At 66.6% G+C, this 55,323-nt stretch carries 58 protein-coding genes (2 of these 58 running past the window's edge); 7 read left to right on the plus strand and 51 right to left on the minus strand.

Translation table 11 applies throughout. The features are described 5' to 3' along the window. Positions 1–70 carry the 5' portion of a phosphatase PAP2 family protein gene (locus tag IB278_RS06785; protein WP_192323030.1) on the minus strand. It extends 623 nt beyond the left edge of the window, so the window shows 70 of its 693 coding nt (coding positions 1–70); it begins with the start codon at positions 68–70; its stop codon lies beyond the left edge, outside the window. A 111-nt stretch (positions 71–181) separates the two neighbouring features. Between IB278_RS06785 and mscL the strand changes: the two genes are divergently transcribed. Next, entirely contained in the window at positions 182–613 is a 432-nt protein-coding gene (gene mscL, locus IB278_RS06790; RefSeq protein ID WP_192323031.1) for a large conductance mechanosensitive channel protein MscL, read from the plus strand. A 23-nt stretch (positions 614–636) separates the two neighbouring features. Here the strand turns inward: mscL and pdxA are convergent, their stop codons facing one another. From pdxA to IB278_RS06805, 3 genes are read right to left on the minus strand one after another with little or no spacing between them, the layout of a single operon-like run. After that, complete coding sequence (gene pdxA, locus IB278_RS06795) at positions 637–1,695, minus strand: 4-hydroxythreonine-4-phosphate dehydrogenase PdxA (RefSeq protein WP_192323032.1); 1,059 nt, start codon at positions 1,693–1,695, stop codon at positions 637–639. Next, the gene (locus IB278_RS06800; protein WP_192323033.1) at positions 1,692–2,465 is read right to left on the minus strand and encodes a Nif3-like dinuclear metal center hexameric protein; all 774 of its coding nucleotides are present in this window, start codon (positions 2,463–2,465) and stop codon (positions 1,692–1,694) included. The genes pdxA and IB278_RS06800 overlap by 4 nt, the downstream gene beginning before the upstream one ends. Then, complete coding sequence (locus IB278_RS06805; RefSeq protein WP_192323034.1) at positions 2,462–3,805, minus strand: MFS transporter; 1,344 nt, start codon at positions 3,803–3,805, stop codon at positions 2,462–2,464. Before IB278_RS06805 ends, IB278_RS06800 begins: the two co-directional genes overlap by 4 nt. A gap of 288 nt (positions 3,806–4,093) precedes the next feature. Here IB278_RS06805 and IB278_RS06810 point away from each other — a divergent pair, with 288 nt between their 5' ends. After that, positions 4,094–5,254 (plus strand): S1C family serine protease, encoded by a 1,161-nt coding sequence (locus IB278_RS06810; protein ID WP_145741081.1) that lies wholly within the window; start codon positions 4,094–4,096, stop codon positions 5,252–5,254. A 4-nt stretch (positions 5,255–5,258) separates the two neighbouring features. Here IB278_RS06810 and tatC read toward each other — a convergent pair whose 3' ends face one another. The 9 genes from tatC to IB278_RS06855 form a co-directional block, all read right to left on the minus strand. Continuing rightward, positions 5,259–6,074, minus strand: coding sequence for a twin-arginine translocase subunit TatC (tatC, locus tag IB278_RS06815; protein WP_145741079.1), 816 nt, complete (start codon positions 6,072–6,074; stop codon positions 5,259–5,261). Positions 6,075–6,152: 78 nt separating this feature from the next. After that, positions 6,153–6,611, minus strand: coding sequence for a Sec-independent protein translocase protein TatB (gene tatB / locus IB278_RS06820; RefSeq protein WP_124957405.1), 459 nt, complete (start codon positions 6,609–6,611; stop codon positions 6,153–6,155). 13 nt (positions 6,612–6,624) lie between these two features. Next, positions 6,625–6,873: a Sec-independent protein translocase subunit TatA gene (gene tatA, locus IB278_RS06825; RefSeq protein ID WP_012746329.1), complete on the minus strand. Its 249-nt coding sequence runs from the start codon at positions 6,871–6,873 to the stop codon at positions 6,625–6,627. 65 nt (positions 6,874–6,938) lie between these two features. Then, positions 6,939–7,298, minus strand: a complete 360-nt coding sequence (locus IB278_RS06830) for a histidine triad nucleotide-binding protein (protein WP_145741077.1) — start codon at positions 7,296–7,298, stop codon at positions 6,939–6,941. After that, positions 7,288–7,677 carry a DUF4870 family protein gene (locus tag IB278_RS06835; protein ID WP_192323035.1) on the minus strand — a complete coding sequence of 130 codons (390 nt, stop codon included), beginning with the start codon at positions 7,675–7,677 and terminating at the stop codon, positions 7,288–7,290. The genes IB278_RS06830 and IB278_RS06835 overlap by 11 nt, the downstream gene beginning before the upstream one ends. 13 nt (positions 7,678–7,690) lie before the next feature. Beyond that, a complete protein-coding gene (locus tag IB278_RS06840; protein ID WP_012746326.1) occupies positions 7,691–8,071 on the minus strand; it encodes a phosphoribosyl-ATP diphosphatase in 381 nt (126 codons plus the stop codon). Further along, a complete protein-coding gene (hisI, locus tag IB278_RS06845; protein WP_192323189.1) occupies positions 8,068–8,466 on the minus strand; it encodes a phosphoribosyl-AMP cyclohydrolase in 399 nt (132 codons plus the stop codon). Before hisI ends, IB278_RS06840 begins: the two co-directional genes overlap by 4 nt. A 31-nt stretch (positions 8,467–8,497) precedes the next feature. After that, on the minus strand, positions 8,498–9,277 hold the full coding sequence (gene hisF, locus IB278_RS06850; protein ID WP_145741072.1) for an imidazole glycerol phosphate synthase subunit HisF: 780 nt from the start codon (positions 9,275–9,277) through the stop codon (positions 8,498–8,500). A gap of 21 nt (positions 9,278–9,298) precedes the next feature. Beyond that, positions 9,299–10,135, minus strand: a complete 837-nt coding sequence (locus IB278_RS06855) for a D-hexose-6-phosphate mutarotase (RefSeq protein WP_192323036.1) — start codon at positions 10,133–10,135, stop codon at positions 9,299–9,301. A gap of 187 nt (positions 10,136–10,322) precedes the next feature. Here IB278_RS06855 and IB278_RS06860 point away from each other — a divergent pair, with 187 nt between their 5' ends. After that, positions 10,323–11,630 (plus strand): dicarboxylate/amino acid:cation symporter, encoded by a 1,308-nt coding sequence (locus IB278_RS06860; protein ID WP_145741068.1) that lies wholly within the window; start codon positions 10,323–10,325, stop codon positions 11,628–11,630. A gap of 8 nt (positions 11,631–11,638) precedes the next feature. Next, positions 11,639–12,559, plus strand: coding sequence for an amino acid ABC transporter substrate-binding protein (locus tag IB278_RS06865; protein ID WP_145741066.1), 921 nt, complete (start codon positions 11,639–11,641; stop codon positions 12,557–12,559). A gap of 12 nt (positions 12,560–12,571) precedes the next feature. On the opposite strand, the gene IB278_RS06870 is transcribed toward IB278_RS06865, so the two are convergent. From IB278_RS06870 to IB278_RS07025, 32 genes are all read right to left on the minus strand, one after another. After that, positions 12,572–13,744 (minus strand): AAA family ATPase, encoded by a 1,173-nt coding sequence (locus IB278_RS06870; RefSeq protein ID WP_192323037.1) that lies wholly within the window; start codon positions 13,742–13,744, stop codon positions 12,572–12,574. 23 nt (positions 13,745–13,767) lie between these two features. Next, a complete protein-coding gene (hisA, locus tag IB278_RS06875; RefSeq protein WP_012746319.1) occupies positions 13,768–14,511 on the minus strand; it encodes a 1-(5-phosphoribosyl)-5-[(5-phosphoribosylamino)methylideneamino]imidazole-4-carboxamide isomerase in 744 nt (247 codons plus the stop codon). Positions 14,512–14,574: 63 nt separating this feature from the next. Continuing rightward, complete coding sequence (gene hisH, locus IB278_RS06880; RefSeq protein WP_192323038.1) at positions 14,575–15,231, minus strand: imidazole glycerol phosphate synthase subunit HisH; 657 nt, start codon at positions 15,229–15,231, stop codon at positions 14,575–14,577. 19 nt (positions 15,232–15,250) lie between these two features. Then, positions 15,251–15,859: an imidazoleglycerol-phosphate dehydratase HisB gene (gene hisB / locus IB278_RS06885; protein ID WP_145741043.1), complete on the minus strand. Its 609-nt coding sequence runs from the start codon at positions 15,857–15,859 to the stop codon at positions 15,251–15,253. Beyond that, positions 15,856–16,947 carry a histidinol-phosphate transaminase gene (gene hisC, locus IB278_RS06890; RefSeq protein ID WP_192323039.1) on the minus strand — a complete coding sequence of 364 codons (1,092 nt, stop codon included), beginning with the start codon at positions 16,945–16,947 and terminating at the stop codon, positions 15,856–15,858. The genes hisB and hisC overlap by 4 nt, the downstream gene beginning before the upstream one ends. Beyond that, positions 16,944–17,315 carry a hypothetical protein gene (locus IB278_RS06895; protein ID WP_145741040.1) on the minus strand — a complete coding sequence of 124 codons (372 nt, stop codon included), beginning with the start codon at positions 17,313–17,315 and terminating at the stop codon, positions 16,944–16,946. Before IB278_RS06895 ends, hisC begins: the two co-directional genes overlap by 4 nt. A 32-nt stretch (positions 17,316–17,347) precedes the next feature. Beyond that, a complete protein-coding gene (hisD, locus tag IB278_RS06900; RefSeq protein WP_192323040.1) occupies positions 17,348–18,670 on the minus strand; it encodes a histidinol dehydrogenase in 1,323 nt (440 codons plus the stop codon). A gap of 14 nt (positions 18,671–18,684) precedes the next feature. Then, entirely contained in the window at positions 18,685–19,326 is a 642-nt protein-coding gene (hisG, locus tag IB278_RS06905; RefSeq protein WP_021005882.1) for an ATP phosphoribosyltransferase, read from the minus strand. Beyond that, a complete protein-coding gene (murA, locus tag IB278_RS06910; protein WP_145741036.1) occupies positions 19,323–20,612 on the minus strand; it encodes a UDP-N-acetylglucosamine 1-carboxyvinyltransferase in 1,290 nt (429 codons plus the stop codon). The genes hisG and murA overlap by 4 nt, the downstream gene beginning before the upstream one ends. A gap of 37 nt (positions 20,613–20,649) precedes the next feature. Then, the gene (locus IB278_RS06915; protein ID WP_012746311.1) at positions 20,650–20,892 is read right to left on the minus strand and encodes a BolA family protein; all 243 of its coding nucleotides are present in this window, start codon (positions 20,890–20,892) and stop codon (positions 20,650–20,652) included. Between the two features lie 19 nt (positions 20,893–20,911). Further along, positions 20,912–21,667: an ABC transporter permease gene (locus IB278_RS06920; RefSeq protein WP_145741997.1), complete on the minus strand. Its 756-nt coding sequence runs from the start codon at positions 21,665–21,667 to the stop codon at positions 20,912–20,914. Positions 21,668–21,672: 5 nt separating this feature from the next. Further along, entirely contained in the window at positions 21,673–22,620 is a 948-nt protein-coding gene (locus tag IB278_RS06925; protein WP_124957422.1) for an ABC transporter ATP-binding protein, read from the minus strand. Between the two features lie 87 nt (positions 22,621–22,707). After that, positions 22,708–22,980, minus strand: a complete 273-nt coding sequence (locus IB278_RS06930) for a lipid asymmetry maintenance protein MlaB (protein WP_124957423.1) — start codon at positions 22,978–22,980, stop codon at positions 22,708–22,710. A gap of 4 nt (positions 22,981–22,984) precedes the next feature. Continuing rightward, positions 22,985–23,644 carry a phospholipid-binding protein MlaC gene (locus tag IB278_RS06935; protein WP_145741035.1) on the minus strand — a complete coding sequence of 220 codons (660 nt, stop codon included), beginning with the start codon at positions 23,642–23,644 and terminating at the stop codon, positions 22,985–22,987. Between the two features lie 183 nt (positions 23,645–23,827). Next, positions 23,828–24,574: a VacJ family lipoprotein gene (locus IB278_RS06940; RefSeq protein WP_192323041.1), complete on the minus strand. Its 747-nt coding sequence runs from the start codon at positions 24,572–24,574 to the stop codon at positions 23,828–23,830. Further along, the gene (gene mlaD / locus IB278_RS06945) at positions 24,571–25,062 is read right to left on the minus strand and encodes an outer membrane lipid asymmetry maintenance protein MlaD (protein WP_012746305.1); all 492 of its coding nucleotides are present in this window, start codon (positions 25,060–25,062) and stop codon (positions 24,571–24,573) included. The genes IB278_RS06940 and mlaD overlap by 4 nt, the downstream gene beginning before the upstream one ends. Before the next feature lie 38 nt (positions 25,063–25,100). Further along, a complete protein-coding gene (gene mlaE / locus IB278_RS06950; protein ID WP_145741031.1) occupies positions 25,101–25,883 on the minus strand; it encodes a lipid asymmetry maintenance ABC transporter permease subunit MlaE in 783 nt (260 codons plus the stop codon). Between the two features lie 82 nt (positions 25,884–25,965). Next, positions 25,966–26,826 carry an ABC transporter ATP-binding protein gene (locus IB278_RS06955; protein ID WP_192323042.1) on the minus strand — a complete coding sequence of 287 codons (861 nt, stop codon included), beginning with the start codon at positions 26,824–26,826 and terminating at the stop codon, positions 25,966–25,968. Between the two features lie 65 nt (positions 26,827–26,891). Continuing rightward, a complete protein-coding gene (locus IB278_RS06960) occupies positions 26,892–28,370 on the minus strand; it encodes a glutamate synthase subunit beta (protein WP_192323043.1) in 1,479 nt (492 codons plus the stop codon). 34 nt (positions 28,371–28,404) lie between these two features. Next, a complete protein-coding gene (locus tag IB278_RS06965; RefSeq protein ID WP_145741025.1) occupies positions 28,405–33,153 on the minus strand; it encodes a glutamate synthase-related protein in 4,749 nt (1,582 codons plus the stop codon). Positions 33,154–33,336: 183 nt separating this feature from the next. Further along, positions 33,337–34,032: a transposase gene (locus tag IB278_RS06970; protein ID WP_192323044.1), complete on the minus strand. Its 696-nt coding sequence runs from the start codon at positions 34,030–34,032 to the stop codon at positions 33,337–33,339. Between the two features lie 34 nt (positions 34,033–34,066). Next, complete coding sequence (locus IB278_RS06975; RefSeq protein ID WP_192323045.1) at positions 34,067–34,951, minus strand: class I SAM-dependent methyltransferase; 885 nt, start codon at positions 34,949–34,951, stop codon at positions 34,067–34,069. Further along, positions 34,948–35,523, minus strand: a complete 576-nt coding sequence (locus tag IB278_RS06980; RefSeq protein WP_192323046.1) for a DUF1415 domain-containing protein — start codon at positions 35,521–35,523, stop codon at positions 34,948–34,950. Before IB278_RS06980 ends, IB278_RS06975 begins: the two co-directional genes overlap by 4 nt. Beyond that, on the minus strand, positions 35,520–36,776 hold the full coding sequence (locus IB278_RS06985; protein WP_192323047.1) for a CynX/NimT family MFS transporter: 1,257 nt from the start codon (positions 36,774–36,776) through the stop codon (positions 35,520–35,522). Before IB278_RS06985 ends, IB278_RS06980 begins: the two co-directional genes overlap by 4 nt. Continuing rightward, complete coding sequence (locus IB278_RS06990) at positions 36,773–37,903, minus strand: deoxyguanosinetriphosphate triphosphohydrolase (protein ID WP_145741015.1); 1,131 nt, start codon at positions 37,901–37,903, stop codon at positions 36,773–36,775. Before IB278_RS06990 ends, IB278_RS06985 begins: the two co-directional genes overlap by 4 nt. 22 nt (positions 37,904–37,925) lie before the next feature. Then, complete coding sequence (gene aroB / locus IB278_RS06995) at positions 37,926–39,038, minus strand: 3-dehydroquinate synthase (protein WP_145741013.1); 1,113 nt, start codon at positions 39,036–39,038, stop codon at positions 37,926–37,928. A 31-nt stretch (positions 39,039–39,069) separates the two neighbouring features. After that, complete coding sequence (locus IB278_RS07000) at positions 39,070–39,618, minus strand: shikimate kinase (protein ID WP_145741012.1); 549 nt, start codon at positions 39,616–39,618, stop codon at positions 39,070–39,072. 23 nt (positions 39,619–39,641) lie between these two features. Next, positions 39,642–41,792 (minus strand): type IV pilus secretin PilQ, encoded by a 2,151-nt coding sequence (gene pilQ, locus IB278_RS07005; protein WP_145741010.1) that lies wholly within the window; start codon positions 41,790–41,792, stop codon positions 39,642–39,644. After that, positions 41,789–42,331, minus strand: a complete 543-nt coding sequence (locus IB278_RS07010) for a pilus assembly protein PilP (protein WP_145741008.1) — start codon at positions 42,329–42,331, stop codon at positions 41,789–41,791. Before IB278_RS07010 ends, pilQ begins: the two co-directional genes overlap by 4 nt. Further along, positions 42,328–43,011: a type 4a pilus biogenesis protein PilO gene (locus IB278_RS07015; RefSeq protein WP_145741006.1), complete on the minus strand. Its 684-nt coding sequence runs from the start codon at positions 43,009–43,011 to the stop codon at positions 42,328–42,330. The genes IB278_RS07010 and IB278_RS07015 overlap by 4 nt, the downstream gene beginning before the upstream one ends. A gap of 7 nt (positions 43,012–43,018) precedes the next feature. Next, a complete protein-coding gene (locus IB278_RS07020) occupies positions 43,019–43,639 on the minus strand; it encodes a PilN domain-containing protein (protein WP_145741004.1) in 621 nt (206 codons plus the stop codon). Then, positions 43,636–44,715, minus strand: a complete 1,080-nt coding sequence (locus IB278_RS07025) for a pilus assembly protein PilM (RefSeq protein ID WP_012746289.1) — start codon at positions 44,713–44,715, stop codon at positions 43,636–43,638. The genes IB278_RS07020 and IB278_RS07025 overlap by 4 nt, the downstream gene beginning before the upstream one ends. A 238-nt stretch (positions 44,716–44,953) precedes the next feature. Between IB278_RS07025 and IB278_RS07030 the strand changes: the two genes are divergently transcribed. Further along, positions 44,954–47,362, plus strand: coding sequence for a penicillin-binding protein 1A (locus IB278_RS07030; RefSeq protein ID WP_186454127.1), 2,409 nt, complete (start codon positions 44,954–44,956; stop codon positions 47,360–47,362). Positions 47,363–47,372: 10 nt separating this feature from the next. On the opposite strand, the gene cyaY is transcribed toward IB278_RS07030, so the two are convergent. Then, positions 47,373–47,705, minus strand: a complete 333-nt coding sequence (gene cyaY / locus IB278_RS07035; protein WP_145740999.1) for an iron donor protein CyaY — start codon at positions 47,703–47,705, stop codon at positions 47,373–47,375. Between the two features lie 63 nt (positions 47,706–47,768). Between cyaY and lptM the strand changes: the two genes are divergently transcribed. Together lptM and lysA are read left to right on the plus strand one after the other, a co-directional pair. Next, positions 47,769–47,990 carry an LPS translocon maturation chaperone LptM gene (lptM, locus tag IB278_RS07040; RefSeq protein WP_225612782.1) on the plus strand — a complete coding sequence of 74 codons (222 nt, stop codon included), beginning with the start codon at positions 47,769–47,771 and terminating at the stop codon, positions 47,988–47,990. Then, entirely contained in the window at positions 47,987–49,270 is a 1,284-nt protein-coding gene (gene lysA / locus IB278_RS07045) for a diaminopimelate decarboxylase (protein WP_192323049.1), read from the plus strand. The genes lptM and lysA overlap by 4 nt, the downstream gene beginning before the upstream one ends. 30 nt (positions 49,271–49,300) lie before the next feature. Here lysA and IB278_RS07050 read toward each other — a convergent pair whose 3' ends face one another. The 5 genes from IB278_RS07050 to IB278_RS07070 form a co-directional block, all read right to left on the minus strand. Continuing rightward, positions 49,301–49,969, minus strand: coding sequence for a sulfite oxidase heme-binding subunit YedZ (locus IB278_RS07050; RefSeq protein WP_192323050.1), 669 nt, complete (start codon positions 49,967–49,969; stop codon positions 49,301–49,303). Between the two features lie 27 nt (positions 49,970–49,996). Then, positions 49,997–51,007 (minus strand): protein-methionine-sulfoxide reductase catalytic subunit MsrP, encoded by a 1,011-nt coding sequence (msrP, locus tag IB278_RS07055; protein ID WP_145740993.1) that lies wholly within the window; start codon positions 51,005–51,007, stop codon positions 49,997–49,999. A 117-nt stretch (positions 51,008–51,124) separates the two neighbouring features. Further along, positions 51,125–52,441: a c-type cytochrome biogenesis protein CcsB gene (ccsB, locus tag IB278_RS07060; protein WP_145740991.1), complete on the minus strand. Its 1,317-nt coding sequence runs from the start codon at positions 52,439–52,441 to the stop codon at positions 51,125–51,127. Further along, positions 52,438–54,606, minus strand: coding sequence for a cytochrome c biogenesis protein ResB (locus IB278_RS07065; RefSeq protein WP_145740989.1), 2,169 nt, complete (start codon positions 54,604–54,606; stop codon positions 52,438–52,440). Before IB278_RS07065 ends, ccsB begins: the two co-directional genes overlap by 4 nt. A gap of 116 nt (positions 54,607–54,722) precedes the next feature. Next, a protein-coding gene (locus IB278_RS07070) for a c-type cytochrome (protein ID WP_145740987.1) crosses the window boundary here: on the minus strand, positions 54,723–55,323 show its 3' portion. The gene runs 68 nt beyond the window's last position; only the last 601 of its 669 coding nucleotides appear in the window; the start codon falls outside the window, past its right edge; it ends in the stop codon at positions 54,723–54,725.

The raw sequence follows: 55,323 nt of genomic DNA on the forward strand, positions 1-55,323 counted from the left end.
TTCCCAATGCAGTGGGCAACAGGAAGCCGCTGTCACCGAAGCCGGTGGCAATTAACCAGAAATTATTCATTAACGTGAAATATGTGCGCTTTTCTATTGGTGCGCCATCGCCGGCCGGAGCCGTTCCGAAGGCATACTTGCGGCACCTTCAACACCAGCGCTCCTGGAGCATATTGAAATCATGAGCATCCTCAGTGAGTTCAAGGAATTTGCCGTCAAGGGCAACGTGATCGATCTCGCAGTCGGCGTGATCATTGGCGCGGCATTCGGGAAGATCGTCGATTCGATCGTTGCCGACATCATCATGCCGGTCGTCGGGCTGGTGTTCGGCAAGCTGGATTTCTCGAACCTGTACGTGGTACTGGGCACCGTGCCGCCGGGTGTCGCCAACAACCTGGCCGACCTCAAGAAGGCCGGCGTGCCGGTGCTGGCCTATGGCAATTTCATCACCATCGCGGTCAACTTCGTCATCCTTGCCTTCATCATCTTCATGATGGTCAAGCAGATCAACAAGCTGCGCAAGACGCATGCGGAGGCGCCCGCGGCGCCTGTGGCACCGCCGGAGGACATTGCCCTCCTGCGCGAAATCCGCGACAGCCTGAAGCGCCCCTGAGCCGCCGCCGCGCGCCTTCCTAATCAGGCGCCCACCAGGGTTCTGGCCATGCGCAGCGCCTCGATGAGGCTCGACGCATCGGCCCGGCCGGTGCCCGCAATATCGAATGCGGTGCCGTGGTCGGGGCTGGTGCGCACCAGCGGCAGGCCTAGCGTCACGTTCACGCCCTTCTCCACGCCAAGGTACTTGACCGGGATCAGGCCCTGGTCGTGGTACATCGCAATCACCACGTCGAACTCGCCGCTTCCCGGCACTCCGGGCCTGGCGCGCGCGCGCATGAAGACGGTGTCGGGCGCATAAGGCCCGTGGGCGTCGATGCCCTCGGCCTGGGCGGCTCCAATGGCCGGTGCAATGATGTCGCACTCTTCGGAGCCGAACAGTCCGCCCTCGCCCGCATGCGGATTGAGGCCGGCCACGCCGATGCGCGGCGCCCGCCCGAGCATGCGCTGCAAGGCGCGGTGGGTGATGCGCAGCGTCTCCAGCACGCTGCCGAAGCTCACGGCCGTGATGGCGTCGCGCAGCGACATGTGGATGCTCACCAGCACGGTGCGCAACTCGTCGTTGGCCAGCATCATGCGCACCGGCATGCCGTCCACCGCGACGCCCGCGTGCGCGGCGGCTTCGGCCTGCAGCAGTTCGGTGTGGCCGGGATAGGGAAACCCGGCCGCGGCCAGTGCTTCCTTGTGCAGCGGCGCCGTGACGATGGCGGCAATCTCGCCCCGCAATGCGGCGCGTGCAGCCCAGACCACGCAGTTGCCAGCCACGCGGCCGGCTTCGGCGCCGATCCGTCCCGGCACGATGTCTTGCGCCGGCGCCGCCACCACCTGCAGCACCGGAATGCAGCCCGGCGGCATCTCGGCCGCTTCGGCAATGCGCTCGATCTGCGCCACCGGCCAGGCGGGTTGCCCCGGCGACGCCAGCGCCTGCGATGCCCGGCGCATCGCGGCCACGTCGCCGGCCACGAAAGCACCGCGCGTGGCGTCGGGCGCCTGGCGGAAGGCCTTGGCGATGATTTCCGGGCCGATGCCCGCGGGATCGCCCAGCGTGATGGCGACGGGAGCGAGGGGAGCCTGGCCGCTCATGCCGGATTGTCGATGTCGATGAACTCGTGCTTCAGCCCGAGCTGGGCCGCCACGTGGCCGGCCACCGCCTGCGCGCCATAGCGCTCGGTGGCATGGTGGCCGCAGGCCAGGAAGGCGACGCCCATCTCCCGGGCGTAGTGGGCCTGGGGTTCGGAGATCTCGCCGGTGATGAAGGCATCGGCCCCGGCCGCAATGGCCGCCTCGAAGTAGCCCTGGGCGCCGCCCGTGCACCAGGCGATGTTCTTGATCGGACGGTGCGCCGTGTCCACCAGGGTGACGGGCCGCTGCAGCACCTTCTCCGCATGCGCGGCCAGTTCCTTGGCGCTGGCAAAGGCTTCCCCGTTGTTGCGCGCGCCGAGGAAGCCCAGCTCCTGCTCGCCGAAGCGTCCCGTCGCGCCCGCATGGGCGAGCAAGCCGAGCTGCAGGCCGAGCTGCGCGTTGTTGCCAAGCTCCGGATGCGCATCGAGCGGCAGGTGGTAGGCGAAGAGGTTGACGTCGTCGCCCAGCAGCAGGCCCAGGCGCTGCTTCATCCAGCCGGTGACGCAACCGTCCTGGCCGCGCCAGAACAGGCCGTGGTGCACGAAGATGGCGTCGGCCTCGGCATGGATGGCGGCCTCGATGAGCGCGCGGCTCGCCGTCACGCCGGAGACGATCTTCCGCACCACGGTGCGGCCCTCGACCTGCAGGCCATTGGGTCCGTAGTCCTTGAAGCGCGACGGCGCAAGGAGCAGGTCGAAGGCATGCAGCAATTCATGGCGAGTGGTGCTCATCGCGCCATTGTCGCGCTCCCGATGCCGTCGCGCATCGCATGGCCGCGCGCCGCCAATGGCCACAGGGCCAGCACGAAACCCAGCCCGGCCAGCACGGCGACGTAATGCGCCGGCGCCATGGTGTCGTGCTGCAGCCAGAGCGTGAGGATCACGGGCGTCAGTCCGCCGAACACGGCATACGACATGTTGTAGGCGAACGAAAGCCCCGTGAAGCGCACCGGCGCCGGAAACGCGCGCACGCCGGCAATCGGCACGGTGGCGATGGTGCCCACGAACAATCCCACCAGGCCGTAGTGCCAGAACAGCGTGGCCGGCGTGCCGGGCAGCCCCGTGTAGAAAAGGTAAGCCGTCACGAACAGGCCGCCCCATCCGACGAGCATCACGGCGCGCGTGCCGATGCGGTCGCTGGCCCAGCCGACCAGCATGCAGCCGATGGTCAGCGTCAGCGTGGCGAGTGCATTGGCTTCCAGCGCCAGCGCAGCCGGGATGTGGTGCACCTTCTGCAGGTAGGTGGGCGTGTACAGCACCACCACCACGATGGCGGCCGACAGCACCCAGGTCAGCAGCGCCACGTAGACACTGGCCGCGCGGTGCTCGCGCAGCACGGTGCGCAGCGGCAGCTCGCGCGCCACGGTCTTGCGGTCTGCCAGCTCCTTGAAGACCGGCGTCTCGTGCAGGAAACGGCGCAGATACACCGAGACGAGGCCGAACACGCCGCCCAGCACGAAGGGAATGCGCCAGGCAAAACCGCTCACCTCCGCCGGCGAATAGTGGCGGTTGATGGCCACGGCCACGAGAGAGCCCAGCAGGATGCCGCCCGTGATGCCCGAGGTCAGCATGCCGATGCCAAAACCGTAGCGCCGCGCCGGCACGTGCTCGCCGATGAACACCCAGGCACCGGGCATTTCGCCGCCGATCGCCGCGCCCTGCAGCACGCGCATGGCCAGCAGCAGCAAGGGTGCGGCGATGCCGATGCTCGCGTAGGTAGGCAGAAGGCCGATGACCAGCGTGGGCGCCGCCATCAGGAAGATCGACAGCGTGAACATGCGCTTGCGGCCGAGCAGGTCGCCGAAATGCGCGATGACGATGCCGCCCACCGGGCGGGCCAGGTAGCCGGCGGCGAAGATGCCGAAAGTCTGGAGCTGCCGCAGCCAGTCGGGCATGTCGGCGGGAAAGAAAAGCGCACCCAGCACGGTGGCGAAGAACACGTAGATGACGAAGTCGTAGAACTCCAGCGTTCCGCCGAGCGCGGACAGGGCCAGGGTCTTGTAGTCGCGCGCGCCGAGCGCGCGCGCCGGCGCCGGCTGCGTGCCGTCCGGGGAGATTGCGTGAGAAGTCATTGCGGGCAGGGAGGTCGTTGCCGCGCGCCGGGCCGCCGAGGGATGGGAAGCGGAAAATCGGCGCGCCGGCGAAACGCCAGGCCGCGCCCACCGGGTGGGCGGCGCGGAAGGCCGGAACTCGGAGCCGTGTGGGCTCGCTGTGCGATGCTAAGGGTTATCCCTTATTGGCGCACCGAACCTTTGTCATTCTCGACCGCAGCGCGCGGTTTCTGGCGGATGGGGGTTGAGGGACAATGGACCCGTTGGCGCCGCGTGGACGGCGTGTTCCCCCGTTTTATCTCAAGCTTCATGAAACGCACCTGGCTGCTCTTTGCCCAAGCCGTGACCGTCCTTTTGGCGGCCTATTTCGTTGTTGCCACGCTCAAGCCCGAGTGGATCAACCGCCGCGCCACCTCGCTGGGAGGCGTGGTGTCGATCGTCGAAGCACCTGCGGGCGTCCCCGCGGCGCCAGCGGCCGGCAGCCTGAGCGCGGCCGCAAAGAAAGCCTCGCCGGCTGTCGTGAGCATCAACACCAGCAAGGCCGCGCAGCGCCATCCCCGCAGCAACGATCCGTGGTTCCGCTTTTTCTTCGGCGACCAGGGCGACCAGCCCCAGGTCGGGCTGGGCAGCGGCGTGATCGTGAGTGCCGAGGGCTACATTCTCACCAACAACCACGTGGTCGAAGGCGCGGACGAAATCGAGGTCACGCTCAACGACAGCCGCCACACGCGTGCCAAGGTGATCGGCACCGACCCGGACACCGACCTTGCCGTGCTCAAGATCGAGATGGACAAGCTGCCCGCGATCGTGCTGGGCAATTCCGACGAGCTCCAGGTGGGCGACCAGGTGCTGGCCATCGGCAATCCCTTCGGCGTGGGGCAGACGGTCACCAGCGGCATCGTCTCGGCGCTGGGGCGCAACCAGCTCGGCATCAACAACTTCGAGAACTTCATCCAGACCGACGCGGCCATCAACCCCGGCAATTCGGGCGGCGCGCTGATCGACGTGAACGGCAACCTGCAAGGCGTCAACACCGCCATCTATTCGCGCTCGGGCGGCAGCATGGGCATCGGCTTCGCGATTCCCGTTTCCATGGCGAAGATCGTGCTCGAAGGCATCGTGAAGGACGGCCAGGTGCGCCGCGGATGGATCGGCGTCGAGCCGAACGAACTCTCGCCCGAACTGGCCGAAACCTTCGGCGTGAAGGCCGATGCCGGCGTCATCATCACCGGCGTGCTGCAGAACGGCCCCGCGGCCAAGGCCGGCATCCGTCCGGGCGACGTGATCACCTCGGTCGGCGAAAAGAAGACCGACAACGTGCAGGCCCTGCTGACCGCCGTGGCCGGCCTCAAGCCCGGCAGCACCACGCGCTTCGCGCTGCAGCGCGGCACCGACAAGATGGAACTGGACGTGACGCCGGGCCTGCGGCCCAAGAGCCCGATGCGGCAGGTGCCGAACCAGCCCGAATGACCGGTCAGGAAGACGCCGAGGAATCGGCGCTTTTCTCTTCCTCTTCGGATTTCTTGCCGGTACTCGCGAAATAGCGCGCACCGATGATGCCGACCTCGTAGAGCAGGCACATCGGCACCGCCAGCGCGAGCTGCGACACCACGTCCGGCGGCGTGAGCACCGCGGCCACCACGAAGGCCACAACGATGAAGTAGCCGCGGAAGGACTTGAGCTTCTCGATGGTGACCATCTCGAAGCGCACCAGCAGCATCACGACGATCGGCACCTGGAAGGCCACGCCGAACGCGATGTAGAGCGAGAGGATGGCTTCGACATACGAGGAGATGTCGGGCGTGGCCGCCACCGCGGCCGGCGTGAACTTCTGGATGAAGCTGAACATCTTGTCCAGCACGAAGAACTGCACGAAGGCGATGCCCGCATAGGCCAGCAGGCTGCCGAAGAAGATCAGCGGCAGCGCAAAGCGCTTTTCATGGCTGTAGAGGCCCGGCGCAATGAACATCCAGGCCTGGTACATGAGCCAGGGCAGCGCCAGCAGCACCGCCGTCATCATGAGCACCTTGAGCGGCACGAAGAACGGCGAGAACACGCCGATGGCGATGAGCTTGGCGTCCGGCGGCATGTGCGCGCGGATCGGCATCGCGATCAGGTCGATCAGCCCGCCCGGGCCCGGCCAGATGGCCAGCAGGATGCCCGCGACCGCCAGGCCGTAGACGCAGTAGAGCAGCCGGTCGCGCAGCTCGACCAGATGTTGCACGAACGGTTGCTCGGTGCCTGCCAGCTCGTCTTCTGCGTCTTTGTTCTTGTTGTCGGAATCGGCCATTGGAAAGAGAAAAAGCAGAAGAAAAGCGTGGCTTCGGCCGGCGTGCGGCGCACGAGGAACGCGCTGGTGGGAAAGCCGCTAGTTGATCTTGTGGGGACGGAAGCGGGCGACGCGCGCGGCCCCCGAGAGCGCCTTGGTGCGCACGCCGTTGCGCGCCTTGTACCACTGCGGCGTGGCACCCTGCTTCAGGCGCCAGTTCTTGCGGGGATGCCTGTATTCGGGCACCGCGGGCTCGGGTTCGGCCAGGGCCGAAAGCGTTTCGCCCGAGCCGGAGAACTGCTTCTCGAGTTCGCTTGCGCCGCTGTGGATGCTCTGCTCGACGTCCCGGGCGGCATCTTCCACCGTGCCCTTCATCTTGCGCAGTTCGTCCAGCTCCATCGAGCGGTTGACTTCAGCCTTGACGTCGTTCACATAGCGCTGCGCCTTGCCCAGCAGGGTGCCGACGGTGCGCGCCACCCGGGGCAGTTTTTCCGGCCCGATGACGATCAGAGCCACGACGCCGATCAGCGCCAGCTTCTCAATGCCGAGGTCGAGCACTTATGACCTGCGCTCAGGACTTCTGACGCGCTTCGACGTCGATGGTGGACTTGTCGCTGTTGGCCGGCTGGCCGGTCACCTGCGCTGCAGGAGCCGACGAAGCGGCGGGTGCATCGGTGGTGCTGCCGTCCTTCATGCCGTCCTTGAAGCCCTTGACGGCGCCACCAAGGTCGGAACCCATGTTCCGCAGCTTCTTGGTGCCGAAGATCATGACCACGACGAGCAGCACGATCAGCCAGTGCCAGATAGAAAAAGAACCCATGGAAGACTCCTAAGAATGTGTCCGATTTTAGTCGGGCTGAATGTGACAGTTCGGATTAATGGGATTCAGCCGCGCAGCCACGGGCGGGGGCCGCCCATGACGTGGACATGGAGATGGTGGACCTCCTGCCCGCCCTCGGCGCCGGTGTTGACGACGACCCGGTAGCCGCCCTCCGGATAGGGCCTGCAGCCCTGCTCCAGCGCGAGCCGGGGTGCCAGCGTCATGATCCGGCCCATCAGCGCGGCGTCGTCGGGGGTGAGCTGCGCCATCGAGGCGATGTGCCGCTTGGGCACGAGCATGAAGTGCACCGGCGCCCAGGGGGAGATGTCGTGAAAGCCGAACAGCTCGTCGTCCTCGTAGACCTTGCGCGAAGGAATCTTGCCTTCGATGATTTTGCAGAAGACGCAGTTCGGATCAGATGACATCTTGGGGTTCCATGGGACGGCTGCCGTTCATGCGGATCATGCCCTTCACGATCCGGTAGAGAAACCACAGCGAAATGAGGCTCCAGGCGATCCAGCCCGGCACGAGAAAGAGCAGCCAGAGCCACGAGGTCAGGATGTACAGCAGGCCCGCCCACAGCACCGAGCGGATGCGCCAGCTGAAATGCGTGGCCTGCCAGGTGCCGGCCGCGTCGTCGCGCTTGATGAAATCGATCAGCAGCGCCAGCAGCAGCAGCGCCACCGAGGCCTGCGCGCCCGGCAGGACGGCGCCAATGGCCACGATCAGGTGCAGGATGTAGCTGACCCAGCCCCAGGTCTTGAGCGAGTCGTCGGGCTCCACGTTCACGATGTCGTTGGCCATGGGACGCGTCCTTTCAATCGTTGGATGCCTCGCGGGCCTGCGCCTTGCGCAGGGCTTTTTCCTCGATGCCGCTGGTGCCCTCGCGGCGCTCGAGCTCCGCGATCACCTCGCCGGGCGAGAAACCGTAGTGCGCCAGCGCCACCATGGTGTGGAACCACAGGTCGGCCACTTCGTTCACTATTTTTGTGCGGTCGCCGCCATGGTCGGCATCCTTGGCGGCCATGACCACCTCGGTGGCTTCCTCGCCGATCTTCTTGAGAAAGGCATCGGGGCCCTTGTGCAGCAGGCGCGCCACGTAGCTCTTGTCGGGGTCGCCGCCGCGCGCGGGCAGGCGGCTTTCGATGACCGCGGCCAGGCGTGCGAGGGCGTCCGAGGTGTTCACTGTGGCTGTCATTTGTAGATCGACTCCGGGTCTTTCAAGACCGGCTCGACCACGTGCCACTGGCCCTTCTCGTATTTGCTGAAGAAGCAGCTGTGGCGACCGGTGTGGCAGGCAATGCCGGGCGCGTGGCCGAGCTGGGTGACCTTGAGCAGCACCACGTCGTTGTCGCAGTCGAGGCGGATCTCGTGCACGGTCTGCACGTGGCCCGATTCCTCGCCCTTGAACCAGAGCTTGTTGCGCGAGCGGCTGAAATACACGGCGCGCCCGAGCTCGGCGGTCTTTTCGAGCGCCTCGCGGTTCATCCAGGCGAACATCAGCACGTCGTTGCTGCCCTGTTCCTGCGCGATCACGGGCACCAGCCCGTTCGCGTCCCATTTCACTTCGTCAAGCCAATTCATGGCGGGTATTGTCCCACCGCCCGGGCGGCCCTGAAGCGGGTCAGGTCCGAACGGGAATGCCCCGCGCGGCCATGCGGGCTTTCGCCTCGCCGACGGTGTGCTCGCCGTAGTGGAAGATGCTGGCGGCCAGCACCGCGTCGGCCCCGCCGGCCTGGATGCCGTCGGCCAGGTCGTCGAGGCTGCCCACCCCGCCCGAGGCAATGACCGGCACATTGACGGCGTCGCTCACCGCACGGGTGAGTTCGAGATCGAAGCCGCTCCTGGTGCCGTCCCGGTCCATGCTCGTGAGCAGGATCTCGCCGGCGCCGCGGCGCACCATCTCGGTCGCCCATTCGACGGCGTCCAGGCCGGTGTTCTTGCGCCCGCCGTGGCTGTACACGTCCCAGCCCGCGCCGCGCGTGGCGGCTTCTTCGGGGCTGCGGCGCTTGGCATCGATGGCCACGACGATGCATTGCGAGCCGTACTTCTGGGAGGCGTCGTTGATCACCTGCGGATCGGCAATGGCCGCCGAATTGAAGCTGGTCTTGTCGGCGCCCGCATTGAGCAGCCGGCGCACGTCGGCCACGGTGCGCACGCCGCCGCCCACCGTCAATGGAATGAAGACCTGCGAGGCCACCGCCTCGATGATCGGCAGGATCAGGTCGCGCCCGTCGCTGGTGGCCGTGATGTCGAGAAAGGTGAGTTCGTCGGCACCCTGCGCGTTGTAGCGCGCCGCAATCTCGACCGGATCGCCGGCGTCGCGCAGTTCGAGAAAGTTGACGCCCTTGACCACGCGGCCGCCGGTGACGTCGAGACAGGGAATGATGCGTTTTGCGAGCATGGTCGGTCGTAAGGGAAGAAATCAGAGAACGCGAAGCTGCTGCCAGCCCTGCCATTGGGCGCCGGGCACGAGCATGACCTGCTCGTCAATGCGCGCGGCCTCCACGCAGAGCATGTGCCTGTAGCCATCTTCGGGCATGTCGGCGAGTTTCGCACCCAGCACGGCACCGGGGTTCCAGACCACGGTTTCGCTGCAGCTGGCGCTTTGCGCAATTTCGAGCGTGCCGCCGGGCTGCACCAGGCGCAGCGGCTTCGCGGGCGCGGCGTAGACGCTGTCGAATTCGGCATCGAAATGCAACGACGGGGCCGTTTCCACATGGCGGTCGTCGCGCAGCGAATCCCAGCGGTTGGCACCCTGCAGGCCTTCGAGGCGCACCTGCGCGATGTCGCCGACGCGCAGGTAGGTGTGCAGCGCCGCGGCGAAGCTGAACGGCCCATGGCCGGTGTTGAGCAGCGTCAGCATGGTGCGCAGCCGGCCCGCGGCCATGCCGATCTGCAGCCGCGCCTCGAAAGCGTGCGGCCAGAGCTTGCGCGTGGCCTCGCTGTCGCGCAGCCGCAGGGTTAGTTCGCCCGATGTGGCGTCGAGGCCTCTGTTTTCCCAAGGCAGATTGCGCATGAATCCATGCTTGGGCAACATGCCGCGCTGGTTGAATTGGGGGCAGCAAATGGGCACGCCGCCGCGGATTGCCGCCTGACCGTCGAACACCGCGCGGGGGCTCAGGTAGAGCCTTTCCGTCCCATCGGCCGTGGTCCAGGAAAGCAGCTGCGCCCCGTGCAAAGACACGGTGAAGGTGCTGCCATCGGCGCCGGCGGCACGCAGCGCGGGCTGGCCGCGAAACTCGATCGAGCTGATATCCATTGGAGAATTGTAGGCAGCGGAGATTCCGTGGCACGGAATTGGCATTGGACACTTAAGACTTCATTGCCGCCGCACCGGCCGGTTGCGTGCAGGGGACCTTCTTGGATACCCTTCGCTGCCGCGCAAGAACAGGGCGCCGGCCGATGCGCGCCCGCTCCAGAACCACACACACCTCGAAGGGACACACATGAAGAGAAAACTGCCGGCCGCCGCCTGGATCCTGATCGCCATGGTGCTCGGGATTCTTGTCGGCTACATGATCTTCACGAGCTTTCCCGACAAGAAGGCCGCAGCGCAGATCGCAGGCTACGTGTCGATTGTGTCGGACGTGTTTCTGCGCCTCATCAAGATGCTGATCGGCCCGCTGGTGTTCTCCACGCTGGTGGTGGGCATCGCGCACATGGGCGACGCCAAGTCGGTGGGCCGCGTGTTCGGCAAGTCGCTCGGATGGTTCTTCACCGCTTCGCTGATCTCGCTGGTCATCGGCCTGGTCATGGCCAATGTGCTGAAGCCCGGCGAAAACCTGGGCCTTCCGCTGCCGGACATCGGCGCTTCGGCCAACCTCGCGACGGCGAAGTTCACGCTCAAGGACTTCGTGAGCCACATGGTGCCGAAGTCCTTTGCCGAGGCCATGGCCAACAACGAGATCCTGCAGATCGTGGTGTTCTCGATGTTCTTCGGCGTGGCGCTCGCTTCGCTCGGCGACAAGGCCCGCACGCTGGTGGCCGCCATCGACGAACTCTCTCACGCCATGCTCAAGATCACAGGCTACGTGATGAAGCTGGCGCCCCTTGCCGTCATGGCCGCCATGGCCGCCACTGTTGCGACGAACGGCCTGGGCATCCTGCTGAAGTTCGCTGTCTTCATGGGCGACTTCTACCTGGGCCTGTTCGTGCTGTGGGGCGTGCTGGTTCTGGCGGGCTTTTCGTTCCTGGGCCCGCGCGTGTTCAAGCTGCTGGCACTCATCAAGGAAGCCTTCCTGCTTTCGTTCGCCACCGCGAGTTCGGAAGCGGCCTACCCGAAGATCCTGCAGGCGCTCGACCGTTTCGGCGTGAGACGCAAGATCTCGAGCTTCGTGATGCCGATGGGCTATTCGTTCAACCTCGACGGCTCGATGATGTACTGCACCTTCGCGGTGCTCTTCATCGCGCAGGCCTACAACATCCACATGCCGATCAGCACGCAGATCACGATGCTGCTGATCCTGATGCTCACCTCCAAGGGCATGGCCGGCGTGCCGCGCGCCTCGCTGGTGGTGATTGCGGCCACGCTCAACCATTTCGACATTCCGGAAGCCGGCCTGCTGCTGATCCTGGGCGTCGACACTTTCCTGGACATGGGGCGCTCGGCCACCAACGCGGTGGGCAACTCCATCGCCACGGCCGTGGTCGCCAAGTGGGAGGGCGAGTTGCTCTCCGAGAGCGATGCGGCGGTGAATGCCAAGGCACTCGACGCCGAAGCCGCAGCCACCCTCGCTCATCCGGCCCACGCATGAGGCTCGCCATGAAGGCCAAGGCCGCGCTGTCGCTTCTTCTTGCCGGACTGCTGGCGGCCGCTTCGCTTGGCGCGGCAACCCCGGCCAGGGCGCAGCAGCAGGCCCCGGAGACCTTGACGGGCACCCTCGCCAAGGTGCGCGAGAGCGGCACCATCGCCATCGGCTACCGCGAGTCATCGGTGCCGTTTTCCTTTCTCAATGCACGCCAGGAGCCTGTCGGCTATTCGATCGAGCTCTGCCGCGAATTGGTCACGGCCATTGAAGAGGCGGTGAACAAGAGCCTCGCGATCAAGTGGGTGCCGGTGACCTCCGATTCGCGCATGGATGCGGTCGAGCGCGGCACGGTCGATCTCGAATGCGGCTCGACCACCAGCAACCTCGAGCGGCAAAAGCGCGTGAGCTTCTCGCCCACCATCTTCGTCTCTGGCACCAAGGTGCTGGTGAAGAAGGGCTCGCCGATCAGGTCGTTCCGCGACCTGGCGGGCAAGCGGGTGGCCGTCACCGCGGGCACCACCAACGAGAAGACGCTGCGCGAGCTGTCGCAGAAGTTCAGGCTCGATATCGACCTGCGGGTGGCGCGGGACCATGCCGACTCCTTCGGGCTGGTGAAAAGCGGCCAGGCCGACGCCTTTGCCACCGACGACGTGCTGCTCTATGGCCTGATCGCGCGGGAAGCCGCCAAGGCCCAGTACGAAGTGGTCGGCGACTACCTCTCCTACGATCCCTACGGCATCATGTACCGCAAGGGCGATACGCAATTGGGCAAGGTGATCAACGACACCTTCCAGGTGCTGGCGCAGGACGGCGAAATCGAGCGCCAGTACAAGCGCTGGTTCCTGCGCAAGCTGCCCACCGGGGAAAGCATCGACCTGCCGATGAGCGCGCAGCTGCAGGCGATCATCCAGACGATGGCGGTGAAGGCGGAATAACCACCCGGGCGGTCAGCGCGCCGGCCACGCCCAATGCGGGATCTCGCTCATGTCGAGATTGGCGATGCGGGTTTCGCCGAAGCGCTTCTCGAGCGCCACGGATTGCAGCTCGCCGCTGTCCTCGAGGGCGGCGATCAGCCGCGCGGCATGCGACACCACGATCACTTGCGACCCGCGCGCGGCCTGCGCGATCAGCCGGCCGAGCGCGGGCAGCAGGTCGGGATGCAGGCTGGTCTCGGGCTCGTTGAGCACCAGCAGCGCCGGCGGCCGCGGTGTCAGCAGCGCGGCAATCCAGAGCAGGTAGCGCAAGGTGCCGTCCGAAAGCTCCGCCGCCGTCAGCGGCCGCAACAGGCCGTGCTGGTGCATCAGCGTCTCGAAGCGGTCTTCGATCGCGCGCACCTCGACGCGCGCGCCCGGAAAGGCATCGTCCACGGCGCGGTCAAGCGCCTCGCCGTCGCCGATCTCGCGGATGGTCTGCAGCGCCGCGGCCAGGTCGGCGCCGTCGTTGGCGAGCACCGGCGTGCGGGTGCCGAGCTGCGGCTGGCGCGCGGGCGCATCGGCGTCGGAGCGGAAGTGGTCGTAGAAGCGCCAGGAGCGCATCTGCTCGCGCAGCGCGAGCATCTCGGGCGCGGCTTGCGGATCGGCGTACTCGGTCATCATGCTGGCGAAGGCGGGAATGGGCCGGCCGATGGCCTGCCAGCCCTTGCCCTCGCGCAGGCGCAGTGCCGCGCCCTTGCGGTCGACCAGCTGCGCCGCGGGCCGCAGCAACGCGCCGTGCCAGATGGCTTCGTGCTTGATCTCGGGGTCGCGCGAGAAGGCCGTTGCCGGAATCGGCGGCGGCAGGCCGATGTCGATGGCGTAGCCGAATTCATCGGCCTCGGTGCCGGCGAAGCCCAGCTTCAGCGCAACCGGCTCGCTGCGGGTAGTGCCCTGCACCGGCGCATCGCCGCGCAGCATGGCGGCCGAAAAGCGCTCGGGCCCGGCCCACAGGGTGGAAGAGAGGCCGCCCTCGCGCACCAGCGACCGGATCACGCCGCCGTTGGCAATGTCCGCCAGAAGCCGCATCGCGCGGTAGACGCTCGATTTGCCGCTGCCGTTGGGCCCGGTCACCAGCGTGAGCCGCCCGAGCGGCACCGTCAGCTGGCGCAACGAGCGGTAGTTGGCAATGGCAAGCGCGGAGAGCACGCCGCGCTACGGAAGGAAGCGCCTCAGGCGCCGGCGAGTTCGTCCGCGCGGGCTTGCGCGGCGGCGAAATCGAGGTCGCCCGAATAGATGGCCCGGCCGCAGATCACGCCTTCGACGCCTTCGGACTCGACCGCGCAGAGCTGGTCGATGTCGGCCATGTTCGACAGGCCGCCCGAGGCGATCACCGGGATGGTCAAGGCCTGCGCGAGCTTCACGGTGGCATCGATGTTGATGCCCGAGAGCATGCCGTCGCGGCCGATGTCGGTATAGATGATCGACTCGACGCCGTAGTCCTCGAACTTCTTGCCCAGGTCGGCCACCTCGTGGCCCGTGAGCTTGCTCCAGCCGTCGGTGGCCACCTTGCCGTCCTTGGCGTCGAGCCCCACGATGATGTGGCCGCCGAAGGCCACGCAGGCGTCCTTCAGGAAGCCGGGGTTCTTGACCGCGGCGGTGCCGATGATCACGTAGCGCAGGCCGTCGTCGATGTAGCGCTCGATGGTGTCCAGGTCGCGGATGCCGCCGCCCAGCTGCACCGGAATGTCGTCGCCCACCTCGCGCAGGATCGCCTTGATGGCCGCGTGGTTCTGCGGCTTGCCGGCAAAGGCGCCATTCAGGTCGACCAGGTGCAGCCGCCGCGCGCCGGCTTCGACCCACTTGCGGGCCATGGCGGCGGGGTCTTCGCTGAAGATGGTGGACTGGTCCATGTCGCCCTGCTTGAGGCGAACGCAGTGGCCGTCTTTGAGATCAATGGCGGGAATGAGGAGCATGGAAGTGACGCGAGTGTGCGGAATCCGGGCTGAGGAAGGTTCGGCCCGGGCGGGAATATAAGGTCAGGGATTCCAGTGGAGGAAATTTCGGTAGAGCTGCAACCCGTGGTCCGCACTCTTCTCCGGGTGGAACTGGGTGGCAAAAATGTTATCGCGTGCGACGGCAGCGGTAAAGCATGCGCCGTAATCGGCCTCGCCCACGCTGTGCCGGATGTCGGCCGGCCGCGCATAGAAGCTGTGCACGAAATAGAAGTAGCTCATGTCCGGAACGCCCGCCCACACGGGGTGCGGCCGGGCCTGGCGCACCTGGTTCCAGCCCATCTGCGGCACCTTGAAGCGGCTGCCGTCGGGCTGCAGCCGGCCGGCCAGGTCGAACTTGACGACCTCGCCCGGAATCAGGCCAAGCCCGTCGGTCGGGCCCTCGTCGCTGCGCGACAGCAGCATCTGCATGCCCACGCACACGCCGAAGAGCGGCTTGCTCGCGGCCGCTTCGAGCACCGACTCCTGCAGGCCGGAGTCGTGCAGTTCGCGCATGCAGTCGGGCATGGCGCCCTGCCCCGGCAGCACCACGCGCGTGGCCTTGCGCACCACCTCGGGGTCGGAGGTGACGAAGACCTGCACGCCCACCTGGTCGGCCGCATGCTGCACGGCCTGCGAGACGGAGCGCAGGTTGCCCATGCCGTAGTCGACCACGGCGACGGTATTTGCTACAGATTTCATAGCTTGGCGACGGGGATGTTCAGAGCGAACCCTTGGTCGATGGAATGACGCCGACGGAGCGCGGATCGAGTTCGAGCGCACCGCGCATCGCGCGCGCAAAGGCCTTGAACACGGTCTCGCACTGGTGGTGCGCATTGACGCCCTTGAGGTTGTCGATGTGCAGCGTGACGAAGGCGTGGTTGACGAAGCCCTGGAAGAACTCGTAGGTGAGCTGGCTGTCGAAGGTGCCGATCATGCCGCTCGTGAACGGCACGTGCATCGCCAGGCCGGGGCGGCCCGAGAAGTCGATGACCACGCGGCTCAGCGCCTCGTCGAGCGGCACATAGGCGTGGCCGTAGCGGCGGATGCCCTTCTTGTCGCCCACGGCCTTGGCCACCGCCTGGCCCAGCGTGATGCCCACGTCTTCCACCGTGTGATGGCCGTCGATGTGCAGGTCGCCCTGGCAGTCGATCTCGAGGTCGATCAGGCCATGGCGGGCGATCTGGTCGAGCATGTGGTCGAAGAAGCCGATGCCCGTGGAGAGCCTGGCCTTGCCGGTGCCGTCCAGGTTGACGCTGACGGTGATCTTCGTCTCGGCGGTGTTGCGGGTGACCGATGCGGTGCGATCGGCGGTCTGGGGGGTGGTCATAGTGAGGCTTCGAGTGCCGCGAGCATCCGCGCATTCTCGTCGGCCGTTCCGACGGTGAGGCGCAGGCAGTTTGCGAGCAGTTCGTGCATTTTAGAAACGTTCTTCACAAGAATCCCGCGCGCCTTCATGCCCTCGAAGGCCTTGGCGGCATCGGGCACGCGCACGAGGATCATGTTGGCGTCGCTCGGCCAGGCCTTCACGCCCGCAAGCCGGCCCAGCCCCATCATGAGGCGGTGGCGCTCGTCGCGGATCTGCCGCGCCTGGGCCTCGAACACCTCGGCGTGCTCGAGCGCGAACAGTGCGCATTCGCAATTGAGCACGCTGATGTTGTAGGGCGGGCGCACCTTGTCGATCTGGGCGACCAGCGCGGCCGGGCCCATGAGGTAGCCGAGGCGGATGCCGGCCAGGCCGAACTTGCTGAGCGTGCGCATCAGCAGCACGTGGCCATGCCGCGCGAGGCGGTCGATGTAGCTCCGGGCCGCAAAGGGCTGGTAGGCCTCGTCGATCACCACCAGGCCGCCCTGCTCGCCCTGGGCCTGCACGATCTTCTCGATGGCAGCATCGTCCCAGAGGTTGGCGGTGGGATTGTTCGGATACGCCAGGTACACGATGGCCGGCTTCTCGCGCGCAATGGCCGACAGCATGGCCGCCTCGTCGAGCTCGAAATCGGCCGTGAGCGGCACGCCGACGAAGCGCAGGCCCTGCAGCTTCGCGCTCATGGCGTACATCACGAAGCCCGGAACGGGCGCGAGCACCGCGGCGCCAGGCACGTCGCAGGCGATGGCGAGCAGCGAGATCAGTTCGTCGGAGCCATTGCCCAGCATCAGCGAAAAGCCCTCGGGCATCTGTGCGTGCGCGGCCAGTGCGCGCTGCAGGTCGGCCCCGCGCTCGCCCGGATAGCGGTTGAGCGCCAGCGCGCCGAGCCGCGCGCCAAGCTCGGCCTGCAGCGCGGACGGCAGGCCGAACGGGTTTTCCATGGCGTCGAGCTTGACGAAGCCACGTGCGTCCTGCACTGCATAGGCGTGCATGGACTGCACGTCGGAGCGGATGCGGTCGATCGGGCGGGCGGCGGGGGAAGAAGATGTCATCGGGTGCAGCGGTAGCTGTTTCGGAGGGCGCCGGCCATGACCAGTTGGACCGGCATGTCGGCTTCGTAGCTGTCGGCGTTGCGGGTCAGCTCGGTTTGATAGAGGGAGCGTGCCATCGAAGGCTCCAGGCGCCGGCCCTCGATGCAGAAGATCGGCTTCTGGCCGTTGCGCTGCGAGGCTTCCACCCCTTCGCGCAGGCCTTCGAGCACGCCGACGAGGTAGTAGCTCGCGTAGGCCTTGCCGTCCTTCTCGCTCGCTTCGAGCGTGCGCAGTTCGCGGATGCTCATGGCGTGCGCCGAGCCCGCCGCCGCGAGCGCCAGCAGCCATGCCGCCGCGCGCGAACGATGAAAGGAACGGCGTCGCGCCATCTTGCTTTGCTCCTGCCGGCGGCGGGCGGGCTTCAGATCCTGCGCAGCCGCATGCGCGCCGCCTCGGCGTGCGCCTGCAGGCCTTCGCCTTCGGCCAGCGTGACGGCGATAGGGCCGAGCACCTGCGCGCCGGCTTCGCTCACTTCGATGAGGCTCGAGCGCTTCTGGAAGTCGTACACGCCCAGCGGGCTCGAGAAGCGCGCCGTGCCGCTCGTGGGCAGCACGTGGTTGGGGCCCGCGCAGTAGTCGCCCAGGCTCTCGCTGGTGAAGGCGCCGAGGAAGATCGCGCCGGCGTGGCGCAGCAGCGGCTCCCAGCGCTGCGGCTCGCGGCTGCTCACCTCCAGGTGCTCCGGGGCGATGCGGTTGCTGATCTCGCAGGCCTCTTCCATGCTCCTGGTGTGGATGAGCGCGCCGCGGCCGTTGAGCGAAGCGGCGATGATCTCGGCGCGCGGCATGCCGGGCAGCAGGCGGTCGATTTCGGCCTGCACGCGGTCGATGTACGCGGCATCGGGGCACAGCAGGATGCTCTGCGCGAGCTCGTCGTGCTCGGCTTGGCTGAACAGGTCCATCGCCACCCAGTCGGGCGGCGTGCTGCCGTCGGCCAGCACGAGGATTTCACTCGGGCCCGCGATCATGTCGATGCCCACGGTGCCGAACACGCGGCGCTTGGCGGCGGCCACGTAGGCATTGCCGGGGCCGGTGATCTTGTCGACCGCGGGAATGGTGGCGGTGCCGTAGGCCAAGGCGGCCACGGCCTGCGCGCCGCCGATGGTGAAGCCGCGCGTCACGCCGGCCACGTAGGCGGCAGCGAGCACGAGCTGGTTCTTCTCCCCCTTTGGAGTCGGCACGACCATGATGATCTCGCCCACGCCCGCCACGTGCGCCGGAATGGCATTCATCAGCACGCTCGACGGATAGGCGGCCTTGCCGCCCGGCACGTAGATGCCCACCCGGTCGAGCGGCGTGACTTTCTGGCCCAGCAGCGTGCCGTCGGCGTCGCGGTAGCTCCAGCTCTCACCGCTGGCCTTCTTCTGGGCCTCGTGATAGCTGCGCACCCTGCGCGCGGCGGCTTCGAGCGCATCGCGCTGCGCCGCGGGCAGCGCCTCGAATGCGGCCTTCAATTCGGCTTGCGTCAGTTCCAGTTCGGGCAGCGTCTTCGCGTCCAGCTTGTCGAAACGGTTCGTGTATGCGAGCACCGCCTCATCGCCGCGCTTCTGCACGTCGGCCAGGATGTCGGCCACCACCTTCTCGATGGCCGCGTCGGCATCCGCGGACCAATGCAGCCGCGCCTTGAATTCAGCGTCGAAGCCGGCTGAAGCCGTGGACAGGCGAAGGGGGGCTGCTTTCGAGGTCATTGGGGCGGAAGGGTTCAGGCGGAAGGAATGGCCGACGCGAAGGCGTCGATGATGCGGCGGATCGGCTCGCGCTTGAGCTTGAGCGCGGCCTGGTTGACCACGAGGCGCGCGCTGATGTCCATGATGCGCTCGACCTCGACCAGGTGGTTGGCCTTGAGCGTGCTGCCGGTCGAGACCAGGTCGACGATGGCGTCGGCCAGGCCGGTGAGCGGTGCGAGCTCCATGCTGCCGTAGAGCTTGATCAGGTCGACGTGCACGCCCTTGGTGGCGAAGAAGTCGCGCGCCAGGCCCACGTACTTGGTGGCGACCCGAAGGCGCGAGCCCTGCTTCACGGCCGAGGCGTAGTCGTAGTCGGCCCGCACTGCCACGCTGAGGCGGCAGGCCGCGATGCGCAGGTCCAGCGGCTGGTACATGCCCTGGTTGCCGTTTTCGAGCAGCACGTCCAGACCGGTCACGCCGAGGTCGGCGCCGCCATACTGCACGTAGGTGGGCACGTCGGAGGCGCGCACCAGCACCACGCGCACATCGGGCCGGGTGGTGGCCAGGATCAGCTTGCGCGATTTTTCGGGGTCTTCGGTGACCTCGATGCCGGCCGCGGCCAACAGCGGCATCGTCTCTTCGAAGATGCGGCCTTTCGAGAGCGCCAGGGTGATCATGCGGCGGCTCCCGAAATGCGTTCGATGTCGGCGCCCAGGCCGCGCAGCTTGGCTTCCATGCGGTCGTAGCCGCGGTCCAGGTGGTAGATGCGGTCGACCAGCGTCTCGCCCTCGGCCACCAGGCCGGCGATCACCAGGCTGGCCGAGGCGCGCAGGTCGGTCGCCATCACGGTGGCGCCCGAGAGCTGCTGCACGCCCTCGACCATCGCCACCTTGCCCTCGACGTGGATCGTCGCGCCCAGGCGCACCATCTCGTTCACGTGCATGAAGCGGTTCTCGAAGATGGTCTCGGTGACCATCGAGGCGCCGCGCGCGATCACGTTCAGGGCCATGAACTGGGCCTGCATGTCGGTCGGGAAGCCCGGGTATTCGGTGGTGCTGAAGCTCTGCGCCTTGAGGTGCTCGCAGGCCGGCGCGCTGGAGCTGATGCGCACGCCGCCTTCTTGCGCCGCGACGGTGCAGCCGGCGTCGCGCAGCTTGTCGATCACCGCGTCCATGTGGTCGGCCCGTGCATGGCGCAGGAACACGTCGCCGCCCGTGGCCGCAACGGCGCACAGGAAGGTGCCGGCCTCGATGCGGTCGGCCACCACGGCGTGCTCGCAGCCGTGCAGCCTCTCCACGCCCTGGATGCGGATGTGGCTGGTGCCGTGGCCCTCGATCTTCGCGCCCATGCGGATCAGCATTTCGGCCAGGTCGACGATCTCGGGCTCCTGCGCGGCGTTTTCGAGCAGCGTTTCGCCCTCGGCGAGCGCCGCCGCCATGAGGAAGTTCTCGGTGCCGGTGACGGTGACCATGTCGGTCAGGATGCGCGCGCCCTTCAGGCGGGTGCGCCCGGCCGGCAGGCTGGCGATCATGTAGCCGTGCTCGACCACGATCTCGGCGCCCATCGCCTGCAGGCCCTTGATGTGCTGGTCGACCGGCCGCGACCCGATGGCGCAGCCGCCGGGCAGCGACACCTTGGCATGGCCGAAGCGCGCGAGCAGCGGACCCAGCGCCAGCACGGAGGCGCGCATGGTCTTCACCAGTTCGTAGGGCGCCTCGGGGTTGCTGAGGTCGCCCGCATCGAGCCGTACCGTGCCGTTGTCGTCGCGCTCGGCCGAAACGCCCATGTTGCGCACCAGCTTGAGCATGGTCGACACGTCCTGCAGGCGCGGCACGTTGTGCAGCGTCACGGGCTGGTCGGTCAGGAGCGCGGCGCACAGTTCCGGCAAGGCTGCGTTCTTGGCGCCGGAAATGAGTACCTCGCCGCGGAGCTGGCGCCCGCCGCGAATCAGAAGTTTGTCCATCGAATTTCCAGCGAATCAGGGCCCGGGGGCCGGAGAGTTATTTTTCCAACGCCGCCCATTCGGCCGGCGTGTAGGTCTTCATCGAGAGCGCATGCACCTCGTCGGTATGCATTTTCGCACCCAGGGTCGCGTAGACCCGCTGATGGCGCTGAATCGCGCGCTTGCCCTCGAATTCGGCCGAGACGATGGTGGCGTACCAATGCCGGCCGTCGCCTTCGAGCGTGATGTGCTCGCAGGGAAGGTGGGACTGGATCAGGGCCTGGAGTTGTTCGGCGGTCATGGGGATCTGGAAAAAGCGGTCAACCGCGGATTTTGTAGCCGATGCGCAGCAGGTGGACGGCAATGGCGCTCACCACCAGCCAGGCCGCGCCGACGATGCCCAGGCTGAGCCAGGGCGAGGCGTCGCTCACGCCGAAGAAGCCGTAGCGGAAGCCGTCGATCATGTAGAAGAACGGGTTCAGGTGGCTCACGCCCTGCCAGAACGGCGGCAGCGAGCCGATCGAATAGAACACGCCCGAGAGAAAGGTCATGGGCATGATCAGGAAGTTCTGGAACACCGCCATCTGGTCGAACTTCTCGGCCCAGAGCCCGGCGATGAGCCCCAGCGTACCGAGCATGGCGGAGCCCAGCAGCGCGAAAACGAGAATCCAGACGGGCGCAACGAAGCTCGGCATCGCGAAGAACATCGTGACCACGAACACGCCGAGCCCCACGGCCAATCCGCGGATTACCGACGAACCCACGTAGGCAAAGAACCAGCCCCAGTGCGACAGCGGCGTGAGCAGCACGAACACCAGGTTGCCCATGATCTTGCTCTGGATGATCGAGGACGAGCTGTTGGCGAAGGCGTTCTGGAGCACGCTCATCATCACGAGGCCCGGCACCAGGAAGGCGGTGTAGCCGACCGAGCCGTAGACCTTCACATGGTCTTCGAGCACATGGCCGAACACCATCAGGTAGAGCAGCGCGGTGAGCACCGGCGCGCCGACGGTCTGGAAGCCGACCTTCCAGAAGCGCAGCGTTTCCTTGTAGAGCAGCGCGCGCCAACCCGTCACCGCCATCATCTTGCAACCTCCAACGGCGTCTGCTCGCCCGCCATCAGGTCGATGAACACGTCTTCCAGGTCGGCCTTGCGCATTTCCACGTCTTCCACTGCGACGCCGGCTTCGCGGATCGCAGCCAGCAGTTGTTCGACTTCATGGGCGTTCTGCGCCGGCAGCTGCACGATGCGCCCGGTGATGCGCGCGTGCTGCGCGATGGCCCAGGGCAGCATGGCGTCGGTCTTGAAGCGCAGCACGTTGCTGGCGGCCGACTTCAAGAGCTCGCTGGTGCGGTCCAGGGCGATCACCTTGCCGAGCTTGAGCATCGCGATGCGGCTGCACAGCGCCTCGGCCTCTTCGAGGTAGTGGGTGGTCAGCAGCACGGTGCTGCCCTCTTTGTTGAGCCTGGCGACGAACTGCCAGAGCGTCTGGCGCAATTCGACGTCGACCCCGGCGGTAGGCTCGTCCAGCACGATCACGGGCGGCTTGTGCACCAGCGCCTGCGCCACCAGCACCCGGCGCTTCATGCCGCCCGAGAGCTGGCGCATGTTGGCCGTGGCCTTGTCGGCCAGGCCCAGGCTTTGCAGCAGCTCGTCGATCCAGGGCTCGTTGTTCTTGATGCCGAAGTAGCCCGACTGGATGCGCAGCGATTCGCGCACGTTGAAGAAGGGGTCGAACACCAGCTCCTGCGGCACGATGCCGAGCTGGCGCCGGGCCTCGGCATAGTCGCGCTGCACGTCGAAGCCATGGACGCTGATGGCGCCGGCCGTGGGACGGGACAGGCCGGCCAGCATGCTGATGAGCGTGGTCTTGCCCGCGCCATTGGGCCCGAGCAGGCCGAAGAACTCGCCCGGCTCGATCTGGAAGCTGACCTCGTCGACGGCGCGCAGCCCCTGCTTGCCTTGGGCCCGCTGCTGTCTGGAGGGAGGGTAGGTCTTGGAGACCGATTGGAATGAGATCGCGGGCATGGGAGCCGGCGATTTTACGGGCCCGCCCCGCAGGCCGCTTGGCGGCGGCCGGATGCCCTGACGCGGCCGCTGCCGGGCCGCCTGCGGTCAGGGCGCCGCCGGTAGAAGCCCCGCGATGCCGTAGAGCGCAGCCAGTTCGCGCAGCCGCGGCGAAAGCCCCTTGACCGCGAAGCCCCGGCCGAGCGCGCTCGACTCGCGGCGGCACTCCAGCAGCACCGCCAAGGCCGAGGAATCGAACTGCGCGAGCGCGCTGGCGTCCACCACCGTGGATGTGTCGGTCTGCCCCGTCAGCCCCTGCTGCAGCATGCGCATGCAGGCCGGGGCTTCATCGTGGGTGAGTTTGGAGGGCAGGACCAGCATGGCCTCAGCTCTTGCCGTTGTTGCCCTTGTTGCGCGCCGCCAGCGCTGCAATCAGGCCGTCGATGCCGCGGGCGTTGATTTCCTGCGAGAACTGGGTGCGGTAGGTGTCGACCAGCCAGACGCCCAGCACATTGAGGTTGTAGACCTTCCAGCCGCCACCCTGGCCGGGCGTTTTCTCGAGCCGGTAGTCGAGCTGCACCGGATCGCCGCGGCCCTTGACCTCGGTGCGAACCAGCACCTCGGTATCTTCAGGCGACCCGCGGAACGGGCGCACCGTGACCGTCTGGTCGCTCACCTGGTCGAGCGCGCCGGCATAGGTGCGCACCAGCAGGGTCTTGAATTCTTCCTGCAGCTTCTTCTGCTGCTCGGGCGTGGCCTGGCGCCATGCCGGGCCGACGGCGGAGGCCGTCATGCGCTGGAAGTTGACGTTGGGCATGATCTTGCTGTCGACCAGCACCATGATCTTGTTGATGTCGCCCGCCTTGATGGAGGTGTCGGCCTTGATGGTTTCGAGCACGTCGGTCGACAAACGCTTCACCAGCGCGTCAGGCGCTTCGTCGGCGGCCTGCGCCGGACGCACAAAAGCCGTCGCGGCACCGAAGAGCAAGGCGCTGGCCAGCACCAGGCGGCCGAAGCCGCGCCGTTTCAAGATCTTGTTGTTCATGACAATCCCTTCGAGTTTGAAAATCTGCAGGCGGGCGAAGGCCGCGCCTCCTGCAAAGAACGTATTCGACAGGTTCCCGGCCGACCGGGTTCCTGAAGCGCAGGTGAAGCCTTGAAACCGGATGCAAGCGGGAAAACCACTTGTCCGGCTGCGAAAAGCCCCTCTTCCGCGCCTTTTTGTATTTTATTTTCCGCCTTCGTCGTCAGGCGGATTGCCGTCGTAGACGTCGTTGCGGCGATGCTGCAGGAAGGCGTCGCGCGTGAAGGTGTACTTGTCGAGCGCCGCATCGTCGAGCAAACGGCCGGCGCGCAGGTACTTCGCCCGGGTATCGACAGCCTCTAGGAAAGACAGCGAATTGCGCCAGGCCACGTCGTTCATGTTGCCGAGCACGCTGCCGGCGCGGTCCACCGGCAATGCGGCCGTATCGCGCAGGGTCGACGGGCCGAACACCGGCAGCACCACGTACGGTCCGGCGCCCACGCCCCAGCGGCCCAGCGTCTGTCCGAAATCCTCGTCGTGGCGGTCGATGCCCGCCTCGGTGGCAATGTCGAGAAGGCCGCCAAGACCGAACAGGGTGTTGACGTTGACCCGCATGAAGGTCTCGGCACTGTTCTGCAGCTTGAGCTGGGCCACGCTGTTGACGAAGCTCCAGACGTCGCCCAGGTTGCCGAAGAAATTGCCCACGCCGGTGCGCACCATGGAAGGCAGCACGCGCTGGTAGGCGGTGGCCACGGGCACGAGCACGGCCTCGTCGACCGTGTCGTTGAAGCGGGTGATGCCTCGGTTCATGGGCTCGAAAGGGTCGGCCGGATTGGCCCCGGGGCCGGTTGCGCATCCCGCGATGAGCGAAAAAGCGGCGGCTGCACCCGCCCAGCGGGCGTATTTCGCTATTTTATTGATAGCAAAGGACGAAAAAAAGCTTGTTTTCATTTCTTGTTGGCTGTTCCCGGCGTCGAAGTGTTTCCTTCGGCCGCCTTGCTGTAGAGGAACTGGCTGATCAGGTTTTCCAGCACCACGGCCGACTGGGTCGAGGTGACGGTGTCGCCGGCTTGCAGGTTCTTCTCCTCGGCGCCCGCCTCGATTCCGATGTACTGCTCGCCGAGCAGGCCACTGGTCAGGATCTTGAGCGAGCTGTCCTTGGGAAAACTGTAACGGTTTTGCAATGCCAGTGTGACGCTGGCCTGAAAAGACTTGTCGTCGAACGAGATGGATTCCACGCGGCCGACCACCACGCCGGCGCTCTTGACCGCCGTTTGCGGCTTGAGGCCGCCGATGTTGTCGAAACGCGCGGTGACGTTGTAGGTCTTCTGGAAATTCAGGCTCAGCAGGTTGGCCGACTGCAGCGCGAGGAACAGCAGCGCCGCGCCGCCGATCAGCACGAACAGGCCGACCCAGATGTCGTTGTTGGAACGTTGCATGGTTTGCACTCTCTAGAACGATTGGAGCCGGAGCTCCTTCAAATACTGAACATCATGGCCGTGAGCAGGAAGTCGAGCCCGAGCACCGAGAGCGACGCCATCACCACCGTGCGCGTCGTCGCGCGCGACACGCCTTCGGGCGTTGGCTGGGCCTCGTAGCCCTGCAGCAGCGCGATGAAGGTCACGGTGAAACCGAACACGATGCTCTTGATCACGCCGTTGCCCACGTCGCGCCAGACGTCGACGCCGCCCTGCATCTGGCCCCAGAACGCGCCCGGGTCGACACCCAGCATCAGCACGCCCACCACGTAGCCGCCCATGATGCCGACCGCGCTGAACACGGCCGCCAGCAGCGGCATCGTGATCACGCCGGCCCAGAAACGCGGCGCAAGAATGCGCTGCACCGGGTCGACCGCCATCATCTCCATGGCGCTGAGCTGCTCGCCGGCCTTCATGAGGCCGATCTCCGCGGTGAGCGAAGTACCGGCACGCCCCGTGAACAGCAGGGCCGCCACCACCGGCCCGAGCTCGCGCACCAGGCTCAGTGCCACCAAAAGTCCGAGCGCCTCGGACGAGCCGTAGCGCTGCAGCGCGTAGTACATCTGCAGGCCCAGCACGAAGCCGACGAAGAGCCCCGACACCGCAATGATGGCCAGCGAGTAGTTGCCCAGGAAATGGATCTGGTCGCGCACCAGGCCGAAGCGCTGCAAGCTTCGTGCCCCCCGCACCAGCAGGCGCAGGAACAGCTTGGCGCCGTAGCCCAGGTCGGCCAGCTTGCTGCGCACGGCAAAGCCGATGTCGGCGGGGTTCCACCAGCTCATGGCTGCCCCCACGCTCGGCACTTCGTGTCCTCGCTGCCCCCCGAGGGGGCCTTCGCTTGCTCGGGGCGGCCCATCGCTGCGCTCATGCCTGCCCTCCTCCATTGCCGAAATCTTCCTCGATGCCGACGACGGGGTAGTGAAAGTGCACCGGCCCGTCGGGCAGTGCATTGACGAACTGATGCACCAATGGATCGGCGCTCTCGCGCACCGCTGCAGGCGTGCCCTGGGCAGCGATGCCGCCGTTGGCCAGGATGATCACGTGGTCGGCGATGCGGAAGGTTTCCTCGAGATCGTGCGACACGACGATGCTGGTCAGCCCCAGCGTGTCGTTGAGCTGGCGGATCAGCCGCGCGGCCGTGCCGAGGGAAATCGGGTCGAGGCCGGCAAAGGGTTCGTCGTACATCACGAGGTCGGGATCGAGCGCAATGGCGCGCGCGAGGGCCACGCGCCGCGCCATGCCGCCGGACACCTCGCTGGGCATCAGGTCGCGCGCGCCGCGCAAGCCCACCGCGTCGAGCTTCATGAGCACGATGTCGCGCACCAGCGCTTCCGAGAGCTGCGTGTGCTCGCGCAGCGGAAACGCGACGTTGTCGAACACGCTCATGTCGGTGAACAGGGCACCGAACTGGAACAGCATGCCCATGCGGCGCCGCGCCTTGTACAGCCCGGCGGCATCGAACCTGCCGACGTCCTGGCCGTCGAAAAGCACCTCGCCGCGCTGCGCCCGCTGCTGGCCGCCGATGAGCCGCAGCACGGTGGTCTTGCCGCCGCCCGAGGCGCCCATCAGCGCCGTCACCTTGCCGCGCGGCACGGCAAACGACACACCGCCGAGGATCGCCCGTGCGCCGTAGCCGAACGAAACGTCGCGGAATTCGACAAAGGGGTGTGGCGGTGGTGCGGCTGATTCCATCTCAATAAAAAAGCCGGGCACCTTCTCAGGCATCCCGGCATGCGGTTTCCGCGAATGATAGCGGGGCCGTGGCCGGCCCCGCAAAACTGAAACAAAAATCAGCGCGGCAGGTCGCTGAAACCCATCAGGAACTCATCCACCGAGCGCGCAGCCTGGCGCCCTTCGCGAATCGCCCACACCACGAGCGACTGGCCGCGGCGGATGTCGCCTGCAGCAAACACCTTCGGCACGTTGGTGGCATAACCACCAACGAAGTCGACCGTGGCCTTGGCGTTGCCGCGGGCATCCTTCTCGACGCCGAAGGCATCCAGCACGTTGGCCACCGGGCTCACGAAGCCCATCGCGAGCAGCACGAGGTCGGCCTTGAGGATCTGCTCGCTGCCGGCCACTTCCTGCATGCGGCCGTCCTTCCACTCGACCCGTACGGTCTTCAGGCCCGTGACCTTGCCTTTTTCACCGATGAATTCCTTGGTGGAAATGGCGAACTCGCGCTCGCAGCCTTCTTCGTGGCTGGAGCTCGTGCGCAGCTTGATCGGCCAGTAGGGCCAGGTCAGCGGGCGGTTTTCTTCCTCGGGCGGCTGCGGCATCAGCTCGAACTGGGTGACGCTGGCCGCGCCATGGCGGTTGCTGGTGCCCACGCAGTCGGAGCCGGTGTCGCCGCCGCCGATCACGATCACGTGCTTGCCGTCGGCGCGCAGCTGGCCCTTGACCTTGTCGCCCGCGTTGACGCGGTTCTGCTGGGGCAGGAACTCCATCGCGAAATGAATGCCGTCGAGATCGCGGCCCGGCACCGGCAGGTCGCGCGACTGCTCGGCGCCGCCGGTCAGCAGCACGGCGTCGAACTCCTTCTGCAGCTGCTCGGGCGTGACGGTTTCCTTGGCCAGGTTCGTGACCTTGGAGCCCTTGCCCAGCGGGTCCTTGGCGGCACCGACGATGACGCCGGTGCGGAAGCTCACGCCTTCGGCCTTCATCTGCTCGACGCGGCGGTCGATGTGCGTCTTCTCCATCTTGAAGTCGGGGATGCCGTAGCGCAGCAGGCCGCCGATGCGGTCGTTCTTCTCGAACAGCGTCACATCGTGGCCGGCGCGCGCGAGCTGCTGCGCGGCCGCCATGCCGGCCGGGCCCGAACCCACCACCGCCACCTTCTTGCCGGTCTTGTGCTTGGCAACGCGCGGCGCCACCCAGCCTTCGTCCCAGGCGCGGTCGATGATGGCGTGTTCCAGCGACTTGATGCCGACCGGGTCGTCATTCACGTTGAGCACGCAGGCGGCCTCGCAGGGCGCGGGGCAGATGCGGCCGGTGAATTCCGGGAAGTTGTTGGTCGAGTCGAGCACCGCGAAGGCGTTCTGCCAGTCGTTGCGGTACACGAGGTCGTTGAAGTCCGGAATGATGTTGTTGACCGGGCAGCCGCTGTTGCAGAACGGCGTGCCGCAGTCCATGCAGCGCGCGCCCTGCACCTTGGCCTGCTCGGGCGTCAAGGCAACGACGAATTCCTTGTAGTGCTTGACGCGCTCCTCGACGGGCTTGTAGCCCTCTTCGATGCGCTCATGCTCCATGAAGCCGGTGATCTTTCCCATCGTGCTTTCCTCTGTTCTTCGTTTTCGTTGCCGCTCAGACCGCAGCCGTCGCGGCCGGCGCGACCAGAGCATGCGGCTCCAGGCCCATGTGCGCGTTGTTGCCGCTGCTCGTGAGTTCGACCTTGCGGTCGTGCAGCTCGGCGAGCGCGCGCTTGTACTCGTTCGGGAACACCTTGACGAACTTGGTGCGCGACACGGCCCAGTTGTCGAGCAGTTCGCGCGCGCGCTTGCTGCCGGTCCAGCGGTGGTGCTCTTCGAGCAGCTTCTTGAGCTGGGCCTCGTCGGTCTCGCCACCGTGCCAGACCTTACGGTGCATGCTCGCCGTCTGCTCGGCCGAAGTCAGCACCTTGTCGAGCGACACCATCGAGAGATTGCAGCGCGTGGCGAACTGGCCGTCCTCGTCGTAGACGAAAGCCACGCCGCCGCTCATGCCGGCCGCGAAGTTCCGGCCCGTCTTGCCGAGCACCGCAACCGTGCCGCCCGTCATGTATTCGCAGCCATGGTCGCCCGTGCCTTCGACGACCGCCGTGGCACCCGAGAGGCGCACGGCAAAACGCTCGCCGGCCACGCCGCAGAGGTAGGCCTCGCCGGTGGTCGCGCCGTAGAGCGCGGTGTTGCCCACGATGGTGTTGCGCACCGCTTCGCCGCGGAAATCGAGGCTCGGGCGCACCACCACGCGGCCGCCCGAGAGGCCCTTGCCGGTGTAGTCGTTGGCATCGCCGATCAGGTAGAGCGTGATGCCGCGCGCCAGGAAGGCGCCGAACGACTGCCCGCCCGTGCCCTCGAGCTGGATGCGGATCGAATCGTCGGGCAGGCCCTGCGGATGCACCTTGGTCAGTGCACCCGACAGCATGGCGCCCACCGAGCGGTTGACGTTGCGCGCCACCTCGATGAACTGCACCTTCTCGCCGCGCTCGATGGCCGGACGCGACTTCTCGATGAGCTTGACGTCGAGCGCGCGCTCCAGGCCGTGGTCCTGGTTTTCGACGTGGAAGCGCGGCACCTCGGCCGGCACGTTCGGCAGCGCGAACAGGCGGCTGAAATCGAGGCCCGAGGCCTTCCAGTGCTCGATGCCCTTGCGCATGTCGAGCAGGTCGGCGCGGCCGATCAGGTCGTCGAACTTGCGGATGCCGAGCTGGGCCATGATCTGGCGCACTTCCTCGGCCACGAAGAAGAAGTAGTTGACGACGTGCTCGGGCTTGCCCGAGAACTTCTTGCGCAGGATCGGGTCTTGCGTGGCCACGCCCACCGGGCAGGTGTTCAGGTGGCACTTGCGCATCATGATGCAGCCCTCGACCACCAGCGGGGCCGTGGCAAAGCCGAACTCGTCGGCGCCCAGCAGCGCGCCGATGGCGACGTCGCGGCCGGTCTTCATCTGGCCGTCGGCCTGCACGCGGATGCGGCTGCGCAGGCGGTTGAGCACCAGCGTCTGCTGCGTTTCGGCCAGGCCGATTTCCCACGGGCTGCCCGCATGCTTGATCGACGACCAGGGCGATGCACCCGTGCCGCCGTCATGGCCGGCGATCACCACGTGGTCGCTCTTGCACTTGGCCACGCCGGCCGCGATGGTGCCCACGCCGATTTCGCTCACCAGCTTGACGCTGATGCTCGCGTGCGGCGCGGCGTTCTTCAGGTCGTGGATCAGCTGCGCCAGGTCTTCGATCGAGTAGATGTCGTGGTGCGGCGGCGGCGAGATCAGGCCCACACCCGGCACGGCATAGCGCTGCTTGCCGATGTATTCGGTGACCTTGCCGCCGGGCAGCTGGCCGCCCTCGCCCGGCTTGGCGCCCTGCGCCATCTTGATCTGAATCTGGTCGGCCGAATGCAGGTACTCGGCCGTGACGCCAAAGCGCCCCGACGCCACCTGCTTGATGCGCGAACGCAGCGAGTCGCCGTCCTTCAGGGGCAGGTCGACCTCGACGTTGGCCGCGCCGATCACGCTCTTGAGCGTGTCGCCCTGCTTGATCGGGATGCCCTTGAGCTCGTTGCGGTAGCGCGCCGGGTCTTCGCCGCCCTCGCCCGTGTTGCTCTTGCCGCCGATGCGGTTCATGGCAATGGCAAGCGTGGAGTGCGCCTCGGTGCTGATCGAGCCGAGCGACATCGCGCCCGTGGCAAAGCGCTTGACGATCTCTGCAGCGGGCTCGACCTCGTCCACCGGAATGGCCTTGGCCGGATCCAGCTTGAACTCGAACAGGCCGCGCAGCGTGAGATGGCGGCGGTTCTGGTCGTTGATGAGCTGCGCGTATTCCTTGTAGGTGTTCCAGTTGTTGGCGCGCGTGCTGTGCTGCAGCTTGGCGATGGCGTCGGGCGTCCACATGTGCTCTTCGCCGCGCGTGCGCCAGGCGTATTCGCCGCCGGCGTCGAGCATGTTGGAGAGCACCGGGTCGTCGCCGAACGCGGCCTTGTGCATGCGGATGGCTTCCTCGGCGATCTCGAACACGCCGATGCCCTCGACGCGGCTGGCGGTGCCGGTGAAGTACTTGTTGACCGTCTCGGTGTTCAGGCCGATGGCTTCGAACAGCTGCGCGCCGCAGTAGCTCATGTAGGTGCTGACACCCATCTTCGACATGATCTTGGACAGGCCCTTGCCGATCGCCTTGACGTAGTTGTAGACCGCTTTCTCCGCGCTCATGTCGCCCGGCAGGTCGGCGTGCATGGCCGCCAGCGTTTCCATGGCGAGGTAGGGATGCACGGCTTCGGCGCCGTAGCCCGCGAGCACGCCGAAGTGATGAACTTCGCGGGCCGATCCGGTTTCGACGACGAGCCCGGCCGTGGTGCGCAGGCCTTCACGGACCAGGTACTGATGGACAGCGGAGAGAGCCAGCACGGCGGGAATCGCCACCTGCGTCGGGCTCACGCCGCGGTCGCTCACGATCAGGATGTTGTGGCCGCCCTTGATGGCATCCACCGCTTCGGCACAGAGCGACGCCAGCTTGGCCTCGACGCCCTCGTAGCCCCAGGCGAGCGGATAGGTGATGTCGAGCACGTAGCTCTTGAACTTGCCCTGCGTGTAGGTGCCGATGTCGCGCAGCTTGGCCATGTCGGCGAAGTCGAGGATCGGCTGGCTCACTTCGAGCCGCATCGGCGGGTTGACCTGGTTGATATCCAGCAGGTTGGGCTTGGGGCCGATGAAGGACACCAGCGACATCACGATCGCCTCGCGGATCGGGTCGATCGGCGGGTTGGTCACCTGCGCGAACAGCTGCTTGAAGTAGTTGTAGAGCGGCTTGTTCTTGCTGGAGAGCACGGCCAGCGGGCTGTCGTTGCCCATGGAGCCGATGCCCTCTTCGCCGGCCTGCGCCATCGGGCTCATCAGGAACTTGATGTCTTCCTGGGTGTAGCCGAAGGCCTGCTGGCGGTCGAGCAGCGCCACCTGCGAGAGCGGCGCGGGCACCGGCTCGGCCTCGACGCTGTCGAGCTTGATGCGCAGGTTCTCGATCCACTGCTTGTAGGGCTTGCTGTTGGCGAGGGTGGCCTTGACCTCCTCGTCGTCGATCATGCGGCCCTGCTCCAGGTCGATCAGGAACATCTTGCCGGGCTGCAGGCGCCACTTGCGCACGATCTTCTGCTCGGGCACGGGCAGCACGCCCGACTCGGAGGCCATGATGACCAGGTCGTCGTCGGTCACGCAGTAGCGCGAGGGGCGCAGGCCGTTGCGGTCCAGCGTGGCGCCAATCTGGCGGCCGTCGGTGAACACGATGGAGGCCGGGCCGTCCCACGGCTCCAGCATGGCGGCGTGGTATTCGTAGAACGCGCGGCGGCGCGGGTCCATGGTGGCGTGCTGTTCCCAGGGCTCGGGAATCATCATCATCACGGCCTGGCTGATGGGGTAGCCGGCCATCGTCAGCAGCTCGAGGCAGTTGTCGAAGGTGGCGGTGTCGGACTGGCCGGCGAAGCTGATCGGGTAGAGCTTCTGCAGGTCGGCGCCCAGCACGGGCGAGGACATCACGCCTTCGCGCGCCTTCATCCAGTTGTAGTTGCCCTTGACCGTGTTGATCTCGCCGTTGTGGGCGACATAGCGGTACGGGTGGGCCAGCGGCCACTCGGGGAAGGTGTTGGTGGAGAAGCGCTGGTGCACCAGGCCGAGGGCCGAGACGCAGCGCTTGTCCTGCAGGTCGAGGTAGTAGGTGCCGACCTGGTCGGCGAGCAGCAGGCCCTTGTAGACCACGGTGCGGCTCGACATGCTCGGAACGTAGTATTCCTTGCTGTGCTTGAGCTTCAGGCGCTGGATGTTGGCGCTGGCGGTCTTGCGGATCACGTAGAGCTTGCGTTCCAGCGCGTCCTGCACGATCACGTCGTTGCCGCGGCCGATGAACACCTGGCGCAGCAGCGGCTCCTTGGCGCGCACCGTGGGCGACATCGGCATGTCGCGATTGACCGGCACGTCGCGCCAGCCCAGCAGCACCTGGCCTTCGGCCTTGATCGCGCGTTCCATTTCCTGTTCGCAGGCTTCGCGCGAGGCGTGTTCCTTGGGCAGGAAGATCATGCCGACGCCGTATTCGCCCGGCGGGGGCAACGCCACGCCCTGCTTGGCCATTTCCTCGCGATAGAGGCGGTCGGGCAGCTGGATCAGGATGCCGGCGCCGTCGCCCATCAGCTTGTCAGCGCCCACTGCGCCGCGATGGTCGAGGTTCTCGAGGATCTTCAGGCCCTGCAGCACGATGGCATGGCTCTTCTCGCCCTTGATGTGCGCGACGAAGCCGACGCCGCAGGCATCGTGCTCATCGGCACCGGAATACAGACCGTGTTGTTGGAGATGTTCGATCTCGGCAGCCGTCGTCATGGCGCACTCCTTCAGTTTTTCGCAGGGAAGAGAAGGATATTGCGATGCACAAAGAATGCCAAACACTTTAAATGGGGTCGGATTCTAATTAAATCCCGACTCTTATGGTCAGAATAAAATTAGGGACATATCAATAAAGGTAGCAAAGACTCCCCTCGAAGTAATGCGCTGGGAAGCTTCAGCTCAGGAATCGGACGCCGCCGGCGGACGCCCGGCCTTGGCTTTGGCAACGCGGCGTTCGGTCGCTTTCTGAAGCGACGCAAGAAAATCCGCATCGCCGGCTGCCCAGCCCCGCAAGGTGGCCTCGGTCAGCATGCCCTGGTCGGCCGCACGCACGCCGCCGCGCACCAGTTCGACGTACGCCGCCTCGCGGGCAAAGGGGGTGTTGCCCAGCTCCCAGTAGAGCGGATGCGGCGTCAGCAGCTTGTCATGCCGCAGGCCTGCGTAATGTCCATGGCTGGACCATGGAAAGTCGCGCGCGTCCGACACCATGCCGGCCCGCACGGGGTTCAGGTCGATGTACGCCATGCAGGTCAGCAGATAGCGGTCGGTCTGGATCAAGGTCGATCGGTAGCGCCCTTCCCACAGGGTGCCGCTGCGACCGTGGCGGTCGTTGAAATAGCGCACGTAGCTGCGCCCCACCGCCTGCATGAACTGCGGCAGCCCGGTGGCCGTGTCGGGCGTGGCCAGCAGATGGAAATGGTTGTCCATCAGCACATAGGCATGCAGTGCCACGCCGAAGCGCGGGGCCGCGTCCGCCATCAGGCCGAGCAGCCGCTCGTGGTCGGCGCGGTCGACGAAGATGGCCTGGCGGTTGTTGCCGCGCTGGATCACGTGGTGTGGCAGGCCGGGGAGCGTGAGACGGGGCAGGCGGGCCATGGCGTGACGTGACGCTATGTGCTTTGGAGGGAGCTCAGTGCAGGCGAAACCGCGTCTCGCCCAGGGTGTCGAGCCCGAACTGCGACAGCAGTTCGCCGAGCCGCGCCGCCGCACCGGCCTTGCGCTGCCCGGTGTGGCGCGCCAGGATCAGCTCGTTCTTCATGCTGTGCTCCCAGCCCACCAGTTCGGTGACGGTGACGCTGTAGCCATGGGCCTCGAGGTACAGGCAGCGCAGCACGTTGGTGAGCTGGCTGCCGATTTCGCGCGTGTGCAGCGGATGGCGCCAAAGCTCGGCCAATGGCGTGCGCGACAGGGCCAGCGCCTTGGTTTCGCGCAGGCAGGCCGCCACCTCGGCCTGGCAGCAGGGCACCAGCACCATGCAGCGCGCCTTCTTCGCGAGCCCGAAGGCGATCGCGTCGTCGGTGGCCGTGTCGCAGGCGTGCAGCGCGGTGACCACGTCGATGCGCTCCGGCAGCTCGCTCGCCTGGGCCGACTCGGCCACGGTGAGGTTCAGGAAGGACATGCGGTCGAAGCCGAGCTGGCGTGCCAATGCGCGCGATTTCTCGACCAGTTCGCTGCGCGTCTCGATGCCGTAGACGTGGCCACCCTGGCGCGAGCGGAAGAACAGGTCGTAGATGATGAAGCCCAAGTACGACTTGCCGGCGCCATGGTCGGCCAGCGTGGCTTCCGCGCCGCCGCCCGGCAGTTCGCGCAGCAGCTGCTCGATGAACTGGAACAGGTGGTAGACCTGCTTGAGCTTGCGCCGCGAATCCTGGTTGAGCCGACCTTCGCGCGTGAGGATATGCAGCTCCTTCAAAAGCTCGATGGACTGGCCCGGCCGCAGGACCTCCGCCAGTTCGGCCTCGGCCTTGGCGGTCTTGGCCGTCTTCACGGCCCTGCTGGTTGCTTGCGCGCTCATGGCCGGGCGCTCCCCGGGCCTACATCCAGCGCGGCCCAGCCATCCGGCCCCAGCGCTTCAAGCGTCTCGATGTTGCGTTCGAAAATGGCTTCGGCCTCGGGAAAGGCCTCGACCGCGCGGCTCACGCTGTCTTCGCGCAGCAGGTGCAGCGTGGGGTACGGCGCGCGGTTGGTGGCATTGCCGATGTCGTCGGCCTCGGTACCTGCAAACTGGAACCGCGGATGAAAGCTCGCGAGCTGAAACACGCCGTCGAAACCCGCGCGCGCGAGCCGGCGTTCGGCGCGCGCCGTGAAGTCGTTGAAGTCCAGAAAATCGGCCAAGGTGTTGGGTGCTATCAGCAAGGTGGTGTCGCGCACGGAGGCATCGAGCGCGGCGAGTTCATCGGCCTCTGCCAGGAGCATGTCGATCAGCGCGGCTTCGTCGGTGGGCAGGTACACGGCATAGCGGATCTGCGCCTTCACGTGCACCGCTTTCGCGAACGGGCACAGGTTGAGCCCGATCACCGCGCGTTCGAGCCAGCGCCGCATGTCGGCTTCGGCCTGGATGGCATCGATTGTCGCCGGACCGGTCATGCCACCTCCGCCGCAGGGCGAATTTTGCCGAGGCGCCGCGCCAGGGCCATGCCCGCCAGCGAACATGCGAGCGTGGCAGTCCAGGTCCAGTGCCAGCCGCCGGCGCGCAGCGCCACCCAGGCCACCGCCGGCGGCGCCAGAAACTGCCCCAGCGAAGACGCCTGCTGCATGAGCCCGGCGGTGGTGGAAACCGTGGACGGGCCCGGCGCCAGCCGGACACCGAGCAAAAACAGGGTCGCCGGCACCATGCCGCCGCCGAGCGAAAAGACGCAGACTGCGGCGTAGCGAAGCACCGGCGGCAGGCCAAGTGAGTCGGCGCCCTGCCCCACCTGTGCGAAGGCCGCAAGACCGCCCAGCGCCATGGCCAGGAAACCCGCCTGGAGCAGGCGCTCGGGCGCGACACCGCGCTGCAGCCAGCGGCCGCCCGCGACGTTGCCGACGATGTTCATCGCGGCCGCCACCGCAGTGAGCACCGCGCCCCAGCCGGCCGGCACGCCGGCACCGGCATAGATGGCCGGAAGAAAGCCGATCACCGCCATCCACTGGGCCGAATACACGGCAAAGGTCAGCGCGATCATCCAGGGAGCGCGTGCGCCGACCGTGGCGCGCAGGCGCGACGGCCAGCCGCCGGCCATGCCGCCAGCCGCACGAAACGCGTCCGCGGGCACCGCCAGCCACAACCAGAGCGCCGCCGCGGCCGACACGGCCGACAGCGTCCACCACCAGTCGGCCCATCCGCCCCAGGCGATCAATGCGGGCCCGAAAAGCAGCGCAAGCGCAACACCGAGCGGCATGTAGGCGCCCCAGACGCCCAGCGCGGCCTTGTCCGCACCAGCAGGGGTCAATGCGCGGATCAGCCCTGGCCCCGGCATGACCGCCAGCAGAAAGCCGATGCCTTCGAGCGCGCGCAGGCCGAGCAGCCATTGCACCGCAAAGGTGCCGCCCAGGAGCCCCGCGCCGACGGCGCCGCCCAGCAGGCTCGCCACCGTCAGCACCACGAGGCCGGTCAGCATGCTGCGGCGCAGGCCGATCGTGTCGGCCGCGAGCCCGGCGATCAGTCCCATGCTCATGCTCGCCACCTGCACCAGCGACAGCAGGAACCCGGCCTCGACCAGGTCGATGCCGAGCGACGCCTGCAGCGCCGGCACCGCGGGCGGCAGCTTGCCCAGGTGCAGCGCGGCGCTGACGCCGCCGAGCACCACGGCAAAGGCGGCGGCGGGAACGCGCGCGGAGGCGATGGCCGCAGAATTCATGAAATCCCCCGCCGGCCGGTCAGCCGTTCATGCTCGCGCATGGCGAAGCGGTCGGTCATGCCGGCGATGTAGTCGGCCACGGCGCGATGCCGGTCGTAGCGGTCCGCGTAGGAAACGGGCATCTCGGCGCCGCGCTCCAGATAGGCCTCGAAGAGCTCCCTCACCACCTGCTGCGCCTGGTCGGTGGTCTGCCTCACCTGCGGATGGCGGTAGAGGTTGCGGAACAGGAAGGTCTTGAGCTCGTTGGATTGCGCCTGCATGGTTTCGCTGAACGCAACGAGCGGCGGCGCGTTGCGCACACCGTCGGCATCGACCGGCTTCGCGGTTTCCAGGGCCGCACGGGTGGCGTCGATCACATCGTAGACCTGGGCGCTCAGCATGCGCCGGATGGTTTCGTAGAGCACGCGCCGCCCTTCCAGCCGGGGGTACTCGGCCAGCGCTTCGCGGCGGTAGCGCTCGAACAGCTCCACCTCGCCGAGCTGCTCGACGTTGATGAGCCCGGAGCGCACGCCGTCGTCGATGTCGTGCGCGTTGTAGGCAATCGCGTCGGCCAGGTTGCAGAGCTGCGCCTCGAGGCCCGGCTGCGTGCGGTCCAGGAAGCGACGCGCCACGCCGTTCGGCTCGCCTGCCTCCAGGCGCTCGGCATTGGCGCGCGAACAGTGCTTGAGGATGCCCTCGCGAGTCTCGAAGCTGAGATTCAGGCCGTCGTACTGCGGATAGCGATGCTCCAGGGCGTCGACCACGCGCAGGCTCTGCAGGTTGTGCTCGAAGCCGCCGTGGCCTTCCATGCAGGCGTTGAGCGCGTCCTGCCCCGCATGGCCGAACGGCGTGTGGCCAAGGTCGTGCGCGAGGGCGATCGCCTCCACCAGATCCTCGTTGATGCGCAGGGCCCGTGCGATGGAACGGCCCAGCTGCGCGACTTCGAGCGAATGCGTGAGCCGGGTGCGGAACAGGTCGCCTTCGTGGTTCAGGAAAACCTGCGTCTTGTAGACCAGCCGCCGGAACGCGGTGGAATGCACGATGCGGTCGCGGTCGCGCTGGAAGGCGTCGCGCGTGGGCGCCGGCGGCTCGGCATGGCGCCTCCCGCGCGAACGCGCGGGGTGGCAGGCATAAGCCGCGAGGCTCATCGGTGCACCCTCGGCGCCGCGCTCATTCCGCCTGGCAGCACCGCGCGAGCACTTCGCGCACCAGCGCATCGGGCGCGCTGCTGACGGCAGCGGAGCCCGGTTTGTCGATCACCACGAAGCGGATCTCGCCGGCTTCGGATTTCTTGTCGACCCGCATCAGTTCGAGATAGCGCTCCGCTCCCAGCGCGGGGCCCACGGTCGGCAGGCCGGCACGCCCGATCAGCCGCGTGAGCCGTTCGACGAACGCCGCATCGACGCCGCCGAGCCGCTGCGACAGGTGCGCCGCCATCACCATGCCGCAGCCGACCGCTTCGCCATGCAGCCACTCGCCGTAGCCCAGGCCCGACTCGATCGCATGGCCGAAGGTGTGGCCGAAGTTCAGGATGGCCCGCAGGCCGGTCTCGCGCTCGTCCTGGCCGACGACCAGCGCCTTGATCTCGCAGCTGCGCTTGACCGCGTAGGCGAGTGCCGCCGGCTCGCGCGCCACCAGCGCGTCGACATTCGCCTCGATCCAGTCGAAGAAAGCCATGTCGTGGATCGGACCGTACTTGATGACCTCGGCCAGGCCCGCGCTGAGCTCGCGCGGCGGCAGCGTCTGCAGCGTGCCCAGGTCGCACACCACCAGCTGCGGCTGGTAGAACGCGCCGATCATGTTCTTTCCGAGCGGGTGGTTGATGGCGGTCTTGCCGCCGACCGACGAATCGACCTGCGCCAGCAGCGTGGTCGGCACCTGCACAAAGGGTACGCCGCGCATGTAGCTGGCGGCGGCAAAGCCCGTCATGTCGCCCACCACGCCGCCGCCCAGGGCGAACAGCACGGTCTTGCGGTCACTGCCGTGGCCGAGCAGCGCATCGAAGATGAGGTTCAGGGTCTCAAGGTTCTTGTGCACCTCGCCGTCGGGCAGCTCGAGCAGGTGCACGGTGCGGAAGCGCCCGGCCAACGCCGCTCGCAAGGCCTGGGCGTAGAGCGGCGCCACCGTGGTGTTGCTGACGACCAGCGCACTGGCGGCCGCGGGCACGGCGGCGAAGCTCTGGGGGTCGTCCAGCAGGCCGGCGCCGATCAGGATCGGGTAGCTGCGTTCGCCGAGCTGGATGTCGACGCGTTCTGGCGGTGCGGAGGGTGCGGGCAATGGCATGCAGCGAGTTTAGGCGCTGCGCGCCGGCGCTTCAGTCGGAGGGCTCTTCGGGCGGCGTGCCCGCGGCCACGATGCCGGCGAGCTCCAGCTGCATCACGATGATGTTCACCAGCATGGTGATCGAGGGGCGGCCGGTGTCGACCACCTCGTGGGCCGTCTCGCGGTAGAGCGGATCGCGGGCATCGTGCAGTTCGCGCAGCCGCCCCAGCGGATCGGCCACCTGCAGCAGGGGCCGCTTGACGTCGTGGCGCAGGCGCCGGAACAGGTCTTCGGGCGAGGAGCGCAGGTAGATTACATGGAAGTGGTCGCGCAGCTGCCGGCGGTTGGCCTCGCGCAGCACGGCGCCGCCACCCGTGGCCAGCACGCCGTGGGGCCGGACGGCGAGGTCGGCGATGACGGCCTGCTCGAGGTCGCGGAAGGCGATTTCGCCCTCGCGCTCGAAGTAATCGCGGATCGAGCAGCCGATGCGCTGCTCGATCACGTGGTCGGTGTCGACGAAGGGAAGGTCCAGGCGTGCGCCCAGGCGCCGGCCCACTGCGGACTTTCCGGCGCCGGGCAACCCGACGAGTGCGATCGCCACGCGGTGGCTGCTACGCCCGCGCGTCAGCGCGCGGCGTTGCGGTCGGTAATCATCTTCGGAGTGATAAAGACGAGCATTTCGGTCTTGTTGGCAACGCGTTCGCGCTTGCGGAACAGTGCACCCAGGTAGGGCACTTCACCCAGCACCGGCACGCGCGATTCGTCATTGGTTTCGGTGAGTTCGAAGATACCACCGATGACGACCGTGCCGCCGTTCTCGACCAGCACCTCGGTCTGCACGTGCTTGGTGTTGATGGCCGGGCCGGCCGAGGTGTTGACGCCGCGGGCATCCTTGCTCACGTCGAGCGTGAGGATGATGTTGCCTTCGGGCGTGATCTGCGGCGTGACCTCGAGCTTCAGCACCGCCTTGCGGAACGAAATGGAGGTGGCGCCGCTGGACGTGGCCTGCTGGTAGGGAATTTCCTCGCCCTGCTCGATCAGCGCCTTGGTCTGGTCGGCCGTGATGACGCGGGGGCTCGAGACCAGCTTCCCCTTGCCGTCGGCCTCGAGCGCCGAGATCTCGAGGTTCAGCATGCGCGAAAAGCTCGAGTTGAACAGCGAGATCGCAAAGGTGCCTGCCGCATTGCCGGTGCCGCCGGCATCGCCTGCGGGCAGGTTGATGAAGTTGGAGTTGGTCCAGGTGGTCGTCGCAGTGTTTCCGCTGCCGTTGGTACCTGCGGTGACCGTGGGCATCATGCCCAGGTTGGCGAAGGCCCGGTTCCCCGACGAGGAGGCGAAGCGCTCGCCAGCGATACCGCCGCCGAGCCGCACGCCCAGCGACTTGCCGAAGGTGTCGGAGGCTTCCACGATCCGCGCCTCGATCAGCACCTGGCGAACCGGAATGTCGAGCTTCTGGATCAGGTCGGCCACCTGCGCCAGGCGAGACGGGATGTCCGACACGAACAGCTGGTTGGTGCGCGACTCGGCGATCACGCTGCCGCGCGGGCTCAGGATGCGCGTGGTGGTGCCGGAGCCGCCCCCGCCGCCGGCCGAGGCGCCGGTGCCGGTCAGGCCCTGCGCAATGGCGATCGCCTTGGTGTAGTTGAGCTGGAACGACTGGGTGCGCAGCGGCTCCAGGTTCTCGATGGCGGCCTTGGCTTCGAACTCGAGCTTTTCCTTGGCGTTGATTTCGTCCTTGGGCGCGATCCACAGCACGCTGCCGTTCTTGCGCATGCCCAGGTTCTTCGCCTGCATGATGATGTCCAGGGCCTGGTCCCAGGGCACGTCCTTCAGCCGCAGCGTCAGCGCGCCGGTGACCGAGTCGGAGGTCACGATGTTGAAGTTGGTGAAGTCGGCGATCACCTGCAGCAGCGAGCGGATCTCGATGTTCTGGAAGTTCAGCGAGAGCTTCTCGCCGGTGTAGCCCACGCCCTGCGTCAGCTTGGTCGGGTCCACCTTGCGGGCGCGAACCTCCACCACGAACTGGTTTTCGCTCTGGTAGGCGCTGTGCTCCCAGTCGCCCTTGGCCTCGATCGTCATGCGCACGCGGTCGCCCGACTGCTGCGAGGTGATCAGCTGCACCGGCGTGTTGAAGTCGGCCACGTCGAGGCGGCGGCGCAGCCCCTCGGGCAGGGTCGACTTGGTGAACTCGACCACCAGGTTCTTGCCCTGCTGGCGGACGTCGACGCCCACCTGGTTGTTCGGCAGGTCGACGATCACGCGGCCGGTGTTGTCCGCACCCAGGCGGAAGTCGACGTCGCGCAGCGGCAGGGTGTCGCGGTTGCGGTTCTCGGCAAAGACGGTGGGCGTGGACGACGCCAGCGCGGTGCCGGCCGCGGGCTCGAGAATCACCAGCAGCGACTTGCCCTGGATCTCGGTCTTGTATGCGGTTGCCTGCTTGAGGTTGAGCACCACCCGGCTGCGCTCGCCGGCCTGAACCACATTGACGGAACGCAGGTTGCCCTGGTTCACCTCAATGGCGGAGCGGCCGATGGCGTTGGTGACGCCCGGGAAATCGAGCGCGATGCGCGCCGGCGTCTGCACGGCGAAGCCGGTCGGCAGGGCCGTGAGTGGCTGGGCGAGGTCGATGCGGATCACCTCCGCGCCGGACTGCGTCGAACTGGTCACCGCCTCGATGGCGTTTTGCGCATGGGCCAAAGCGAAAGCGCCAAGTGCCAGCAGACCCAGCCCCGCAGCTCGCAGCCGCTGTGCCATCGTTGATTTTTTATGATTCATTTCGCACTCTCTTGCAGCTGCAATGTCGCCACGCGTTCGATCCATTCACCGGCGGCGTCCTGCACGATCTCACGCAGGGCGATTTCGGTTTCGTTGATACGGGTAATGCGCCCGTAGTTGAGGCCCAGGTACTCGCCCACCCGCACCTTGTAGAGCAGCTTGTCGACGCGAACCAGCGCCACCGGCTGGCCGTTGCGGTTCATGCTGCCCACCATGGCCATCGAGTCGAGCGGGAAGGCTTCGAGCGCCTCCTTGCGGCGCACAAGCTCGGGGGCGATCAGTTCCGACGTGCTGGGCTGGTTCGATTCCCGGCGCAGCGCCTGGGTCAGCTTCAGCAGGTTGAACGGCTCGAACGCCGCGCCCTCGGTGTAGGCCTGGGGGGTGAATTTCTTGGGTTCCGTGATCGGCGGCACCGTGGGCTTGACCTGGGCGCGCTGCTCGACCATCCAGCGGCGCAGGTCTTCCTGCTCCGAGTCGGCGCAGGCGCTCAGGCCCAGGGCGGCCGCAACCAGCCAAAGGAGTTTGGCGGTCGTCCTCATTTCTTCGCCTTCGGCGCCGCGGCGCGTTTCTGGGCCGCTCGCTCTTCGTCATCGAGATAGCGGTAGGTGCGTGCCGTGGCATCCATCGTGAGGGTGCCGTCCTTGTCTTTTTGCTGCGGAGTGATCGTGAGGTTGTTCAGCGTCACGATGCGCGAGAGGCTCGCGATGTCGGCGGCGAAGGAGCCGATGTCGTGGTAGCGGCCGGTCACGCGCACGGCGATCGGCAGTTCCGCGTAGTAGTCCTTCACCGAAACCTGTCCCGGGCGGAACAGCTCGAACTGCAGGCTGCGTCCGAGGCCGGCCTGGTTGATGTCGGACAGCAATGCGTCCATTTCCGCCTTGCTGGGCAGCTGCTTCTCGAGCAGCGTCACGTATTGCTGCACCTGCTCGCGCTGCTTCTTCAGCAGATCGAGGTTGGCGGCCAGCGCCACCTTCTTCTGGTAGTCGGCGCGCAGCGTGACTTCCTTGGCGCGCTCGCTCTCGAGCTCGTCGTTCGAATTGGTGAGCCAGAGGAACCACAGGCCGGCCAGCACCAGCGCGGTCACCGCCAGGCACAGGGCGTAGCGGGGCACCGCCGGCCATGCGGACGGGTCGTTCGGGTTCAGGTTGCGGAACTGGTCGCCGAAGCCGCGCAGCGCCGCGCCGACGTCCATTTTTTGAGAGGGGCGATTGCTTGCCATGATCCGTCTACCCCTTGACTGGCGCCGCTGCAGCCAGCGCCTTGTCGGCGGCGGCCTTCTGCGCGTCGGTCGGCCGCTTGAGGCCGATGCGCATCGTGAAGTTCGCCACGCGGCGCTGGTCGCGCTGACTCAGGCTCACCGTCGCGGAAGTGATTTCGACCAGTTCGGGCTTGACCAGCCACGGACTGTTGTTGCCCAGGTTGCGCAGCAGCTCCGAGACGCGCTCGTTCGACTGTGCCATGCCCTGCAGCGTGACGGTCTGGTTGTCCTGCTTCATGCTGGTCAGGTAGACGCCGTCGGGCAGCTGGCGAACCAGTTCGTTGAGCAGGTGCACCGGCAGGTTGCGGTCGCCCTGGAGGTCTTCGACCGCCTGCTGGCGTGCGCGCAGCGCGGCAATTTCTTCCTGCAGGGTCGAGATTTCCTTGATTTCGACTTCGAGCTTGGTGATCTCGGTCTTCAGGAAATTGTTCTTGGCCTGCTGGGCCGAGATCTGAGCCTCGAACCACAGATAGCCCAGGCCGGCGATCAGCACGCCCAGCAAGGCGGCTGCGCCTAGGGTGCCGTAGAACGCTTCGCGGCGCCGCTTGCGCGCGGCTTCGCGATGCGGAAGCAGGTTGATGAGGATCACTGCACGAACCTCCGCATGGCCAGGCCGCAAGAGGTCAGGTAGGAAGGCGCTTCGCGCCGAACCTTCTTCTCGCGGATGTTCGGACCCAGTTCCATGCCGTCGAACGGGTTCACGAGCGAACACGCGAACGATGTCTGGCGCGTCACGGCGCTGGTGAGGCTGGGCAGCGAGGCCGAGCCGCCTGCAAGCAGCACGTAGTCCACACGGTTGTGGGGCGTGCTGGTGAAAAAGAACTGCAGCGCACGGGCAATTTCCTGCGCGATGCTTTCCACGAAGGGCTTCAGGACGCCCGAGCCGTAGTCGTCGGGCAGGTCGCCGCTGCGTTTCTTGGCTTCGGCCTCTTCGGCCGAGAAACCGTACTGGCGCACGATCAGCTGGGTCAGCTGCGCGCCGCCGAAAGCCTGGTCGCGGTCGTACAGCACTTCCTGGTTGCGCAGCACCTGCATGCTGGTGGTGAAGGCACCCACTTCGAAAAGCGCCACCACGGCATCGAGGCCCTTGCCGGGCAATTGCTCGATCAGGCGGGCGGTCGCGAGCCGGGAGGCATAGGACTCGACGTCGAGGATCACCGCCTTCAGCCCGGCCGCTTCGGCCAGGCCTTCGCGGTCCTGGACCTTTTCCTTGCGGGACGCGGCAATCAGCACCTCGACGTCGCCGGCAGAGGCGGTGCTCTGCCCGGTGACGCAGAAATCGAGGCTGACTTCGTCGAGCGAGAACGGGATGTACTGGTTGGCTTCGGACTCGACCTGGATTTCGAGCTCCTGCTCGCTCATGCCGCCCGGAAGAATGATCTTCTTGGTGATGACCGCCGAAGGAGGCAGCGCCAGCGCGACGTTGCGGGTGCGGGTGCCGCTCTTGCGCACGACGCGGCGGACGGCTTCGGCCACTTCGTCGAACTTCTCGACGTTGCCGTCGGTGATCCAGCCCCGTTCCAGGGGTTCGATCGCGCAGCGCTCGAGAACCAGCTTGCCACTGGCTTCACGGCCGAGCTCGACCAGCTTCACGCTGGAGGAGCTGACATCCAGGCCGAGCATGGGGGCGTTCTGACGGCGAAACAATGATCCGAAAGCAGCCAAGTTAGGTCCCTTTACCCCTGCATTTGTAACCAATGGAAAAATTTGCGTTCGGTTGCATGCTAGCAGCAGGCGTACCGGCGACCAAGCAACCCCCGCCGGCAAAATGGCGGACCGTTGTCAAAAGCTGACGCCGAAGCCACATTTGGTAACTTTTGGTTTAGCCCGCAACGATGCACACAAGTTCGGCCCGTGGCAAGGGGGCGGCTTTTTATAATGTGCGGTGACTCCCCGGGCCCACATGCAAGAAACTTCACGCCCCAAAGGGCCAGCCAAGACCCCTCCTTCCACACGACCAGCCTGGCTGAAATGGCTGCTGCGCTTCATGGTCTGGGGGTTCGGCATCGCCGCGGCCGGTGTTCTGGCGTTGCTGTGCGTGATCGCCGTCGCCCTGGCTGTGGCCTACCCCAACCTTCCCGACATCTCCGAGCTGTCGGACTACCGGCCGAAACTGCCGCTGCGGGTCTTCTCCGCGGAGGGCATCCTGATTGGCGAATTCGGCGAGGAGCGACGCAATCTAACCCCGATCGCGGCAATCCCCAAGCTCGTGAAGGAGGCGGTGTTGGCTGCTGAAGACACGCGCTTCTACGACCATGGCGGCGTCGACTACAAGGGCATGGTGCGCGCCGGGCTGGCCAACATGAACCGCGTGAAGAGCCAGGGCGCGTCGACCATCACGATGCAGGTGGCGCGCAACGTCTACCTGAGCTCCGAGAAAACGCTGACCCGCAAGATCTACGAGGTGCTGCTCACCTTCAAGCTGGAGCACCTGCTCACCAAGGACCAGATCTTCGAGATCTACCTGAACCAGATCTACCTGGGCAACCGCGCCTACGGCTTCGCGGCCGCATCGGAAGCGTATTTCGGCAAGCCGCTGCAGGAGCTCTCCATTGCGCAGGCGGCCATGCTGGCGGGCCTGCCGAAGGCGCCGGGCGCAAACAACCCCGTCAACAACCCGCAGCGCGCGCGTGGCCGCCAGTTCTATGTGATCGACCGCATGCAGGATGCAGGCTTCATCACCGCCGAGCAGGCCGCCGAAGCCAAGAAAGAGGAATTGCACCTGCGCGATGCGGCCGACCCGAACCGGCTGCACGCCGAATACGTGGCCGAAACCGTGCGCCAGCTGATGTATGCGCAGTATGGCGACAGCACCTACACGCGCGGACTCAAGGTCTACACCTCGCTGGTCGCCGCCGACCAGGCTGCGGCATACAAGGCCCTGCGCAAGGGCATCATGGATTACGAGCGGCGCCAGATTTACCGCGGCCCCGAGAAATTCGTCGATTTGCCCAACGACCCGAAGGAGCTCGACGATGCGGTGGACGACGCCCTGACCGACCATCCCGACAACGGCGACGTGATGGCGGCGGTGGTGCTCAAGGCCAATGCCAAGGAAATCTCGGCCGTGCGCGGCAACGGCGACCCGGTGCAGATCACAGGTGAGGGCCTCAAGCCCGCACAGTCCGGCCTTTCCGACAAGGCGCCGCCCAACATCAAGATTCGGCGCGGCGCGGTGATCCGCGTGGTGAAGACGCCCAAGAACACCTGGGAAATCACCCAGCTGCCCGAAGTGGAAGGCGCCTTCGTCGCCATGGATCCGCGCGACGGCGCCATCAAGGCGCTGGTGGGCGGATTCGATTTCGGCAAGAACAAGTTCAACCACGTCACGCAGGCCTGGCGCCAGCCGGGCTCGAGCTTCAAGCCCTTCATCTATTCGGCTGCGCTCGAAAAGGGCTTCACGCCGGCCACGGTCATCAACGACGGGCCCCTGTTCTTCGATGCCGGCACCACCGGCGGCCAGCCCTGGGAGCCCAAGAACTACGGCGGAGGCTACGACGGCCCGATGTCGATGCGCACCGCGCTCATGAAGTCGAAGAACCTGGTCTCGATCCGCATCCTGCAGTCGATCGGCACGCGCTACGCCCAGGAATGGATCACCAATTTCGGCTTCGACAAGGACAAGCACCCGGCCTACCTGCCGATGGCGCTGGGCGCCGGCGCGGTCACCCCGATGCAGATGGCTACCGCCTATTCGGTGTTCGCCAACGGCGGCTACCGCGTCAATCCCTACCTGGTGACCCGCATCACCGACCACAAGGACAAGGTGCTGGTCGACAAGCAGCCGCCGCTGCTCAACGAAACGATCCGCGCCATTCCCCAGCGCAACGCATTCATCATGGACACGCTGCTGCAGTCGGTGGCGCGCGCCGGCACCGCCGCCAAGGCCCAGGCCATGCTCAAGCGGCCCGACCTCTACGGCAAGACCGGCACCACCAACGACTCGCTCGATGCCTGGTTCGCCGGCTTCCAGCCCACGATGACGGCCATTTCCTGGATCGGATATGACACGCCGCGCAACCTGGGCGACCGCGAAACCGGCGGCGGCCTGAGCCTGCCGATCTGGATCAACTACATGGAAACAGCGATCAAGGGCGTGCCCGTGACCGATCTTTCCGCCACGCCGCCGTCCGGCGTCGTGAGTGTGGGCGGCGAGTGGTACTACGACGACTACGCGCCGGGCCGCGGCGTGTCCAGCCTCGGCGTGGACACGCCGTCATCGCCGCCGGCCGAGTCCCTGAGCGGTGTTCCGGTGAGCCCGCCTCCGCCGCCCGAGGAGCGCAATCGCATCCTCGACCTCTTCAGGAACTGAAACTGATGGTTCAGGCAGCCGCAAACTCCAGCGGCTGCCCGGCCTGAAGGCTCGCCTCACGCGAAAGATTTCCGAAGAATTCCTCGCCGGTCTTGGTGTCGACCCAGGCCTTGCCATCGTAGCGGTAGTGGTAGCCGCCGGAGCGCGCGGCAAGCCAGATTTCCTGCAGGGGCTTCTGCAGGTTCACGATCAGCTGGCTGCCGTTCTTGAATGAAATCGTGATCATGCCGCCTACACGCTGGTTGTCGATGTCGGCGTCGGTCGCATCGTTGATGCGATCGCAGCCCAGCTCGATGGCGGCGAGCGCGGCTTCGGCGCGGTCCATGTATTCGGAGTCGGTCATTACAATTTCGTTATGTTGAATGTTCGTCAAATTCTAGTGAGCGCCCCCGCCCGCGCTGTGCTCATGGTCAGTCTTGCCGCGGCGGCGGCCGCTTTGTCTGCCTGCGGCCAGCGCGGGCCGCTGTTCCTGCCGACCGATCCGGCGGCGGCCCAGCGTGCCACCCTGCCTCAGCTGCTGACCCCCGGCGGCCCGCGCGCCGCTTCGGAAGCAGAAGCCGCGCCCAAGCCCGCTGCGGCCAGCAGCGTCCCGGCTCCGGCCACCCCCAGCACCGGAACGCAAAAGTGACGAACGCTTCCTCGACCCTTCCCGGCCATCCGCACATTGCGCATCGCGACGGCGCGCTCCACGTCGAAGGCCTTGGCCTGGACGCGCTGGCCCGCGAGCATGGCACGCCGCTGTTCGTCTATTCGAAGCAGTGGATGCTCGACGCGCTGGCCGCCTACCAGCGCGGCTTCGAGGGCCGCAGGGCCCTGATCTGCTATGCAATGAAGGCGAATTCGTCGCTCGGCGTGCTGCGCGTGTTCGCCGAAGCCGGCTGCGGCTTCGACATCGTCTCGGGCGGAGAGCTGGCGCGCGTGCTTGCCGTGGGCGCCGACCCGGCCAAGATCATCTTCTCGGGTGTGGGCAAGACCCGCGCCGAAATGCGGCAGGCGCTGGCGGCCGACATCGCCTGCTTCAACGTCGAGAGCGAAGCCGAGCTCGACGTGCTCAACGAAGTGGCGCTGGCCGAAGGGCGCCGCGCGCCCATCAGCATCCGCATCAATCCGAACGTCGACCCGAAGACGCATCCCTACATTTCCACCGGCCTCAAGGGCAACAAGTTCGGCATTGCCCATGACCGTGCGGTCGAGGCGTATCGGCATGCCGCCAGGCTGCCGGGACTCGAGGTGGTCGGCATCGACTGCCACATCGGCTCGCAGATCACCGAGGCCTCGCCCTACCTGGACGCCTGCGACCGGGTGCTCGACCTGGTCGAGGCCATCGAGGCGGCCGGGGTGCCCATTCACCACCTCGACTTCGGCGGCGGCCTGGGCATCGACTACAACGGCGAAGTGCCGCCCAAGGCCGATGCGCTGTGGCAGCAGCTGCTCGCACGGCTCGACGCCCGCGGCTTCGGACAGCGCAAGCTCGTCGTCGAGCCGGGCCGTTCGCTGGTCGGCAATGCGGGCGTGTGCGTGACCGAGGTGCTCTACACCAAGCCGGGCGAAGACAAGAATTTCTGCATCGTCGACGCGGCCATGAACGACCTGCCGCGGCCCGCGATGTACCAGGCGTTCCAGAAGATCGTGCCGCTGCGCATCCGCGGCGGCGACGCGCCGGCCTACGACGTGGTCGGCCCGGTCTGCGAAAGCGGCGACTGGATCGGCCGCGACCGCGCGCTCAACGTGGTGGCCGGCGACCTGCTGGCGGTGCTGTCGGCCGGTGCGTACTGCATGAGCATGGCCAGCAACTACAACACGCGCGGCCGGGCCGCCGAAGTGCTGGTGAGCGGCCGGACCGCCACGCTGATCCGCCGCCGCGAGACGATGGAAGACCAGCTGCGCAGCGAGCAGATCGAGGGCTGATCCGCGCGGGATCGGCGTGGTTCGCGCCGGTCAGCCGGTGCTGCTGCGCAGCGCCTTCTCGCTGCTGCTGCCGCCGCGCACGCCGGCCGACGGCTTCGGCCTGCGCTTGCTCGCGTAGTTCCACACGCGCCACCCGAGCAGCGCCGCGATGATCGCGGCGTAGACGAACACCTCGGCAAAGTTGTTCTTGCCCGCACGCATCCAGAAGAAGTGCAACAGGCCCAGGCCGGCAATCAGGTAGACCAGCTTGTGCAGCATCTGCCAGCGCTTGGCCCCCATGGCCTTGATGGCGCGGTTGAACGAGGTGGCCGCCAGCGGCGTCAGCAGCACGAAGGCCGAGAACCCCACCAGGATGAACGGCCGCTTGGCAATGTCCTTGGCGATGTCGGCCCACTCGAAGCCCATGTCGAACCAGCTGTAGCACAGCAGGTGCAGCACCACGTAGAAATACGCGAACAGGCCCAGCATGCGGCGAAAGCGCGCCAGCGCATTGGTCTTGGTCATCACGCGCAGCGGCGTCACCGCGAGCACGATGCAGATGAAGCGCAGGGTCCAGTCGCCGGTGGCGCGGATCAGGAACTCGGCCGGATTCGCGCCCAGCCCGTCGGTGAACGCGCCGTAGGCCAGCCGCGCGAACGGCAGCAGGCACAGCAGGAAGATGGCCGGCTTGGCCGCCGGATGCATGAGCAGCTTGTTCATGGGGCAAGGGCCGCGTGCGGTGCCGGCTCAGTAGTTCTTCTTCAGGTCCATGCCCGCATAGAGCTGGCCGACCTGGGCTTCGTAGCCGTTGAAGATCAGCGTCTTGTTGCGCTTGGCGAAGAGTCCGCCGCCGTCGCCGATGCGCCGCTCGGTGGCCTGGCTCCAGCGCGGATGGTCGACATTCGGATTGACGTTCGAATAGAAGCCGTATTCCTGGGCCGCCGCCTTGTTCCAGGCCGTGCCCGGCTCCTTCTCGACGAAGCGGATCTTGACGATCGACTTGGCCGACTTGAACCCGTACTTCCACGGCACCACGATGCGCACCGGCGCACCATTCTGGTTGGGCAGCACCTCGCCGTACATGCCGAAGGCCAGCAGCGTGAGCGGGTGCATGGCTTCGTCCATGCGGAGCCCCTCGGTGTAGGGCCAGTCGAGCACGCGCGAGCCCACGAAGGGCATGGTCTTGGGATCAGCCAGGGTCACGAACTCCACGTACTTCGCATTGCCCTGCGGCTCGACCCTCTTGATGAGCTCCGCCAGCGAATAGCCCACCCAGGGAATGACCATCGACCAGCCCTCGACGCAGCGCAGGCGGTAGATGCGCTCTTCCTGCGCGCTGAGCTTGAGCAGGTCTTCGATGCCGTACTTGCCGGGCTTCTTGACCAGGCCCTCGACCTCCACGGTCCAGGGACGGGTCTTGAGCGTGCCGGCGTTCTTGACCGGGTCGCCCTTGTCGGTGCCGAACTCGTAGAAGTTGTTGTAGCTCGTCGCGTCCTTGTAGTCGGTGAGCTTTTCCATCGTCTGCGCACCCGGCACGGCGGACTTGGCCCCCGGCAGCAGCGCCAGCTTGTGCGGGCCCGTGGCCTGGGCGAAGGCCTCGCGCCCCGCAAAGCTCGCGAGCGCGGCACCGGCTGCGCCGCCGGCCATCAGCTTGAGCAAGTCGCGCCGGCTCTCGTAGACGGCGCGCGGCGTGATCTCGCTCGAAAGCGGATGGATGAAACCGCTGCTGCGACCCTGCGGACGGGAATGGAACGACATGTGATGGCCTTTCGCGTGAATCGTTGTGCTCAGGGTAGTTCGTGGAATTCCCTGGTCCGGTTACGCGCGATCGCTGCGCGTGGTTTCAATTCTTCGCGAAAAGGCCGGCAGCCCCGCCTACAGCGTGCCGTAGCTGTGCAGTCCGCTGAGGAACATGTTCACGCCAAGGAACGCGAAGGTGGTCACCGCCAGGCCGCCCAGCGCCCACCAGGCGGCCACGGTACCGCGCAAACCCTTGACCAGCCGCATGTGCAGCCAGGCCGCGTAGTTGAGCCAGACGATCAGGGCCCAGGTTTCCTTCGGGTCCCAGCTCCAGTAGCCGCCCCAGGCGTCGGCCGCCCACAGGGCACCGAGCACGGTGGCAATGGTGAAGAATGCGAAGCCGACCGTGATCGACTTGTACATCACGTCGTCGAGCACCTCGTTGGCGGGCAGCCGGGCGGCAATGCGCCGGCGGCCGAGCAGGATGCCCGCAGCAATCAGCGCGGAAATGCCCGCATAGATCACCCAGTAGCTGCCGCCGGCCTCCTGCACGCGCTGGCGGAAGGCCACCGGCACGAAGCACAGCGCCACGCCCAGGAGCCAGATCGGCGTGAGCTTGTACCAGCGCGTTTCCTCAGCCTGCTCCTTGATGAGGTAGGCGAAGGCCACCATGGCAGCGAGCGCGAAGGTGCCGTAGCCAATGAAGTTGGCGGGCACGTGCAGCTTCATCCACCAGCTCTGCAGCGCGGGCACCAGCGGCTGGATCTCGTGCGCATTGCGCACCAGCGTGTACCAGAGCAAAAAGCCGACCGCCGCGCTCACCACCAGCATCACGAAGGCGCCGAGCGTGCGCGTGCCGTAGCGCGATTCGAAGTAGAGATAGAAAGCCGTCGTGAGCCAGCAGAACAGCACGAACACTTCGTACAGGTTGCTGACCGGAATGTGGCCGATATCGGGCCCCAGCAGGTGGCTCTCGTACCAGCGCACCATGGTGCCGATGAGCGCCATGGCAATGGCGGCCCAGGCCAGGCGCGAACCGATCAGCTCGAAGGTGTCGCCCTGCTTGCCGCCGAAGAAACCGAGCCAGTAGAACAGCGTGCTCATGAAGAACAGCACGCTCATCCAGAGAATGGCCGACTGGCTCGACAGGAAGTACTTGAGCCAGAACACCGTGTCCGCGCGGGCCAGGTCGCCCTGGTAGGAACTGATGGCCAGCAGCGAGGCCGCGGCCACCACGATGGCCAGCACCCGCAGCGGACGCCAGAACCAGCCAATCGCAATGACCGAGATCATCGCGGCGGCGAGGATGGGCTTTTCGTAGGAGTCCATCGAGCCCGCATAGCGCGCAAAGGCGAACAGGCCGCCCGCCAGCACCAGCGCCGCAAACACCCAGTCGAAGAGGTTGCGGCGCGAAAACCAGCTTTCGTGCAGCGTGAGGGTGGTGGTATTCATGGTGACGCCGGTCCTTCTGTCTTCAAGGCAAGCAGCTTGTGCTTGAGGTGCTCGAACTCGCGATCGCTGTCGATGGTCTTGCGGTTGACCGAGAAGGCCATCGTGGCGGCCGTGGTGTTGTCTCCGGAGCCCGCGCCATCGGGGGTGAGCCACACCCAGAGCCGGCGCTCGCGCACGTACAGCATGGCAAAAATCCCGACGATCAGCAACAGGCAGCCCAGATAGACCACGTTCTTGCCGGGCGCGCGCGCCACCTGGAACACGCTGGCCTGCACCTGGGTGAAGTCGGTCATCATCATGGCGACCGGCGCCGGATAGAAGTACGCGTCGCTGATGGCCAGCACCGCCTGGGTCAGGAAGGCCTGCGACTTCTCGTCGCTCGGCAACGCCGCGAGCCCTGCGCCTTCGCGGCTCAGGTTGAGCGCCTCGAACAGTACGTCGTTGAGGATGCGCACCAGCACCGCACCGGCACGTTCGCGCTCGGCCTCGGGCACGTTGGCCTCCATGAATTCCGCAATCGCCTGCCAGCCCCCCAGCGTGGTGGCGTCGGCCTTGGCGCGCTCGCTGCCTGCAAACAGGGCGAGCGCGCGCGCCGCCGAAACGCGCAGCTGTTCGGCCATTTCGGGCCGCTTCGGATCGACCGCCTTGGCGATGTAGCGCTCGACCGCGCGGTTGCGGGTGTCGGCGTCGGCCAGCGCGCTGCGCATGCGCACGAAGCCGTCCATGGAGCCTTGCTCGTCGGCCGGCACGCGCAGGTAGCGGAACGGCTCCTCGGGCTTCTCGCGCATGCCGAGCAGGAACACCGGCTGGCCGTCGCCGGTATCGACCGGCACCATGTAGTTCTGGTACTCGCGCGCCTGGCCGGCGGCATCGCGCAGCTTGTAGCCGATGCTCGGGCCGATGTTGCGCAGCACCTTGGGCTTGCTGGTCTTGTTGGCGGCGCCCAGGCGCGATTCGATGTCGTGGCGCAGGTCGACCTTGCGTACGTCGGCGCCGCTGCCCATGGCGCCGCCGTCGGCAAAGTTCTCGACGTTGATCACGCGCAGCGCGGCGTATTCGAGCGTGAGCTTTTCGCGGCCGTTGGTGATTTCGGTGCTCGGCCCGCCGATGACGCCCTCGACCTCGAAGGGCTTGGCCGCAGCCGCCATCGGCACCGCCTTGAGCTTCACCTTGGAGCCGCCGTCGTCGAAGCTCGACTGGTAGATTTCCACGCCCTTGTAGCTGGCCGGATGGTTGACCTCGATGCGCGCGGGCACCTGGGCGCCGGTCTCGCGGTCATGCAGCACCACCTCGCTCGCGAACAGCTTGGGCATGCCGGTCGAGTAGTAGTCGACGATGAATTTCTTGAGCTCGATCGAGAACGGCAGCTCCTGCAGCAGCACGCCGTCGGACTGCTGCAGGATGGCCACGCTGCCCTGCGCGCCCTCGGGCACCAGGATGTTGCCGCGGAAGGTCGGATTGCGCGGCGACAGCCGGTGCTGTGGCGGCACATCGGCGATCATGCCGCCGCCGGTGAACACGCTCTTGCCGTTGAACCAGGTCTGGGCCCGCACCACCAGGTCGCCGTCGAGCAGGCCGCCGATGCACACCAGCACGATCGCGCTGTGGGCGGCGATGTAGCCCAGCTTGTGGGCACCGCCCGCGCGCGCGGCCACCATCCAGCCGGCTTCGGCATGGCCGCCCGCGGCTTCGCGCTGCTGGAGCTTGACCTTCCATCCGCCGCTCACCAGCAACTGGCCGATGCGGTTGGCCGCCGCGGCGGGCGCCTCGTCGAGCCGGCTCTCGGCGCGCTGGCCGAAGGCCTTGAGGCTCTGCGCGCGGATGCCTTCCTTGAAGGTCTTCAGGTCGATGAAGATGCGCGGCGTGTTGCGCGCGATGCACAGCGAGGTGCTGATCACCAGGAACAGCAGGATCAGCAGGAACCACCAGGCGCTGTAGACCGAATCGAGCCTGGCCGCGCGGAACAGCTCGGCCCAGAACGGCCCGAACTGGTTGATGTAGTTGTTGATCGACTCGTGCTGCTTGAGCACGGTGCCGATGATCGATGCGATGCAGATGACGGTGAGCAGCGCAATCGCGAAGCGCATCGACGAAAACAGTTCCACCGCAGCGCGGAGCACTTGCGGGCCGCGATGAACGCGAAGGCCGTGGGTGGAGACAGACATCGGTCGATGGGAAAAAAGAAACAGGGAAAAAGCAAAGGGCGGGCCATCCAGCTGGATCGGCCCGCCCTCTGTTTGGGTTTTTTATCGGCGGTTAGTTCACGCTGAAGCGCGTGGTGTCAGCGCAGGCCGGCGATGTAATCTGCAACAGCCTTGATTTCGCGGTCGTTGAGCTTTGCGGCCACGCCGGTCATGGGAGCGCTGTTCTGGCGCACGTTGTCCCGGAAAGCAACAAGCTGTGCCACCGTGTAGTCGGCATGCTGGCCGCCCAGGCGCGGGTACTGCGCGGGCATGCCGGCGCCGTTCGGGCTGTGGCAGCCGGCGCAGGCCGGGATCTGGCGATCGGAAACGCCGCCGCGGTAGATCTTCTCGCCCAGCGCGACCAGGTCCTTCTCCTTGGAGAAGCCGGTCTTGATCTTCTTGGAGCCCACGAACCAGGCGATGTTGCGCATGTCCTCGTCGGACAGCTTGGCCGCCATGGGCTGCATGATCGCGCTCTTGCGCTTGCCGGACTTGAATTCCTGCAGCTGCTTTAGGATGTATTCGGGGTGCTGCTGCGCCAGCTTGGGGTTGGCCGCAATGGCCGAGTTGCCGTCCGCGTTGTGGCAGGAAGCGCAGGCCTGGGCGGCGGAATTGAACAGCGCGTCGCCCTTGGCGGGATCGGGCTTGGCCGGCTTGGCCGCGACGGGTCCGTCAGCTGGCGCGGCGGCGTGCTCGTCG

The sequence above is a fragment of the Variovorax sp. VRV01 genome, from assembly GCF_014852545.1.
GTDB lineage: Bacteria > Pseudomonadota > Gammaproteobacteria > Burkholderiales > Burkholderiaceae_C > Variovorax > Variovorax beijingensis_A.

Coding starts and splice junctions, on each gene's coding strand:
- ccsB (WP_145740991.1), bottom strand. CDS start 52,441: ATGAATACCACCACCCTCACGCTGCACGAAAGCTGGTTTTCGCGCCGC.
- IB278_RS06800 (WP_192323033.1), bottom strand. CDS start 2,465: ATGAGCACCACTCGCCATGAATTGCTGCATGCCTTCGACCTGCTCCTT.
- tatC (WP_145741079.1), bottom strand. CDS start 6,074: ATGGCCGATTCCGACAACAAGAACAAAGACGCAGAAGACGAGCTGGCA.
- tatA (WP_012746329.1), bottom strand. CDS start 6,873: ATGGGTTCTTTTTCTATCTGGCACTGGCTGATCGTGCTGCTCGTCGTG.
- hisF (WP_145741072.1), bottom strand. CDS start 9,277: ATGCTCGCAAAACGCATCATTCCCTGTCTCGACGTCACCGGCGGCCGC.
- IB278_RS06970 (WP_192323044.1), bottom strand. CDS start 34,032: ATGGCCCGCCTGCCCCGTCTCACGCTCCCCGGCCTGCCACACCACGTG.
- IB278_RS06985 (WP_192323047.1), bottom strand. CDS start 36,776: ATGAATTCTGCGGCCATCGCCTCCGCGCGCGTTCCCGCCGCCGCCTTT.
- IB278_RS06965 (WP_145741025.1), bottom strand. CDS start 33,153: ATGACGACGGCTGCCGAGATCGAACATCTCCAACAACACGGTCTGTAT.
- pilQ (WP_145741010.1), bottom strand. CDS start 41,792: ATGAATCATAAAAAATCAACGATGGCACAGCGGCTGCGAGCTGCGGGG.
- IB278_RS07030 (WP_186454127.1), top strand. CDS start 44,954: ATGCAAGAAACTTCACGCCCCAAAGGGCCAGCCAAGACCCCTCCTTCC.
- aroB (WP_145741013.1), bottom strand. CDS start 39,038: ATGCCATTGCCCGCACCCTCCGCACCGCCAGAACGCGTCGACATCCAG.
- IB278_RS06895 (WP_145741040.1), bottom strand. CDS start 17,315: ATGGCGCGACGCCGTTCCTTTCATCGTTCGCGCGCGGCGGCATGGCTG.
- hisH (WP_192323038.1), bottom strand. CDS start 15,231: ATGAAATCTGTAGCAAATACCGTCGCCGTGGTCGACTACGGCATGGGC.
- mlaD (WP_012746305.1), bottom strand. CDS start 25,062: ATGCAACGTTCCAACAACGACATCTGGGTCGGCCTGTTCGTGCTGATC.
- IB278_RS06930 (WP_124957423.1), bottom strand. CDS start 22,980: ATGCTGGTCCTGCCCTCCAAACTCACCCACGATGAAGCCCCGGCCTGC.
- IB278_RS06835 (WP_192323035.1), bottom strand. CDS start 7,677: ATGGCCAACGACATCGTGAACGTGGAGCCCGACGACTCGCTCAAGACC.
- hisA (WP_012746319.1), bottom strand. CDS start 14,511: ATGCTCCTCATTCCCGCCATTGATCTCAAAGACGGCCACTGCGTTCGC.
- IB278_RS07015 (WP_145741006.1), bottom strand. CDS start 43,011: ATGGCAAGCAATCGCCCCTCTCAAAAAATGGACGTCGGCGCGGCGCTG.
- murA (WP_145741036.1), bottom strand. CDS start 20,612: ATGGACAAACTTCTGATTCGCGGCGGGCGCCAGCTCCGCGGCGAGGTA.
- msrP (WP_145740993.1), bottom strand. CDS start 51,007: ATGTCGTTCCATTCCCGTCCGCAGGGTCGCAGCAGCGGTTTCATCCAT.
- IB278_RS06810 (WP_145741081.1), top strand. CDS start 4,094: ATGAAACGCACCTGGCTGCTCTTTGCCCAAGCCGTGACCGTCCTTTTG.
- IB278_RS06940 (WP_192323041.1), bottom strand. CDS start 24,574: ATGAAAACAAGCTTTTTTTCGTCCTTTGCTATCAATAAAATAGCGAAA.
- IB278_RS06805 (WP_192323034.1), bottom strand. CDS start 3,805: ATGACTTCTCACGCAATCTCCCCGGACGGCACGCAGCCGGCGCCGGCG.
- IB278_RS06955 (WP_192323042.1), bottom strand. CDS start 26,826: ATGCCTGAGAAGGTGCCCGGCTTTTTTATTGAGATGGAATCAGCCGCA.
- IB278_RS06975 (WP_192323045.1), bottom strand. CDS start 34,951: ATGAGCGCGCAAGCAACCAGCAGGGCCGTGAAGACGGCCAAGACCGCC.
- cyaY (WP_145740999.1), bottom strand. CDS start 47,705: ATGACCGACTCCGAATACATGGACCGCGCCGAAGCCGCGCTCGCCGCC.
- IB278_RS06925 (WP_124957422.1), bottom strand. CDS start 22,620: ATGCCCGCGATCTCATTCCAATCGGTCTCCAAGACCTACCCTCCCTCC.
- IB278_RS06915 (WP_012746311.1), bottom strand. CDS start 20,892: ATGACCGCCGAACAACTCCAGGCCCTGATCCAGTCCCACCTTCCCTGC.
- IB278_RS06990 (WP_145741015.1), bottom strand. CDS start 37,903: ATGAGCCTCGCGGCTTATGCCTGCCACCCCGCGCGTTCGCGCGGGAGG.
- hisB (WP_145741043.1), bottom strand. CDS start 15,859: ATGACCACCCCCCAGACCGCCGATCGCACCGCATCGGTCACCCGCAAC.
- mscL (WP_192323031.1), top strand. CDS start 182: ATGAGCATCCTCAGTGAGTTCAAGGAATTTGCCGTCAAGGGCAACGTG.
- IB278_RS06860 (WP_145741068.1), top strand. CDS start 10,323: ATGAAGAGAAAACTGCCGGCCGCCGCCTGGATCCTGATCGCCATGGTG.
- IB278_RS06855 (WP_192323036.1), bottom strand. CDS start 10,135: ATGGATATCAGCTCGATCGAGTTTCGCGGCCAGCCCGCGCTGCGTGCC.
- IB278_RS07065 (WP_145740989.1), bottom strand. CDS start 54,606: ATGTCTGTCTCCACCCACGGCCTTCGCGTTCATCGCGGCCCGCAAGTG.
- hisD (WP_192323040.1), bottom strand. CDS start 18,670: ATGACCTCGAAAGCAGCCCCCCTTCGCCTGTCCACGGCTTCAGCCGGC.
- IB278_RS07050 (WP_192323050.1), bottom strand. CDS start 49,969: ATGAACAAGCTGCTCATGCATCCGGCGGCCAAGCCGGCCATCTTCCTG.
- lptM (WP_225612782.1), top strand. CDS start 47,769: ATGGTCAGTCTTGCCGCGGCGGCGGCCGCTTTGTCTGCCTGCGGCCAG.
- IB278_RS07010 (WP_145741008.1), bottom strand. CDS start 42,331: ATGAGGACGACCGCCAAACTCCTTTGGCTGGTTGCGGCCGCCCTGGGC.
- IB278_RS06980 (WP_192323046.1), bottom strand. CDS start 35,523: ATGACCGGTCCGGCGACAATCGATGCCATCCAGGCCGAAGCCGACATG.
- IB278_RS06840 (WP_012746326.1), bottom strand. CDS start 8,071: ATGACAGCCACAGTGAACACCTCGGACGCCCTCGCACGCCTGGCCGCG.
- IB278_RS06960 (WP_192323043.1), bottom strand. CDS start 28,370: ATGGGAAAGATCACCGGCTTCATGGAGCATGAGCGCATCGAAGAGGGC.
- hisC (WP_192323039.1), bottom strand. CDS start 16,947: ATGACATCTTCTTCCCCCGCCGCCCGCCCGATCGACCGCATCCGCTCC.
- IB278_RS06865 (WP_145741066.1), top strand. CDS start 11,639: ATGAAGGCCAAGGCCGCGCTGTCGCTTCTTCTTGCCGGACTGCTGGCG.
- pdxA (WP_192323032.1), bottom strand. CDS start 1,695: ATGAGCGGCCAGGCTCCCCTCGCTCCCGTCGCCATCACGCTGGGCGAT.
- mlaE (WP_145741031.1), bottom strand. CDS start 25,883: ATGAGCTGGTGGAACCCCGCCGACATCGGCTTTGCCGTGCGCAGCAAG.
- hisG (WP_021005882.1), bottom strand. CDS start 19,326: ATGATCACCCTGGCGCTCTCGAAAGGCCGCATCTTCGAAGAGACGATG.
- IB278_RS06830 (WP_145741077.1), bottom strand. CDS start 7,298: ATGTCATCTGATCCGAACTGCGTCTTCTGCAAAATCATCGAAGGCAAG.
- IB278_RS06935 (WP_145741035.1), bottom strand. CDS start 23,644: ATGAACAACAAGATCTTGAAACGGCGCGGCTTCGGCCGCCTGGTGCTG.